This is a genomic window from Propionivibrio sp. (assembly GCF_047602565.1).
Lineage (GTDB): Bacteria > Pseudomonadota > Gammaproteobacteria > Burkholderiales > Rhodocyclaceae > Propionivibrio.
On record NZ_JASGGX010000001.1, the window covers coordinates 629,468 to 687,138 of the forward strand.

The following is a 57,671-nucleotide window of genomic DNA, read 5'->3' on the forward strand; positions in this document are numbered from 1 at the left end:
GCGCTCACGCTGACGGCGGCGGCGCTGGACAATTCGGGCGGACAGGCCGTCGGTAGCGGCGCCGGCACGGTCGCCGTCACCGGCGCCCTCGACAACCGGGGCGGCACGCTGGCCACCGAGGGCGCGCTCGCCGTCACCGCGGGCCGCCTGGACAACGGGAGCGGCGGCCGGATCGTCGCCAACGACGCGCTCGCCGTCACCACCACGACGGGACTGCTCGCCAACGCCGGCGGCACGCTCTCCGCCAAGCAGGCGCTGACGGTCGGCGCGGCCGGGGCGCTGGACAACAGCGCGGGCGTGATGGTCGGCGGCACCGATCTCACGCTGAACGCCGGCGGCGCGCTCGACAATCGCGGCGGCACGCTCGCCGCGGTCGGCGGCCGGCTCGACGTCACAGCGGCCGGTCGCATCGACAGCACGGCCGGCCGCCTCGAAGCTGCCACGGACCTCGTCCTGACGAGCCAGGGCCTCGGCAATGCCGGCGGTACCGTGTTCGGCCAGACACTCGACATCGACACGCACGGCAAGGCCCTGGACAACACCCACGGCCAACTGGTCGCCGACCGGACGCTCCACATCGACAGCGGCGCGCTCGACAACACCGGCGGGCTGATCCAGGCCGGCGACGCCCTCACCCTGGACACCCACGGCCAGACGCTGACCAACGCCCAGTCCGGCGAACACGGCGGCCTCTTCGGCCAGTCGTCGGTGACGCTGCGCACCGGCGACCTGGACAATACGGCCGGAGTCCTCGGCGCCAGGGGCGCCCTGGCGATCACGACGGCCGACCTCGCCAACGCCGGTGGCCGCCTCACCAGCGAGGACACGCTCCGGATCGAGGCCCGCGCGCTCGACAATTCGGGAGGGCAGCTCCAGGCCCTGCAGGATATCGGCATCCGGGCCGACGGGACGGTCACCAACACCGCCGGATTGATCCGCACCGCCCAGGCCCTCACCCTCTCGGCGGCCATGGTCGACAACACCGGCACCCTGGACACCGGCCACGGCCTCGAAGGCGGTAGCGTCGACATCACGGCCGGTACGCTCGCCAACGCCGGCGGCGCCGTGCGCGCCAACACCGCCCTCACCGTCACCAGCGCCGGCACGCTCGACAATACCGGCGGCCTCCTCTCTTCGGCCGATGCGCTGACCCTTCACGACCCTAACGCCACCGCCAAGACGCTCTCCATCACCAACACCGGCGGCACGATCATTGCCGACCGGCAGCTTGTGATCGACACGGCGCACTTCACCAGCGACGGCAAGCTGCTCAGCAAAGAGGACCTGACGCTCACGCTGACCGGCGACCTGCACGTCACGGGCGAGATCACGGCCAACCGCGGCGCCCGTGTCGAAACCGCCGGCCTCCTGACCAACGACGGCACGCTGCAGGCCGGCCAGACGCTGGCAGTCCAGGCCAACCGCCTGACCAATACGGCTTCCGGCAATATCCTCGCGAACAGCATGGACATCGCCGCCGGCGCCCTGACCAACCGCGGCCTGATCGACGGCGGCGAAACACTCATCACCGCCGGCAGGCTCGACAACCTCGGCACCGGCCGCCTCTACGGCGACCACCTCGCCATCGCCGCCGGCACGCTGAACAACCTCGCCGAAGGCGGCACGGCGCCGGTGATCGCCGCGCGCAGCCGCCTCGACCTCGGCGTGGGCACCCTTGCCAACCGCGACGGCGCATTGATCTTCTCCGCCGAGGACATGGCCATCGGCGGCGGCCTCGACGCCGGCCGCCACGCCACCGGACAGGCCGGCAGCCTGTTCAACCATGCCGCCACCATCGAAAGCCTCGGCAATCTCTCCATCGCCGCCGGCGAAATCAAGAACACCAACGCCGGCTTCGTCACCGAGACGGTGTTCGAAAGCAGCCGGCACATCGAGGAAGTCCAGCCCGAAGGCTGGGGGCAACGTTACGACGTCGCCTTTTTCCCCACGATCTTCAACTACAAGATCGAGAAACAGTCCTATGTCGTCGATGGCGTCGTCGTCGGCCGGTTCGAGGACTACACGTTCTACGACTACACCGCCACGACCACCGTCACCGAAGTCGTTTCCACATCGCCCGGAAAGATTCTCGCCGGCGGCAACTTCACGCTGGCCGGCAACCTGGAAAACATCGACAGCCAAATCATCGTCGGCGGCACGCTCAAGCAACCTGTCGGCGTGCTGACCAACACCAGCACCCAAGGCACCCGGACCACCACCTACGACGGCTGGGCCCAGTTCCGCGACTGGGATGGACGCAGCGAAAAACTCAAGTTTGGCCCGCGCTATTCCTTCAGCCCGGCGCCTGTCGTCACCACCTTCAGCCTCGGCACCGCGCGTGTCGAGGAGCACGCCGCCACGAACGCGAGCACGACGCTCGACGGCCGTGCCATCGGCCAGGTCAACGCCGACGCCACCGGTGCCGGCCAAGCCAGCGCCGCCGCCGGCCCGGCCGGCGACGCCACGCGCACCGCCTCGGCCGGCACGGCCAGCACCTCGGTGGGCGCAGGCCAGAACATTGCTGCCACGGCGCAGACAGCGTCCGCGAACACCACGGCCACGAGCGGCGCCGGCACCGCCCGCATCACCCAGGTGACCGTCGCCGGCAGCGCCAGCGGCCCGTCCGCCGTGATCGCCACGGCCGAGCTGCCCTTGACGCTCCCCGCCAACCGGCTCTATCACACCAACCCGAACAGCACAGGCGGCTACCTCGTCGAGACCGACCCGCAATTCGCCAACTACCGCTCCTGGCTCTCCTCCGACTCTCTGCTCAAGGCCCTGGGCCTCGACCCGGCCATGACGCAGAAGCGCCTCGGCGACGGCTTCTACGAACAGCGCCTGATCACCGAACAGATCGCCCAGCTCACCGGCCACCGCTTCCTCACCGGCTATGCCAGCGACGAGGAACAATACCGCGCGCTGATGGCCGCCGGGCTGACCGTCGCCCGGGACTGGCAGTTGATCCCCGGCGTGGCGCTGACCGCGGCGCAGATGGCCCAGCTCACCACCGACATCGTCTGGCTGGTCGAGAAGACCATCACCCTTGCCGACGGCAGCACGCAGCGCGTACTCGTGCCGCAGGTCTACGCCCGGACCCGGCCCGGCGACGTAACGCCCTCCGGCAGCCTGATCGCGGCCAGCAGCATGGAGCTGACGCTCACCGGCGACCTGACCAACAGCGGCACGATCGCCGGCCGCGAACTCGTCTCGCTTTCCGCCGAGAACATCCGCAACACGGGCGCCATCGCCGGCCGCGACGTGGCGGTCCGGGCAAACACCGATCTCACCGTGGCCGGCGGCAGCATCAGCGCCGAACGTACCCTCATCGCCACGGCCGGCCGCGACCTGACCGTCGCAAGCACCACGCGCGACACCGAGAACGTCGAAGGCGCCGCCCGCTTCACGCGCACCCACATCGACCGCCTGGCCGGACTGTACGTGACCGGCGCGAACGGCACGCTGGTCGCCAGCGCCGGTCACGACCTCACGCTGCTGGCGGCCGCCGTGGTCAATGGGGCGTCCTTCTCCGGCACCGGCGCGGGCGCCGGGCAGACCGTTCTGGCGGCGGGACATGACCTCACGCTGGGCACGGTGCGCATCGCCGAATCGAACCATACCGGCCTCAATGCCGCCAACGTCAATCGCAGCGGCGGCACGGCCGAAGTCGGCACGTCGGTCGTCGGCACCGGCGACGTGACCCTCGCCGCCGCCGGAGACCTCCGGGCGCGCGCCGCCAGCGTGACCAGCACGGCCGGCGCGCTCTCCGTCACGGCGGGCAACGACCTCGTCATCGAGGCCGGCGAGGCCTCCAGCTATTCCGAAATCACGCAGAAGACCAAACGCAGCGGCACCTTCTCCAGCACGACCAAGATCCAGCGCGACGCCTTCGAGGAAACCACCGCGATTTCCAGCACCTTCTCCGGCGACACCGTGGCGCTCGCCGCCGGCAACGACCTCACCGTCAAGGGCAGCAGCATCGTGGCGCAAGGCGACCTCACCGCCGTCGCGGGGCACGACCTGACGATCACCGCGGCGACCGAGCGGCGTGCGGAGACGCACTACCATAAGGAAACGGAAAGCGGCCTCTTCGGTTCCGGCGGCATCGGCGTCACCATCGGCAGCCGCATGCTCTCCACCGACCAGCGGAGCACCGCCACCACTGCCGTCGGCAGCACCCTCGGCAGCGTCGAGGGTAACGTCACCCTGGTCGCCGGCAACGCCTACACCCAAATCGGCAGCGAGGTCCTGGCGCCGGGCGGCGACATCGGCGTGCTGGCCAAGTCGATCGCCATCGAGGAAGCGCGCGAAACCTCGCACAGCTCCTACGAAATGAAAGCCAAGCAGTCGGGCCTCACGGTCGCCATCACCAGCCCGGTGATCAGCGCCGTCCAGACCATCGGCCAGATGGCCCAGGCCGCCAGCGACACCTCCGATGGCCGCATGCACGCCCTCGCCGCCGCCAGCGCCGGGCTGGCCGGCTATCAGGGCTACAAGGCCATCGAGACCGGACAGGGCAAGACGGTCACCCTGGACGACGGCACAGTCAAGACCAACCAGATGGACGTCTTCAACGACAAGGGCGAAGTCATCGGCACCCGCGACGCCACGGCCGGCGAACGGGCCGGCGGCATCAATCTCAGCCTCAGCCTCGGCACCAGCAAGAGCCACAGCATGAGCACCGCGACGAGCGACACGGCCGCCGGCAGCACGCTCGCCGCCGGCGGCAACGTCACACTGATCGCCACCGGCGGCGGCGCCGAATCGGATATCCGCATCCAGGGCGCCAAGGTCCTCGCCGGGCAGGACGTCACGCTGCTCGCCGACGATGCCATCGAACTCCTCGCCGCCCGCAACACCGCCAGCCAGACGAGCAAGAACAGTTCAAGCAGCGCCAGCGTCGGCGTCTCCATCGGCACCAACGGCCTCCTCTTCAACATCGGCGCCAGCCAGGGCAAAGGCAAGGCCAACGGCAGCGATCTGGCCTGGACCAACACCCACGTCCAGGCCGGCGAGACGCTCACCCTCGTCTCCGGCGGCGACACCACCCTCAAGGGCGCCGTGGCCGGCGGCAAACAGGTGATCGCCGAAGTCGGCGGCAACCTGCTCCTGGAAAGCCTGCAGGACCTGAGCACCTACGACAGCAAGCAAGGCAGCTTCGGCTTCTCTCTGTCCATCCCGATCGGCCCCGGCACGATCAGCGGGTCGGTCTCGGGCGGCAGCAGCAAGGTGAAGAGCGACTACGCCAGCGTCACCGAGCAGACCGGACTCCTGGCCGGCGACGGCGGGTTCAACGTCAAGGTCGCCGGCGACACGACGCTCAAGGGCGCGGTGATCGCCAGCACGCAGACCGCCCTTGACGAAGCCAGAAATGCCTTCGCCACCGGCGGCGCGCTGACCCTCGAAGACATCCAGAATCGGGCCGAGTACGAGGCGAGCGGTTACGGCGTCAACGTTGGCGCCGGCAAGAGTTTCGATGGCAAATACGTGGCGACCGGTTCGGGCGCCGGCATCGGCTCCACCAGCGACAGCGCCAGCAGCACCACCTCGGCCGGCATCTCCGGGATCGCCGGCAACACGGAAACCCGCACCGGCGATCCCCAGACCGGCATCGCCAAGATCTTCGATGCCGAGAAAGTCCAGAAGGAGATCGACGCCCAGGTCAAGATCACCCAGACCTTCGGCCAGCAGGCCAGCCAGGTCGTGGAAGATTATGCCCGGCAACAACGGACGGAGTTGCAGGCGCAGCTTAAGGAAGCGGCAAGCGACGAAGAGAAAGCGGCGATCCGGGCCAAGATCAGCGAGATCAATAACGAGGAGCGGATAATGAACGTCCTGATCGGCGCCGTGACCGGCATGGGCAATTCTGCACTGCTCAAGGAAAGCCTTTCGGCAGCAGCGGAGGAAATGCGCGATTACACGATCAAGGATTCACAGAAGTTCAAGGGCATCACCGACGGAACGACGGTATTGACCAATACGTCTGGCGAAAGTGAAGGTATCCGCCAGGATGGAACCAAGACCGGCGGCACGCGCGCTGATCTCGACAATATCTGTGGGAAGACGAATGAGCGGTGCAAAACGAATACGGACGGCAGCTTGGCATACGATGGCCAAGGCCGTGTCCAGTTTGACGTAGAAAAATCAGGCATGAGCCTAGCCGAATACCTCGAATCCACCAAAGGCCAGGAGGCGGCAGGCGCCACAGGCGGTATTCAAGGCTGGAAGGGAACGCTGTTCGGCCGTCCCTATGCGGCGGGAAGTTGGCAGGACAAACTGATTGATTCTTTCGGCGGGTCACACGACGTAATCGGTGGAACCCTCACTGGACTCTATGATGAACAGGGGAATACCAAGCGAGGCATGTCTAATATTGAGAAATTTGTGCATGACCGTATTTCAGAATTAGCAATCGTTCCCGCGGCACCATTCGCCATGTCAGAACTGTTGCCCCCAGAAGTCTGGAAAGGTATTTCCATTTTTCTAAGAGCAGCGAAATGAGAAAAACACTTATTCTGCTACTAGCTGTATCGTTATCGGGATGCTTCTGGTGGCATGCGCCATATTGTTATCTCGACTGCTCGCCCACACCCATCAAACCCTATCTCCGGCACTTGGAAAAACCCGGAGTCACGGATGAACAACGGCGGGAGGACTGCCGGGCATGCGGTGGGCTGTGCGGCTCTCATCTTCATCCCAAATCCATCCCTGAAGTGTGCTGGTCAAATCCAAGCAACCCGTCCAAATGTACGGATTATCTGGATCATTTTCCCTATTTCTCCGGAGAAAAATTAAAAGCTGCCGGATTACTTCCAGAAGGCCGTGACCCAAAACTTTATTACGACGAATCGCGTTTGATAGAGCCTTGGAAACAATGCATGTTCGGCAAAGGTTACACGTGGAATCCGAGTAGCGAATAAAAGGAAAGCGCCAAAGAGTAATTTGATTCTCGGCCAACCTTCACGCCAAAGAGGTCGTAGCGATATCTAGATTTTCCAATTCACTACGCCCCCTTTGATTCGCTTTTTTCTGAGAACGGCGAGATGAGAAAAACATTTATTCTGCTACTGGCCGTATCATTATCGGGATGCTTCTGGTGGCATGCGCCATATTGTTATCTCGACTGCTCGCCCACACCCATCAAACCGTATATTGATTACTGGGAAAAACCGGGAATGACTGAAGAAGGACGGCTTTCAGATTGGCTCACTTGCGGGGGTGACAAGGATGGAACATTCTCTTGGGATACAAGGAAAAGACTGGAAAATGAGACCAACGAACAATCGAGAATAAGACAAAGTCGATCCCATGAGCGTTGTTTAATTTCGCACGGCTATCGTTATACGGGAAATTGTTCCAGTTCAGCGATGAGGACTGAGCCGCTCTGTGAGCACCATGAGGAGCAGAAAGACAAAAAGGGGTAGTGGCGCTCCAGTGCTAAAGGCGGCGTAGTGATTTGGCTTTCAGCCAACCTTGGTTCGTGGCGAATCTAGATTTTCCAATTCACTATGAAGTATCTCGGTTTCCACGGAGAGGGCAATTAGGCACCGTGTTGCCATTCTTGCTTGGCTCGTTCTGGCGTCCGACAGCCGAGAAACGATGGAGATCGAAATCGGGGCAAGCGCGGCATACCGGACGGGACGGCCCCATTCACCGGGTATCGTCGAAGCGGGGCCGCGGGGGCTGTCCTACTTGAGCGACTCCGAACGCGCTTCGCCCGCGGGGACCTCGTCGCTCGCCGCCGGCGGGTGAAGACGGCCGTACGCCATGTGCGTGCGGGACAGGTGTTCGAACATGGCTTTCGCCGCCGCGTCCGGATCTCGGGCGACGATGGTTTCGACGATGCGGGCGTGTTCCCGATGGCTGAGCATCACCGAGCCTTCGATGTGCACCGCCTCGGTCTGGAAACGCGCCAGCCAGTTGAGCAGGTCGCGCGCCGTGGCGACGAGCAGCGGATTGTCGGAAAGGCCGACGATGGTCGTGTGCAAGGCCATGTCGGTCTGCAGAAAGACGCGCGGATCGGCGATCGCCTTGCGATTGGCTTCGAGCGCGTTCCTCAACCGTTCGGCATCCTGCGCGGAACAGGTCTGCGCGGCGTTGCGCGCCATCTCGACTTCGAGGAAAACGCGCATCTGCCGCACGTTCCGCACGTCGCGCTCGGTCGGAGCGCCGGGCAGGCGGATCGCCTCCGCTTCCGCCCATATATCCGCCTGCTCCGGCAGGACCCGCGCGGTACGCCCGTGCGACCGCTCGACCAGGCCTTGCGCCTGCAGGGCGACCAGGGCCTCGCGCACGGCGACCCGGCTGGCGCCGAAAACCGTCGCCAGCGTCCTCTCGGAAGGCAGCGGCTCGCCCTGCCGGTATTGTCCGTTGGCGATCGCTTCCCGCAACTGATCCAGGATCTGGTCGGCCAGCTTGTGGCGCACGAGCGGTTTGAAGGTAGTCATGGGCGTTTTCTGCAAAACTGGTATTACCACAAGTATAGTTAAATTCGGCCACCGCATTCAAGCCACGGCCCGCCAGCACATTGTAATTCGAATACCGCCGCGATGCTTTCGGTGCCTCGGAAGGCGGAGCTATCGGATACCTTCAGGTGATCATCCGCCAGCACGGAGGTTGACTCCGGCCGAAATTACGGTTTATGGTATTACCAGTTTAAAAAAAACCGGAGGGTCAATGATCATCAGAAAAATGGTCGATGGGCTGATGCGCGCCATCGAAATCACCATCATGGCCGCGTTGGTCGTCATGGTCGTGCTGGTCTTTATCAACGTCGTCATGCGCTACGGTTTCGGCAAGGGCCTGGCCGTTTCGGACGAGTTGTCGCGCTACTGCTTCGTGTGGCTGGTGTTCCTGGGGGCCATCGTCGCCATGCGCCAGCATGCGCATCTCGGCATGGACACCGTGGTGCGCATGCTGCCGCCCGCGGGAAAGAAGATCTGCTTCGCCGTCAGCCACTGCCTGATGCTCTACGGGTGCGTGGTCTTCTTCCAGGGCAGCTGGACGCATACCGTGCTCGGCCACGCCAACAAATCGGCGATCACCGGGATTCCCATGTCGTGGGTCACGGCGGCCGGGGTGCTGTCGAGCGCCGCGATCGGCGTCATCCTCGTCGCGGACCTGGTGCGCCTGGCTCTGGGGCGCCTGTCCGACGCGGAACTGATGACCGTCTCCGAAGAACAAGGATAAACCCCATGAGCCTGGCCATCTTCACGATTTCCCTCTGCCTGTTCATGGTGCTGGGCATGCCGGTCGCCTTCGCGCTGCTGATCACCGGCATCCTGATGCTCCGGCAGCTCGGCGTCTTCGACGCGGCGGCGGTCGCGCAGTACATGATCGAGGGTGCCAACAGTTATCAGCTGCTCGCCGTGCCGTTCTTCATGCTGGCCGGCGAGCTGATGAACTCGGGCGGCATCTCCCGCCGCATCGTCGCCCTGGCCGTCTCGCTGATCGCGCATGTGCGCGGCGGCCTCGGCTACGTGGTCATCGCCGTCGCCGTCGTGCTGTCGAGCCTGTCGGGCTCGGCCGTCGCCGACGCGGCGGCCCTGGCCGGCGTGCTGCTGCCGATGATGCGGGACAACGGGTACGACGAGAAACAGTCCGCCGGACTGATCTGCGCGGGGGCCATCATCACGCCGGTCATCCCGCCGTCGATCTCCTTCATCATCTTCGGCGTCGCCACCAACGTCTCGATCACCAAGCTTTTCCTGGCCGGCATCGCGCCCGGCCTGCTGATCGGCGTGTCGCTGGTGTTCACCTGGTGGTGGGTGATGCGCAAGGCGACCGTCCGGGTGTCGCCGCGCCAGCCGCTGTCGGTCAGTTGGAAGCATTTCACCGAGGCGGCCTGGGGACTGGTCCTGCCGGTCATCATCGTCGTCGGCCTGCGCGGGGGGATCTTCACCGCGACCGAAGCCGCCGTGGTCGCCGCCGTCTACGCCTTCGTCGTCGGCGTGTTCATCTACCGCGAGCTGAAGCCGGCGCATCTGCTGCACGTCTTCGTGGCTTCGGCGAAGACGACGGCGGTGATCATGTTCCTGATCGCGGCGTCGTTCGTCTCGTCCTACGCGATCACCCTCGCCGACCTGCCGGGAGAAGTCTCGGCCGTCATCGAGCCGATCCTCGACAGCCCGATCCTGCTGATGACGGCCGTGATGGTTCTGCTGACCGTCGTCGGCGCCGGACTGGACATCACCCCGACCATCCTGATCCTGGCGCCCGTGCTGGTGCCGATCGCCGTCAAGGCGGGCATCGATCCGGTCTATTTCGGCGTGATGTTCGTGATCAACGGCTCGATCGGACTGATCACGCCCCCCGTCGGCACCGTCCTCAACGCGGTCGCCGGCGTCGGCCGGATGAAGCTCGACGACGTCGTCCGCGGTTCCTGGCTCTACATGGTCGTCCTCAGCGCCGTCATGATGCTGTTCGTCGTTTTCCCCGGGCTCATCACCGGGCCCGCCCGCTGGTTGTTCCGCTAACCCCGATCGACAAGGAGACTCACATGAAGCTTTCCATTCGTACCTTCACCCGCCATACCGGCTGCCTGGCCGCCGCGTGCGTGCTGGGCCTGCTCGGCGCCCAGGGTGCGCTGGCCCAGGACGTTCAGTCGCGGATCATCCGGTTCGGCTTCGGCAACCCGGACAGCAGCCCGTCCGGCCAGGGCGTCAAGCACTTCGCGGAGCTGGTCGAGAAGAAAAGCGGCGGCAAGATGAAGGTGCGCCTGTTCGGCGGCGCGGTGCTCGGCGCCGACATGGCGATGCAGACGGCGCTCACCGCGGGCACGCAGGAAATGATGGTCGGCTCGACCGCGACCCTGGTCGGCATGGTCAAGGAATTCGGCATTCTCGATCTGCCCTTCGTTTTCCAGACGCCGGAAGAAGCCTATGCCGTCGTCGACGGCCCGATCGGCCAGAAGCTGACGGCGAAGCTGCCCGACGTCGGCCTGATCGGCATCGCCTTCTGGGACAACGGTTTCCGCAACCTGACCAACAGCAAGCGCGCCGTGGCGAAGCTGGAGGACATGAACGGGATCAAGCTGCGCGTGATGCAGAACCCGGTTTATCTGGAGTTCTTCAAGGAGCTGGGCGCCAACCCCGTGCCGATGCCCTGGAGCGAGGTGTTCACCGCGCTCGAAACGCGCGCGGTCGACGGCCATGAAAACCCGGCGTCGACGATCGACACGGCCAAGATCTACGAGGTGCAGAAATACCTCAGCCTGACCCGGCACGCCTATGCGGCGCATCTGGTGATGGCCAGCAAGAAGTGGTGGGATACCCTGAGCAAGGACGAGCAGCGGATCATCACCGAGGCGGTCGTCGAAACGCGCCCCTTCCAGCGCAAGCTGAACAACGAGGCGGACAGCAAGTCGATCGCCGCGCTCAAGGACAAGGGCATGACCGTGACGACGATCCCGCCGGCCGAACTGCAGCGCATGAGCGACAAGGTGCGGCCGGTCGTCGACAAGTTCGCCGCCGACTTCGACGCCAGCCTCGCCAAGGAGATGTTCAACCAGGTCGCGGCCATGCGCCAGAAGAAGTAGGCCGGGGCACGCGGCGGGCAGGCCGCGGGCGGGCATCCCTTCCGTCACCGCGCGCCCTTGCCCTCCCCCGCTTCCACGCAGACCCACCGGCACTGCCGGCGCCGCACGGCGCCGGCGGCGGCCCCGGCCGTCTCCGCAACCAAGGAAAGCATCATGCAACTGGGATTGTCCTCCTACTCATTCACCTGGGCCGTCGGCGTTCCCGGGCAACCGCCGGACGCGCCGATGACGCCGGCCGACCTGCTGCGGCAGGCGCACCGGTACGAGCTGCCGGTCGTGCAGATCGCCGACAATTGCCCCCTGCACCTCCTGGATTCGGCGGCCCTGGACGATTTGCGCCGCCTCGCGGACGAGCTCGGCGTGCGCATCGAGGTGGGCATGCGCGGGCTGATCCCCGCCGACGTCCGGGTTTACCTGGACATCGCGCGGCGGCTCGGCTCGGACATCCTCCGGCTGGTCGTCGATGCCGCCGGCTACGAGCCGGAACTGGACGAGGCGATCCACACGATCCGGGCGCTCGTGCCCGAGTTGCGGCGGGCCGGGGTCCGCCTGGCGATCGAGAACCACGACCGCTTCCTGAGCCATGAATTCGCGCGGATGGTCGCCGAAACCGATCCCGAATGGGTCGGCATCTGCCTGGATTCCGTGAACAGCATGGGCGCCGGCGAAGGCGTCCGGGAGGTCGTGCGGACCCTGGCGCCTTACACGATCAACCTGCACCTCAAGGAATTCACGGTGCGCCGCGTTGACCACAAGATGGGGTTCGTCGTGGAGGGCCTTCCCGCCGGCCGGGGGCTGCTGGACATTCCCGGACTGGTGGCGGCGGTCGCGCCGGGCGGGCGCTGCAGGAGCGCCATCGTCGAACTGTGGACGCCGCCGGAAAAGACCCTGGACGCGACGATCCGCAAGGAGGCGGAATGGGTCGCCGCGAGCGTGGCCTTTCTCAAGGAAAGCCGGCTGTTCGCATGAACGTTTTCCCGTCGGTCCGCGCCGTCGTCGCGCGGGCCAAAGATCAATCCTCACTCTGGACATGAATCATGCAAAAAATCACTCTGGTGGGCGCCGGCGGCAAGATGGGCATGCGTCTCGCACATAACCTGCGCAAGTTGACGTACCTCACGCGCTATCTCGAAATCAGCCCGGCGGGACTGGCCCGGCTGGCCGAGGCCGGACTGGCGGCGGCGCAGCCGGACGACTGCATCCGCGATGCGGACGCGGTGATCTTCGCCGTGCCGGACGTCGCCCTCGCCAAGGTGACGGGCGACTACGTCCCGCAGATGAAAAGCGGCGCGATGGCCGTGATGCTCGATCCGGCCGCGCCCCTCGCCGGGAAGATATGCCGGCGCGCGGACCTGAGCTACTTCATCGCGCACCCGGCGCATCCGTCGATCTTCTATTGGGGGCCGACCCCGCAGGAACAGCACGATCATTTCGGCGGCGTCGCCGCCAAGCAGGCGATCGTCTGCGCCCTGATGCAGGGGGACGACAGCCAGTACCCGCTCGGCGAACAACTGGCCTCGGTCTTCTACGGCCCGGTCGCCAAGGCGCACCGGATCACCGTCGAGCAGATGGGGCTGCTCGAACCCGCGCTCGTCGAAACCCTGTCCTCGACCTGCATCTACGTCATCCGCCAGGGACTCGACGAAATCATCAAGCGCGGCGTTCCGGCGGACGCCGCGCGCGACTTCCTGCTGGGCCACCTGCGCATCCAGCTGGCGGTCCTGTTCGACGAGATTCCCGGCGCGGTGTTCTCCGACGCGGCCAACAAGGCGCTGGAGCGCGGCCTGCGCGAATTCATCAAGGACGACTGGCGGAAAATCTTCGAACCCGACAACGTCCGGGAGCAGATCGAGGCCATCACCTGAAGAACGCCGATCCATTCGCCACACCGGCGCAAGCCGGTATCCGGGTCGTCGATTTCCTGGATTCCGGCTTGCGCCGGAATGACGGCTTCTGGCTCGATTCACCGCAGCGACCATGACCACTGAAAAATCATGAAAAACTATACGATCGGGATTGACTTCGGCACCCTGAGCGGCCGCGCCCTGCTCGTGGACGCCAGCGACGGCCGGGAGGTCGCCACCGCCGTCCACGATTACGCCGACGGGGTCATCGACCGCCATCTGCCGGGAGGCCGCACGCTCCTGCCGCCGAACTGGGCGTTGCAGAACCCCGCCGATTACCTGGAGGTGCTGCGCGTCACCATCCCGGAACTGCTGCGCGCCAGCGGCGTCGATCCCTCACTGATCAAGGGCGTGGGGATCGACTTCACGGCGTGCACCTTCATGCCGGCGCGGCGCGACGGAACGCCGCTGTGCATGCTGCCGCGCTGGGCGGACCAGCCGCATGCCTGGCCCAAGCTCTGGAAGCACCACGCCAGCCAGCCGCAGGCCGATCAGGTCAACGCCGTCGCCCGGGAGCGGGGCGAACCCTGGCTGCCGCTGTACGGCGGCAAGATTTCGAGCGAATGGTCGGTCCCCAAGATGCTGCAGGTGCTGCAGGAGGCGCCCGAGGTCTACGCCGCGGCGGAGCGTTTCATGGAAGCCGGCGACTGGGTCGTCTGGCAGCTCACCGGCCGCGAGGTGCGCAGTGCCTGCTTCGCCGGCTACAAATGCATCCTCACCGATGCCGGCTTTCCGGGCGCCGACTATTTCGCGGCGCTCGACCCGCGTTTCGCGGACGTCGTGGACACGCGCCTGACGCGCGATTTCCGGCAGTTGGGCGAGCTCGCCGGCCCCTTGAGCGAACGCGCCGCCGCGCTGACCGGCCTGCTCCCCGGCACGGCCGTGGCCGTGGCCAACGTTGACGCCCACGTCACGGTTCCGGCGGTCAAGGTGACCGGCTCCCGGCGGATGGTGGCGATCATGGGGACGTCAACCTGCCACATGCTCATCGGCGACCGCCTGGAAGCCGTGGAAGGCATGTGCGGCGTGGTCCATGGCGGCATCGTGCCCGGCGTTTACGGCTACGAAGCCGGCCAGAGCTGCGTCGGCGACGGGTTGGGCTGGTTCGTCGAGCATGCGGTGCCGGAGTCCTACCACCGGGCGGCCCGCGCCGCCGGCCTGGGCATCCACGAGCATCTCGAACGGGAATCGGCCAAGCAGCGGCCGGGCGAGCACGGATTGGTCGCGCTCGACTGGCTCAATGGCAACCGCTCGACGCTGGTCGACACGGACCTGAGCGGCATGCTCCTGGGCGTGACGCTCGCCACCCGCGCGCCCGACATCTACCGGGCGCTGATCGAGGCCACCGCGTTCGGCACGCGCACGATCATCGAGGCCTTCGAGCGCAAGGGCGTGCCGGTCGACGAGTACGTCGCCGCCGGCGGGCTGCCGCAGAAGAACGCCCTGCTCCGGCAGATCTACGCGGACGTTCTCGGCAAGCCCGTGCGCCTCGCCGGCTCCGCGCAGGCGCCGGCGCTCGGCTCGGCGATCTACGCCGCCGTCGCCGCCGGGCTGTATCCGGACATCCATGCCGCCGCCGAACGCATGGGGCACATCAGGCCGGAGGCCATCCTGCCCATTCCGGCCAACCAGGCCATCTACGACCGGCTGTACGACGACTACCGCCGGCTCTACGACTATTTCGGCCGGGGCGAGAACGACGCGATGAAGCGGCTGAAGGCGATGCGCAGCCACGCCGCCTGAGCATCGGCAAAAAACGGAAGCGGCTGCGGGCGGCGCGGCGGCGCCGGAAACGGAACGCGGCCACGCCCGGCGGAGTTCGGTAACATGCCTTCGCATCGAACGAAGGGAGACTCCGACAACAATGATCAGACTGCTTCGCCGTTTCTGGCCGGCGACGCTGCGCATGCAGCTCATGCTGGTCCTGCTGCCGATCGTCGGCCTGCCGATCATCGCCACCGGCTACGTGCTCGAACTGCGCAGCCACGAGGCCTTCATGGCCGAGAAGCACGATCATCTGCATGGCATCGACGTGCTGCTGGCGCGGCACCTGGAGGGCCGCGGCGGCTTTCGCGGCTTGCTGGACGGATACGCCGGCGATCCGGACGACCGCGACGCCAAGATCCATTTCCTCAACGTCCGCCTGCGCGAGTTCAGCGATCAGGTGGCGCAGGCCTTCCCCGGCGTCGGCGTCGGCTATTTCCATCGCGACCTGAACGCGATCGTCACCTACGGGCCGAGCGACCAGTACGACCGGACCGTGGGCATGACCATCCCGGCGGGCCACCCCGGCTGGAAGGTCATGGCCGGCGGCACGCCGATGACGGTGAGCGGCGGGCAGGTGCGCGGCCAGATCATGAATTCGATGCTGCCGATCGAGGAGCGCGGGCGGGTGGTCGGCTACATCTGGGCCAACGAATTCCTCGACGCCATCGAGCGGCAGGCCGGCGCGATGCGGCTGGCGGTGCAGACGATGACGCTGGTCGGCTTCGGCCTGTCCCTGGCGGTGGTCTACTTCGTCGTGGCGCAGCTGACGAACAAGCTGGAGAAGATCAAGAAGGGTCTGGCGCGGCTGCGCTTCGACCTGGGCACGCCGATCGCTCCGATCAAGGGAGAGATCGGCGAGATCGTCGAGGCGATCAACGGCCTGGCGCAAAGCCTCCTCGAAACGCGCTCGATGCACGACAACATCCTCGACAGTCTGGCGGACGCGGTGATCACCGTCGACTCGGGAAACACCGTGACCTACATCAACCCCGCCGGCTGCGAGCTCTTCGGCTGCCGCCCGGAAGAGGTGGTCGGTAAGCCCTATCTGGCGCTGTTCCGGCCCGACGCCAACTTTTGCAGTCCGATCGTGGACACCCTGCAGAGCGGCCGCGAGCATCGCGGCATCGAGGTCGACTATCCGCTGCCGCAGCGCACGCCGCACGTGGTCGCCAGCACCAGCGTGCTGTACGACGGGCGCGGGCGGAAGCTCGGCGTGGTGGCGGTGATCCGCGACATCACCGAGCAGTTCCTGCTGCGCCGGAAAGTGGCGCAGACCGAGCGGCTGGCGGCGGTCGGTGAAATGGCGGCGGGCATCGCGCACGAGCTGCGCACGCCGCTCACCTCGATCCGGGGTTTCGTGCAATACCTGCAGGGCTCGTCCAGCCCGCGCGAATGGCGGGAGTACGGGGACATCATCATCCGCGAGGTCGACGGCCTCAACCGCATCGTTTCCGAACTGCTCGACCTGGTACGCCCGCAGCCGCTGCACCCCGTGCCGACGGACGTGAATCAGCTGGTGCGCGAGACGCTGATCCTGGCCCGCGACGCCGCCGCCGGCGCGCGCATCGCGTTCGTGCCGGAACTCGCGGCAGGGCTGCCCCTGGTCGAGGCCGATCCGGGACCGATCAAGCAGGTGCTGCTGAACATCGTGGTCAACGGGATCGAGGCCATCGCCGGCAGCGGCGAGATACGCATCCGCACGGCGGCGGACCGGCCGGGCCGGGTCAAGGTGAGTGTCGCCGACACCGGCTGCGGCATCGCCGCGGCGGTCCGGGAGCGGATCTTCGATCCGTTCTTCTCGACCAAGGCCACCGGTACCGGACTCGGCATGGCAATTGCAAGGCGCATCGTCGACGGCCACCACGGCACGATCGAGATCGACAGCGAGGAAGGATGCGGAACCACGGTCACCATTCACTTCCCGGCACGGGAGACGGAAGGTTGAGGAAGGTTGAGGACGATGAAAGCCGATTACCAGATATTGATCGTCGACGACGACGAGAGCATCCGCCGCATGCTCGCCGCCGTGCTGGAGCGCGAGGGCTACCAGACGGTCGCGGCCAGGGACGGCGAAGCCGGGCTGGCGCTGTTCCGCAGCGCCTCGCCCGACATCGTGCTGATGGACATCCGCATGCCCGGCCTGAACGGCATCGAGGCCATGAGCGCGATGCTGCGGCACCGCCCCGGCGCGGCGGTGATCCTGATGACGGCCTTCGCCGACCTCGACACGGCGGTCCGGGCGATCAAGAACGGCGTCTTCGATTTCGTCATCAAGCCCTTCGACCTCGCGGAGATCAGCCTGCTGGTCAACCGCGCCTACCAGATCCGGGAGATGCGCCGGGAAATCGGCCTGCTCCAGCACGAGCTTTCGGAGACCTACCGGCTCGACCGTTTCATCACCAGCGATCCGGCCATGCGGCAGCTGTGCCGTGCCATCGAGCGCGTCGCGCAGCACAACGCCTCGGTGGTCATCCACGGCGAAAGCGGCGTCGGCAAGGAATTGCTGGCGGCCTCGCTGCACTACAACGGCCCGCGCGCCGCGCGCCCGTTCGTCAAGGTCAACTGCGGCGCCATTCCGGAGGGGCTGCTCGAAAGCGAGTTCTTCGGCCACGAGAAAGGCGCCTTCACCGGCGCCGTGGCGCGTCGCACCGGACGCTTCGAGCACGCCGACGGCGGCACCCTGTTCCTCGACGAGGTCGGCGAGCTGCCGCTGGCGCTGCAGGTCAAGCTGCTGCGCGCGCTGCAGGACCGCGAATTCGAGCGCGTCGGCGGCGACCGCACCCTGCGCGTCAACGTGCGTCTGGTCGCCGCGACCAACCGCAACCTGGAGGAGATGGTCGCCGCCGGCACCTTCCGCCAGGATCTCTACTACCGCCTGAACGTGGTCAGCCTGTCGATTCCGCCGCTCCGGCAGAGGCCGTCGGACATACCGTTGCTCGCCGCGCATTTCCTGCGCAAGTTCGCGGCGGAACACCAGCGCGAGATCGACGGCTTCGACGACCACGCGCTGGCCATCATGCAGCGCTACTCCTGGCCGGGCAACGTCAGGGAGCTGTCCAACGCCGTCGAGCGCGCGGTGGTCATGAGCTCCGGCCGGACGCTCTTCACGGAGGATCTGCCGCTGCCGATCGTGGAGGCCTGCCGGCCGGCGCCCGCCGAACCGCGGCAGCCCAGGCAGCTCAAGGAGCTGGTCCGCAACTTCGAGGCCGGCGTCATCGCGCAGGCGCTCGACCGCAACCAGGGCAACCGCTCGCGCACGGCCAGCGAACTCGGCATCAGCCGGCGCGCGCTGCTCTACAAGCTGCACGAGCTGAATCTCGACGCAGGCGACTGCGCAGATTCCGTCGCGCTGTGTGAATGAATTTGCGCACCCGGCGCCGCGCCCGCCGGGATTTCCCCTAGCGATCGCCGCAAGCGGCTGATTATCCTGGAATATCGCGGCAGGCACGCATCCTGCGTTGGCCCCGTTGCTTTTCAACGGGCATACGGAGCCAACACATGAGCCAAACCAGCAAGCGAATCAGTTTTGCCGAGTTGAGGCCGCGCTTCAGGGACGGGATGAGCATCCTGTTCGGCGGCTTCCTGGGGGTCGGCACTCCCGACGGGATCGTGCGCGCGATCCTCGATGCCGGCGTCGGCAATCTCACGGTCATCGGCAACGACACCGCCACGCCGGACAGCGGCATCGGCGTGCTGATCGCCGCCCGGCGCGTCGGGAAGGTCGTCGCCTCGCACATCGGCACCAATCCGGAGACCGGCCGGCAGATGATCGCCGGCGAGATCGAGGTCGAGCTGGTGCCGCAGGGCACCCTCGCCGAGCGCATCCGCTGCGGCGGCTCGGGCCTCGGCGGCGTGCTCACGCCGACCGGCGTCGGCACCGTCGTCGAGGAAGGCAAGACCAGGCTCAGCTTCGACGGCGTCGACTACCTCGTCGAGCGGCCGCTCCGCGCCGACCTGGCCATCCTCAAGGCGCATTGCGCCGACCACGCCGGCAACCTCGTCTATCGGCGCGCGGCGCGCAACTTCAACCCGATCATGGCGCTGGCCGCCGACTTCGTCGTGGCCGAGGCCGACGAGATCGTGCCGGCGGGCGCGATCGATCCCGACCTCGTGATGACCCCGGGCGTGCTGGTCAACGCCCTTCTTCTTGCCGGGGAGCAGTGACATGGATGCCAAAACGCTGATCGCCTGCCGCGTCGCCCAGGAGATGAAGGACGGCGACGTGGTCAACCTGGGCATCGGGCTGCCGACGCTGGTGCCCGACTTCCTGCCCGAGGACGTGCATATCACGCTGCAGTCGGAGAACGGCTTCACCGGCCTCGGGCCGCTGGCCGGCCCGCCGCTGCCCGATCTGGTCAATGCCGGCGGCAAGCCGTGCGGCATGGTGCCGGGAACGGCCTTCTTCGACAGCGCGCTGTCGTTCTGCATCATCCGCGGCGGGCACGTGGACGTGACCGTGCTCGGCGGCCTGCAGGTCGACCAGGAGGGCAATCTCGCCAACTGGATGGTGCCCGGCAAGATGGTGCCCGGCATGGGCGGCGCGATGGATCTCGTGACCGGGGCGAAGAACGTGATCGTGGCCATGGAGCACGCCACCCGGGAGGGCGGCGCCAAGATCCTGAAACGCTGCACCCTGCCCCTGACGGCCGCCGGCAGGGTCGGCACGATCGTCACCGAACTGGCCGTCTTCCGCTTCGTCGACGGCCGGCTGGTGCTCACCGAGACCGCGCCGGGCGTTTCCCTCGACGACGTCCGCGCCCGGACGGAGGCCGATTACGCGGTCAGCCCGGCGTGCCGCGCCATGCCGCTTCCCCGCTGGCTGTACGAATGAACGCCGGGCGGGAACGGCCCGCGCGGGGCCCTTCCCGCTACGGCGATGGAGCAACGCCCATCGTGTCCCTGCAAGGGAGAAGGAGAAAAACATGAATCCGCACACAACCGTCAGCCACGAACTGCCGGCCCGAACCGACGCCAACGACCAAGGCCTCATGGCGCGCTGGGGGGCCGCGCTGGCCGACTGGGCCGAGAAGTGGTTCCCCGACGCCTACGTGTTCGCCGCCATCGCCGTGGTCGTGGTCTGCGGCGCGGCGCTGGCCATGGGCCGCACGCCGGCTCAGGTTTCGGTCGATTTCGGCAAGTCGTTCTGGAACCTCATTCCGTTCACCATGCAGATGGCCTTCGTGGTGATCGGCGGCTACATCGTCGCCGTGTCCGGCCCGGTGCGCAGGATCATCAACGTCCTGGCGGCCGTGCCCAAGGAGCCGAAGACGGCCGTGGCCTACGTCGGCTTCCTGGCCATGCTCGCCTCGCTGCTCAGCTGGGGCTTCAGCATGATCTTCGCCGGCATCCTGATGCGCGAGATCAGCAAGCGCGTCAAGGGCGTCGACTACCGCGCCATGGGCGCCGCCGGCTACCTGGGCCTGGGCAGCGTGTGGGCCCTCGGCCTGTCGTCCTCGGCCGCGCTGCTGATGGCCACCAAGGGCTCCATTCCGCCCGCCCTGCTCAAGATCAGCGGCATCATCACGCTCGGCGAGACGCTGTTCACCTGGCAGAACCTGGTGATGATCGTCGTGCTGGTGGTGCTGTCGGTGTGGATCTGCTACGCCTCGACGCCGACGGCCGACAAGGCGAAGACCGCCGAGATGGCGGGAATCGTCTACCAGGACAGCCATGAGGAAATCGGCTCGCCGCAGACACCGGGCGAGAAGCTCGAATTCAATCCGGCCCTGACGCTGGTGCTGGTCGCGCTCGGCGTCGTTTACCTGTACGACGTCTTCAGCACCAAGGGCGGGCTGGCCGCGCTCGACCTGAACACCTACAACTTCATGTTCCTGATCGCCGGCATGCTGCTGCACTGGAGCCCACGCTCCTTCCTGCGCGCCGCGGCCAAGGCGGTGCCGATGACCGGCGGCGTACTGCTGCAGTTCCCGCTGTACGCGGGGATCTTCGGCGTGCTGATGGGCTCCGGGCTGAACGAAGTGCTGGCCAGGTTCTTCGTTTCCATCTCGACGCAGGAGACGCTGCCGCTGGTCGGCGGGATCTACTCGGCGATTCTCGGGCTGTTCCTGCCGTCGGGCGGCGGCAAGTGGGTGGTCGAAGCGCCCTACCTGCTCGAAGCGGCCAACCAGCTGCACGTGAATCTTGCCTGGATGGTGCAGGTCTACAACGCGGCGGAGGCGCTGCCGAACTTCATCAACCCGTTCTGGATGCTGCCGCTGATGGGGCTGACCGGCGTCAAGGCGCGCGATCTGGCCGGCTATTCGACGCTGCAGCTGATTTTCCACACGCCGGTCGTGTTGATCCTGCTCTGGCTGCTCGGCCTGACCCTGCCGTACGTGCCGCCGATCCTCGGTTAGCGGTAAAACCTCGTTGCCGCGCCCGCCGCCGGGAGGGCGCGGTTCCCTGCGGAAAACCTCGAATCAGCAAGGAGCAAGCATGGCTACACAGATATTCGCGCTCAGCGCCGTCCGTTCGGCGATCGGCACCTTCGGCGGTGCCCTGAGCGGCCTCGCGCCGGAAGACCTGGGCAGCACGGTGGCCCGCGAGGCATTCGCGCGCGCCGGCGTCGACGCCGCCCTGGCCACCTGCGCCGTCGTCGGCAACGTCATCCCCTGCGGCAGGAACTTTCCCTACGTCCCCAGGCTGATCGCGGTGCGCGCCGGCATGCCGATGGAGTCGACGGCGATGGCCTGCAACCGCCTGTGCGGCTCGGCCATGCAGGCGATCGTCGGCGTCGCCCAGAACATCCTGCTCGGCGACGCCGAGATCGGCCTGGCGGGCGGCGTCGAAGTGATGTCCGCCGGCGGCTACCTGTCCCCGAGCATGCGCAACGGCGCGCGCATGGGCGACGCGCAGATGGTGGACATGATGGTCGCCGCGCTGACCGACCCGTTCGGCGCCGGACACATGGGCATGACCGCCGAGAACCAGGCCGCCAAATGGTCGATCGGCCGCGAGGCGCAGGACGCCTTCGCGCTGGAGTCGCAGCGGCGGGCCGCGCAGGCGATCGCCGCGGGCCGCTTCGCCGCGCAGATCGTGCCGGTCACGCTGCGCACGCGCAAGGGAGAGGCGGTTTTCGACACCGACGAGCATCCGCGCGAGACCAGCCTGGACGCGCTGGCGCAGATGAAGGCGGCGTTCAAGAAGGAAGGCGGCACCGTCACCGCCGGCAACGCCTCCGGCATCAACGACGGCGCGGCCTTTCTGGTGCTGGCCGGCGCCGAGGCGGCGGAGCGCCTGCACCGCGCGCCGCTGGCGCGGCTGATGGCCTACGCGATCGCCGGCGTCGAGGCGAGCGTGATGGGCGACGGACCGATCCCGGCCACGCAGATCGCCTTGCGGCGCGCCGGGCTGTCGCTCGACCAGATCGACGTGATCGAGGCCAACGAAGCCTTCGCTGCGCAGGCGCTGGCGGTCGCCAAGGGCCTCGGCCTCGACCCGGCGAAGACCAACCCGAACGGCGGCGCGATCGCGCTCGGGCATCCGGTCGGCGCCACCGGCGCGGTGATCGTCACCAAGCTGCTGCACGAGATGCAGCGCGTCCAGGCCCGCTACGGCCTGGCCACGATGTGCATCGGCGGCGGCCAGGGCATCGCGACGATCTGGGAACGCTGCTGAGAGGCCGCCGGCCGGCCAATGAAAAACGGCCTCCGCGCAGGAGGCCGTTTCTTTTCGATACAGCGCAGCTTTAACGAATGACGCGGGCGCCCTTGCCCTTCATGGCGGCCTCGACCTCCTCGACGCGGACCATCGAGGTGTCGCCGGGGGTGGTCATGGCCAGGGCACCGTGCGCCGCGCCGTATTCCACCGCCGCCTGCGGCCCCTTGCCTTCCAGGAAACCGTAGATCAGCCCCGAGGCAAACCCGTCGCCTCCGCCCACCCGGTCGTAGATCTCCAGGTCGTCCCGCTGCATCGACTGGTACAGCTGCCCCTGGTAGTACACCAGCGCCGACCAGTCGTTGAAGGTGGCCGTCGTGGCCTTCCTCAGCGTGGTCGCCGCCACCTTGAAGTTGGGGAACGCCGCGACCGCGGTCTGGATCATCTTCTTGAAGCTTTCGGTCTCGATCTGGGTGAGGTGTTCGTCCGCGCCTTCGACTTCGAAGCCGAGGCAGGCGGTGAAGTCTTCTTCGTTGCCGATCATCACGTTGACGTTCTTGGCGATGGTGCGGTTGACCCGCTGCGCCGCCTCCTTGCCGCCCTGGCTCTTCCACAGGGAAGCGCGGTAGTTGAGGTCGTAGGAGACGACGGTGCCGTATTTCTTGGCGGCTTCGACCGCTTCGATCACCGCTTCGGCGGTGTTGCTGGCCAGCGCGGCGAAGATGCCCCCGGTGTGGAACCAGCGCACGCCTTCTTCACCGAAGAGCTTTTCCCAGTTCACTTCGCCGGGCTTGATCTGCGAGGCGGCGCTGTTGCCCCGGTCGGAGCAGCCGAGCGCGGGCCGCACGCCGAAGCCTTTTTCGGTGAAGTTGAGGCCGACCCGGGTGTTCTTGCCGAGGCCGTCGAAATCGCGCCAGATGACGTGGCTCAGATCCACGCCGCCTTGCATGATGAAGTCTTCGACCAGCCAGCCGAGGTCGTTCTTCGGCAGGGCGGTGACCACGGCGGCGCGCTTCTGCCAGCATTTCTTCATGGCCCGCGCCACGTTGTATTCGCCGCCGCCTTCCCACACCTGGAAGCTGCGGGCGTTGCGCACCCGGCCGAAGCCGGGGTCGAAGCGCAGCATGACTTCGCCGAAGGAGACGCAGTCCCAGCGGGCTTCGCTGGCGGGTTTGATGATGAGTTCGCTCATGGGGGTGTCCTCAAAAAAGCAGGTTTAACCACGACGTGCACAACGCACACAACGAGAAGCCAAACAAAATGATTTCGTCGTGCCCGTTGTGTTCGTTGTGGTTAATAGGGGTTGATGGGTGTCCGCCTTACTTGGCGAGTTCGGCCTTGATGCGCTTGACCAGCGCGATGGTCTGCCGGACGTTCTCTTCAAGACCCTTGTAGTCCTTGGCGTCGAGCAGCTTCTTGGTGATCAGGTTGGAGCCGACGCCGCAGGCGACGATGCCGGCGCCGAACCATTTGCGCAGGGACTCTTCGGTCGGCTCGACGCCGCCGGTGGGCATGATCCGCGTCCAGGGCATCGGGCCCATCACGCTCTTGACGAAGTCCGGGCCGCCGACCGAGGCGCCGGGGAAGACCTTGATCAGTTCGCAGCCGAGTTCCTGGGCGTCGCCGATTTCGCTGGCCGAGCCGCAGCCGGGGCTGTAGGGGATGCCGCGCCGGTTGCACACCTTGGCCACTTCGGCGTTGAGCAGCGGGCCGACCACGAACTTGGCGCCGTAGGCGATGTAGAGCCCGGCCGTCGGGGCGTCCACCACCGAGCCCACGCCCATGATCACGCTCGGGTCGGCCTTGGCGAAGTGCTTGGTCACCCGCAGGAAGACGTCCGCGGCAAAGTCGCCCCGGTTGGTGAACTCCACGCACTTCGCCCCGCCGTTCGCGCAGGCCTGGATCACGTTCACGCACACCTCTTCATCCGGGTGGTAAAACACCGGAATCACCGATTGGTCCAGCATCGCCAGCAATACCGACAGCCTGTCTTTCGTTGCCATTTCTTTCTCCTGTCCGTTAAAAAACTCACCACGATGAAACTGACGGAGGCTTGACGGGGCAAGCCTTCCTAAGCAACCACACCCGAGGCCTCAGATCCTTTCCCGCATGGCCTTGACGTAACCGAGACGCCTCGAAATCATCCCGCCGATCGACTGCAGTTCGTCGACGATCTTCTCGCCGTTTTCGGTCATCCGCTTGACCGGCCCGGAAACGCTGATCGCGGCGGCGACCCGGCCCGTATAGTCGTAGACCGGCACGGCCAGGCAATACAGGCCGTGCTCGACGCCTTCGTCGTCCACCGCGTAGCCGCTCAGGCGAATCCTGGCGAACTCCTCATGCAGGCGGATGCGCTCGACGATCGTCTTGTCGGTCAGCTTCTCCAGCGACCTCTCGAAGATCCGGTCTGCTTCCTCGATCGGCAGATTCGCCAGGATGGCCTTGCCGAGGGCCGTGCAGTAGGCCGGCCGGCGGCTGCCCAGGGTGGCCGTGGTGACGATCGATTTGTTGCCTTCCACCTTGTACAGGTAGACCACGTCGCCGCTGTTGTATACCGCCAGGAACGACGTTTCCCCGACCGATGAGGACAGTTCCTGCAGATAAGGGACGGAGATGTTGACGATGTTCTGTCCGATCAGGCCGCTCAGGCCGATCTCCAGCGTCTTGAGCCCGATGGAATATTTCTCGCTCTCCGGGTCCCAGGTGGCGTATTCGCGCGCCAGCAGCACTTCCAGGATGCGGAAAGCGGTCGTCTTCGGTATGCCAACCGATTTGACGAGTTCCGCCAGCGACACGCCCTTGGAGTTCCGCGAAATGAATTCGAGGATGCTCAGCGTCTTGTCGATGCCGGAATTGAGCTTTTCATTCATGTTGCAGGACCATGCCCGGAAATGAAGTTTTCTGGAGGACTCGCGTCAGCCAGCGCGATTATGAAACAGCGTTTCATTTTAACCAAAAGACCGGCCGAGATAAAGAGGCCGGCGTCATTCACCGCTCAACGAACCTGCGCCACGCCGGGTTGCATGATCCGGAGTGGCGCAGGTGATGGAGAAGGCTAGCCGTTGCCGGCCACGGCCTTACTTGACATCGCGGACGGCGTCGATCTGCTTGATGATGTCCGCGCCGCCGAACTTGGCGGTGAAGGTGTCGCGACCCGGCTTGGTGGCTTCCAGGAAGGGCTTCGGATCGACGTTTTCGACGACCTGCATGCCGGCCTTCTTGACGTCCTCGATCACGCGCTTCATGCCCATGTTGTTGAGGTTGCGCTGCAGTTGTCCGGCTTCACGCGCGGCTTCGATCAGCGCCTTCTGGTGCGCCGGCGGCAGCGAGTCGAACTTGGCCTTGTTCATCACCAGGATCAGCGCGCTGTAGGCGTGGTTGGTGATGGACAGATGCTTCTGCACTTCGTACAGCTTGGCCGACCACAGCACGCCCAGCGGGTGTTCCTGGGCATCGACGGTCTTCATTTCCAGCGCCGTGTAAAGCTCGGCCAGGGGCATCGGCACCGGGTTGGCGCCGAGCAGCTTGAACGCTTCGATGTGCGCCGGGCTGCCGGTGGTGCGGACTTTCAGCCCCTTGACGTCGGCGGGCGTCTTGACCGGGTGCTTGGAATTGGTCAGCTCGCGCCAGCCGTTGTCCCAGAACGCCAGGCCCTTCATGCCGAACTCGCCCAGCTTGTCGAGCATGTCCTGGCCGATCTTGCCGTCGAGCACGCGGTAGGCGTGCTCGGAGTCCTTGAACATGAACGGGATGTCGAAGATTCCCAGCAGCGGCAGCAGGCCGCTGAAATTCGCCGAACCCGAGACGGCCATGTCGATGGTGCCGCCGCGCACGCCGGAAATGGCGGCCTGGAAGGCGCCCAGCGAGCTGTCGGCGAAGATCTTGAGATCCAGCGCGCCATTGGTCTTGGCCTTGAGCAGTTCACTCATTTTCTCGCCGGCGATCGACTGCGTATCGGTGCGCGGCGATTCCGAAGCAAAGCGCAGCGTCTCGGAATGTGCGGCGCCCACGCCCCCCGCGATCAGGCCAACGGCCATCAGCGACGTAATCAGACCTTTTTTGAATTTCATTTCACCTCTCCAGTTAATGGTAAAACAACGGTACCACCTACATCGTCAACCGCATTTCTTCGGGAAATGCGGGTTCGGATCAAGCCACAGGAACAAACCTTACCATCGATCAATAGAACCAGCGCGCCGGGATCATCACCAGCTGCGGGAACAGCACCAGCAGGAACATCACCAGCGTCTCGGCGATCAGGAAGGGGAACATCCCCTTGATCACCGTATCGAGGTTCACCCGCGCGATGCTCGACACGACGTTGAGCACCGTGCCGACCGGCGGCGTGATCAGGCCGATGGCGTTGTTCATCATGAACATGATGCCGAAGTAGTACGGGTCGATGCCGGCTTCCTTGACCAGCGGCATGATCACCGGCGTCAGGATCAGCACGGTCGGCGCCAGGTCGAGCGCGGTGCCCACCGCGTAGGCCAGCAGCATCAGCACGATCATCAGCATCATCTTGTTGTCCATGAACGGCTGCATCATGCTGGTCACCTGCGACGGGATGTCGGCGATGGTGATCAGCCAGGCGGAAACCATCGACGCGGCGACGATCAGCATGATCGAGCTGGAGGTCTTGGCGGCCTGCAGCAGGATCTTCGGCAGGTCGGTGAACTTCATGCCGTGGTAGATGAACACGCTGACCAGCAGGGCCACCACGGCGGCGACCACGGCCGCCTCGGTCGGCGTGAAGATGCCGGTCTTCATGCCGCCGATGATGATGATCGGCAGCGTCAGCGCCCAGATCGCCTTGCGCAGGGAGCGCAGCAGCAGGCCGCTGTCGAAGGTGCTCTTCGGCGAATTGGCGAAGTCCTTGCGCGCCACGATCTTCCAGGTGATGACCAGCGACAGCGCCATGAACAGGCCCGGGAAGATGCCGGTGAAGAAGAGCTTGGTGATCGACAGCTGGGCGACCACGCCGAACAGCACCAGCGGCATGGCCGGCGGCAGGATCGGGGCGATACAGCCCGCCCCGGCGATCAGGCCGGCGGAGCGGCCGACGTTGTAGTTGGCCTTGCGCATCATCGGGATGACCACCGCCGCCAGCGCCGCCGTGTCCGCCGCCGCGGAGCCGGAGATGGCCGCCAGGATCAGCGCGGCGATGATGGCCACGTAGCCCAGGCCGCCCTCGATGTGGCCGACCAGCGCGTTGGCCACGTTGACGATCTGCTGCGAGATGCCGCCCTTGTTCATGATCTCGCCGGCCAGCATGAAGAACGGAATGGCCATCAGCGGGAAGTTGTCGGCGCCGGAAATGAGGTTCTGCGCCAGGATGTGGGTGTTGAACTGCCCGAGATGCACCATCAGCGACACGCCGCAGACGAGCAGCGCGAAGGCCACCGGCATGCCGATGCACATGGCACCGCACAGCGACACCAGGAAGATTGTTACGGTCATTTGTTTTCTCCTATTCCCTGTGTGCGTGCGATCAAAGCGCGTCGTCGAAGTCGGGGCACATTTCCTGCTCTTGCATCTGGCCGGTCAGCAGGCGGTACATCGAGTTGAGCAGCAGGATGCCCATGCCGACGCTGCACACCAGGCAGGCGATGAACACCACGCCGAGCGGAATCTCGGACACCGGCGCGATGTTCGGCATGTTCAGCGCGACGACCTTCCAGCCGCCGATGGTGAGCAGGACGCAGCATCCGAAGGTGATGAGGTCGCTGAGGAACTTGCAGACCTTCTTGCCGGCGAGCGGCATCAGCTTGGTCAGGGTATGCACCCCGAGGTGGCCGTTGTCGCGCAGCATCAGCACCGAGCCCAGGAACACCATCCAGATGAAGAGGAAGCGCGAGACCTCTTCCGAAAAGACGATCCCGGAGTTGAAGCCGTAGCGCAGGACCACGTTGCCGAACACCAGGATCACCATGAATCCCAGAATGGCCATCAGCAGCCACTCCATCGCTTTTACCAACCCTCTCACGAACATGTTTTATCTCCGATCATGTAAACCAAAAACCTTGACTGTCTAGCGCCCCAGCCACCCGCCGTTGACGGTGAGGGTGGTGCCATTGACGTAGTCGGAGGCGGGCGAGGCGAGGTACAGCACCGCCCCCACCATGTCCTCCGGCCGGCCCCACCGCCCCGCCGGAATCCGCTCCAGAATCTGCCGGCTGCGCGTCGCGTCCGCCAGCAGCGCCGTGTTCATCTCCGTCTCCATGTACCCCGGCGCGATGCAGTTCACGTTCACCCCACGCCCCGCCCATTCGTTGGCCAGGCTCTTGGTGAATTGCGCCACCCCGCCCTTGCTCGCCGCGTACGCCGGCACCGTCAGCCCGCCCTGGAACGAGAGCAGCGAGGCGATGTTGATGATCTTGCCCCGCCCTTGCGCCAGCATGCCCTTGCCCACTTCCTGGCACATGAAGAACACGGCGTTCATGTTGACGCCGATCACGAAGTCCCAGTCCTTTCTCGGGAACTCGGTGGCCGGGTGCCGGCTTTGCACGCCGGCGTTGTTCACCAGGATGTCGATCCGGCCGAAGTCGGCCTGGATGCGGGCGATCAGCGCCGGGATGCCGTCGATGTCGCCCAGGTCGTGTTCGTAGAAGCCGCCGCGCACGCCCTGCGCGGCGATCCGGTCGAGCAGGTCGGGGACCGGCGTGCGGCCGACCACGGCGACCGATGCGCCGGCCTGGGCGAGGCCGAGCGCCATGGCCTGGCCGAGGCCCCGGCTGGCACCGGTGACGAGGGCCACCCGGCCCTGGAGGTTGAAGAGGTCGTGCATGTGTTTTTTTCCTTGTGTCTTTCCTGGTGTGCTTGCGGGGTCCGGGGCTCAGCCGAGCTGGAAGATGAGCTTGATGGCGTCGGTCTTGCCACTGAGCAGTTGGCCGAACTGGTCCGGGGCCTCTTCCGGGGCGGCGACGGTGAGCAGGCGTTCGAAGTCGATGCGCCCGCTCTGCAGGATGGCGATGGCGGTTTCGAAGTCGCGCCGTTCATACACCCGCGTGCCGATCAGGGTGAGTTCCTTGAATTCGATCTTGAGCAGGTCGACTTCGGCCGGTTTCTTGTAGGAGCCGACCACGACGCCGGTGCCCTGCACGCGCAGGATGTCGAGGATGCTGGTGTGCACGCTGGGGTGGGCGGCGCAGTCGAAGGCGAGGTCGGCCTTGCGGCCCTGGGTGTACTCCAGCACCTTGGCGCGCAGGTCGTCCTTGACCGCGTCGATGACGGTGAAGCCCAGCTGCCGGGCGACGTCGAGCCGGTGCGGGTTGGCTTCGATGACGATCACCCGGTTGGCGCCGAAGTAGCTCAGGCACCCGGCGACGCACAGGCCGATCGGGCCGGCGCCATAGACCACGGCGGTGTCGCCGGGGCGGTAGCCGGAGCGGGCCACGGCATGCACGCCGACGGCCACCGGTTCGATGAAGGCGCCGAGCTTCAGGGAGAAGTCGGCGGGAATGGGCAGCACCTTGTCTTCGGGCACCTTGACGTAGTCGGCCATGCCGCCGTCGCAGTCGATGCCGATCAGCTTCAGGGTGTCGCAGACGTGGGCGTAGCCGTTCCGGCACGGCTGGCAGTGGCCGCAGCTGAGCAGCGGGTAGACGGTCACCGGGGTGCCCGGCGGCAGCGTGCTGTGGCCCTTCTCGATCGTGCCGGAGAACTCGTGGCCGAGCACCAGCGGCGCCTTCGCCCGCGGATGCACGCCCTGGTAGATGATCATGTCGGAACCGCATACCCCGGCGTAGGCCACCTTGATCAGCACTTCGCCCGGACCGACTTCCGGCACCGCCTTCTCTTCGCACGCCACCTGCTGCGCCGCCTTGTATTGAATGCTTTTCATGATCCGTTCACCTCAGAATTTGTTGACCTGGTACATCGGGGCTTCGCCGCGCAGCACGCGCCGGACTTCCTCGGCCGCCTTGCGCTTGAGTTCCTGGGCGGACTCTTCCGAGTGCCAGGCCATGTGCGGCGTGCAGTAGAAATTCTCGTGCCTGAACAGCGGATGGCTGGCCGGGCCGGGCTCGGCCGCCAGCACGTCCATGGCGGCGCCCGCCAGCTTCTTTTCGGTGAGCAGCTTGTCCAGGGCGACTTCGTCGACGATGCAGCCGCGCGCCGTGTTGACCAGGTAGGCCGACGGCTTCATCAGGCGCAGCATCGGCTCATCGAGCATGTTGCGCGTGGTCTCGGTCAGCGGGCAGTGGACCGAAACCACGTCGGACTGCGCCAGCACCGCTTCGAGCGGCAGCAGGGAAATGTACTCCGGCAGGTCGGCCGGCTTGACGTACGGGTCGTAGCCGACCACCTTCATGCCCAGGGCGTGCGTCTTGTGCGCCATGGCACGGCCGATGCGGCCCAGGCCGACGATGCCGATGGTCTGCACCTGGTGGCGGTGCACCGGGTGCATCAGGCGGAAGTCCCATTGCCCGCGCTTGATCTGCGCGCTGGCCATGGGCACCTTGCGCGTCAGGCACAGCATCATCGCCAGGGCATGGTCGGACACCTCGTGTGTGCCGTAGTCCGGCACGTTGCTGACCACGATTCCCCGGTCGGAGGCGGCCGCCAGATCGACCGTATCGACGCCCACGCCGTAGCGGGCGATGATCCGGCAGCGCGGCAGCTGTTCGAGCACGCGCCGCGTCATCGGCGCGTACTGGATGATGATGCCGTCGCCGTCGCCGCATTGGGCGATGATTTCATCCTCGGTCTTGCACGCCAGCCAGCGCACCTCCGAGGCGACGCCTTCCAGCACCGACTTCTCGATGTCGATCGACGGATGATCGCAATCCGCCACGATGACCACGCCCTGCTTACCCTGATGCTTTTCCACTTGACCTCCCGAACTCCAGCGCATGAATGAAAACGGAACAATATTCCTTAATAAAAAGTGCCGGAGATTTTTATGGAACGACGTTTCGTTGTCAAGCCATTTTGTCCCGTTTCATTCACTTTTGCGTGTTTCACGCACCGTCAGTCGGCGAAGCTCAATTGCACCTTCATCTGCGACGAACGGTCGCGCGCGATGGCGAACGCCTCGGCGGCCCGCTCCATCGGCAGGGTCTGGGTGATGATCGGCTTCACGTCGATGCGCTGTTCGCGGATCAGGCGGGCGGCCACGGCGTATTCCTGATGGAAGCGGTGCGTGCCGACCAGCCGGATTTCTTTGCCGACCAGCGCGTTGATCGGGATGTCGGCGCTGCCGGTGACGCCGACCTGGACGATGGTGCCGCGCGGCCGCACGACGGGAAACGCCTGCTTGAGCACGGCGCCCACGCCGGTGCATTCGAAGGCCACGTCGAAGTAGCCCTTGTCGGCCGAATACTCCGCCGCCAGGCGGTCCGGCTCGTTGGCCGCGTTGATCGCCACGTTGGCGCCCATGGCCAGCGCCGCCTTGAGCGGGGCTTCGGAAATGTCCATGGCCACGATCTCCTGCGCGCCGGCGACGCGCGCCGCGCCGATCAGCAGCGCGCCGATCGGGCCGGCGCCGGTGACCAGCACGCGCTTGCCCACCAGGCTGCCGGCCTGGTTGACCGCATGCACGCCGACGGCCAGCGGCTCGGTGCACGCCGCCTCGCCGATCGACACCTTGTCGCCGACCGGCTCGCACTGGAATTCCTCGGCCACCAGGCGGTCGCGGAAACCGCCGTTGGTGTGCGGCTTGCGCATGGCGCTGCCGAAGAACTGCATTTCCAGGCAATGCTGCTGCTCGCCGGACTGGCAGAACTTGCACTTGCCGCACGGACGGCTGGGGCAGACCGCGACGCGGTCGCCGGGGCGCACGCGGGTGACCTGCTCGCCCACCGCCTCGACCGTGCCGGCCACTTCATGGCCGAGGACGATCGGTTCGCTGACGCGGATCGTGCCGATGCCGCCGTCCCAGTAATAATGGATGTCCGACCCGCAGACGCCGCCGGCGCCGATGCGCACCAGCACCTGCTGCGGCCCGACTTCGCCGACGTCGCGCTCCTCGATGCGCAGGTCTTCCTGCGCGTGGAGAACACAAGCCCGTGTTTTCATGTTCCGCTCCTTCCGTTCAAAGCGACTTGATCTTGGCCCACACGGCGTCCTCGACGGGAATGCCGTTGGCCAGGTTGGCGTTGCGGATGTTCATTTCCTTCTCGCCCGGATACAGCACCGGTTGATTCGGATCGACCCGCTCCGATCCCTTGATGTTTTCCAGCACTTCATTGACCGCCGAGGCCAGGAAGGCTTCGCCGGCGATGCGCGTGGCGTCGATGGCGATGAACATCTGCGACAGGCCGTATTCGTCGCTGCCCAGTTCGCCGACCTTCAGCGTCGAGCGGCCGCCCGAGAGCACCGCGGCGATGAGGTCCATGACGATGGACATCGACGAGCCCTTCCAATAGCCGATCGGCAGCACGCGCCACGTCTTGGCGATTTCCTTGGGGTCGCACGAGATGTTGCCCTGCTCGTCGTAGCCGCCCGGCACCGGCATCATTTCGTTGCGCATCGCCGACGCTTCCATCTGGCCGTAGGAGAACTGGGCCATGGCGATGTTGACCACCACGTGGCCTTCCTTGCGCGGGATGGCCATGATGTACGGGTTGTTGCCGATGCGCCGGTCCTTGGCGCCCCAGGCCGGCATGTTCGGCTGGGTGTTCGTCCAGCAGATGCCGACGCAGCCGGCGTCGGCCGCCTGCCAGCCGTAGCTGCCGCCGCGCAGCCAATGGTTGGTGTTGCCCAGCGCGACGCAGCCGATGCCGAATTCACGCGCCAGTTCGACGGCGCGGTCCATCGACAGCTTGGCGTTGACGTTGCCCAGGCCGAGCTTGCCGTCCCAGCGTTCGAAGGCGCCCATGCCTTCGACCTTGGTCGGCTTGGCCTGCAGGTCGATGTAGCCCTTCTCGATGTATTCGACGACGCGCGGGAAGCGGTTGACGCCGTGCGAATACACGCCGTCGCAGCTGGTTTCGGTCATCAGTTGCGCCGACAGGTCGGCGGTGGCTTCGTCGCAGCCCTTCTTGATCAGGACGCGCTTGAATTCGGCTTTCAGTTCGGCAAACGGAATGCGGGGCATGTCTGGCTCCTAAAAATTCTTGTTTGAATCAGCGAACGTCGGGACGCGCCAGGCGCGTCCCGGCAATAACCCTCAATAACCTTTCTCGCGGCGATACGCGCCGAGGATGGTGTCGGCCACCCAGGTCGAACGCACCGCGCTCTCGACGTTGCCGGGGCACGGCGCGACGCCGTTGAGATCGTTGACGATGCTCTGGATGAACGGCTGCTGCACGTGCGGCGGATTCGGGATGTTGACGATCTGCTCGCCCTCCTCGTTAATCAGCTTGAGCGGCCGGTCCGAGAAGAACTCGAAGGTGATCCGCCCCTGCGAACCGACGATCTCGACGAAATCCTCGCCGTGCCCGCAGACGTAGCACCACGAGCCGTAGCCCTGCACGCCGCTGGCGTGCCGCCAGGTGGCGGTGACCGTGTCCTCCACGTCGTACAGCCCGGCGCGGTTGCCGGCGATGCCGTGCACCTCCTCGATGGCGCCGAACAGGAAGTCGAACAGGTCGAGTTCATGGATGCCCATGTCGAGGAACTTGCCGCCGCCCGAAACTTCGGGCTTCAGGCGCCACGGCAGCGTGGCGCGCGACAGGTCTTCCGGCGCGGGCGGCTGGTGCTGCACGGCGCGCACGTTGCGCACCTCGCCGATGGCGCCGCTGTCGATCCATTCCTTGATCTTCAGGAAGCGCGGCATGGCCCGCCGGTAGAACGCGACGAACAGCCGCACGCCCTGCTGCGCGCAGACGTTGACGATCTCGCGGCATTCGTCGAAGCGCATGGCCATCGGCTTCTCGACGTAGACGTGCTTGCCGGCCCTGGCGACCAGCAGCGACAGCGGCTTGTGCGAGGACGGCGGCGTGGCCACATACACCGCGTTGACGTCCGCGTCGGCGACCAGTTGCTCGCTGGTGTCGTATGCCTTGGCCACGCCGTGGCGCTCGGCGAACGAGCGGGTCATCGCCGGGTCGGCGCTGGTCACGGCGACGAGTTCGGAATGCGCGGCCTTGTAGAAGCCCGGACCGCTCTTCACCTCGGCCACGGCGCCGCAGCCGATCATTCCCCAACGCACGGTTTTCACGTTCAGGCTCCGGCCAGCAGCGACACGCGCACCTTGACCACGACCTTGCGCACGGTCGCCGGCCCGCCGACCGCGACGCCCGGACGATGCACGTCGGACGGCAGGAACACCGCGAAGCTGCCCGGCGTCATGGTCAGCATCGATTCGTTCTGCACGCCGGCATAGAACAGCAGGTCGCGTTCGGCCAGCAGGTCTTCGGCCACGGCGTTGCTGCCGTCGTCGGAGGCCACGCCGATCTGCTCGTGGCCGCACACCGAGAACTGCACGTCGGCGTACTGGCGATGCACTTCCGGCCGCGTCTCGGCGAACGGCTTGGTGGTCATGTCGAAGACCTGGACGTAGATGTCCTTGCCCTGGAGGTCGTAGTTGCCGACCGGCAAGGCCTGGAAATCGGTCTGCTTGAGATGCTCGATGACGGTCTTGAAAGGCTGGGGCAGCCAGGCGAAGCCGGACTCGTAATCCTTGATGTTTCCGAAGATCATGGTGACTCCCTGTTATTTGTTGGCAAGTTTGTTGGCAGATTCGGCGGAATATTTGCTGACGGCTTCCCACAGGCCGTTCAGATACACGGCGCCGAGCGCGCGGTCGTAGAGGCCGTAGCCCGGCTTGCCGGTCTCGCCCCAGATCATGCGGCCGTGGTCCGGCCGCCAGTAGCCCTCGAAACCCACGTCGTAGTACGCCTTGACGATCGCCGCCATGTCCAGCGAACCGTCGCACGAGCGGTGCGTCGCCTCGTAGAAGGTGCCGTCCGGCTCGACCTTGACGTTGCGCAGGTGGCCGAAGTGGATGCGCCCCCGCGCGCCGAATTCGCGCACCAGCGCCTCGACGTTGTTGCACAGGTCGGCGCCGAGCGAACCGGAACACAGGGTGATGCCGTTGGTCGGGGTATCGACGATGGACAGCAGGCGCGCGTAGTCGTCGCGGTTCTTGACGATGCGCGGCAGACCGAAGATGGGACGGGGCGGATCGTCCGGATGCATCGCCATCTTGACGCCGGCTGCCTCGGCCACCGGGATGATCGCCTTGAGGAAGTATTCGAGATGCGCCCACAGCTGCTCCTCGCCGACCGACTTGTATTCGGCGAGCAGGCTCTTCAGTTCCTCGGGCTTGTAGCTGGCGTCCCAGCCCGGCAGCGAAATGCCCTGCTCGGGGTCGATCTTGGCGACTTCGGCCGCGTCGAAGGCCAGCGTCGTCGAGCCGTCGGGCAGGACCTTGGCCATCTCGGTGCGCGTCCAGTCGAACACCGGCATGAAGTTGTAGCAGATCACCTTGACGCCGACCGCGGCGCAGTTGCGGATGTTCTGCTGGAAGTTGGCGATCAGGCGGTCGCGGGTCGGCTTGCCGAGCTTGATGTCCTCGTGCACCGGCACGCTCTCCACCACCTCGAACTTGAGGCCGGCACCCTCGATGCGGTCGCGCAAGGCCTGCAGCTTGTCGACCGGCCAGACTTCGCCGACCGGGACGTCATAGATGGCGGACACGATGCCGTACATGCCCGGAATCTGGCGGATGTATTCGAGCTTGACGGGGTCGGACTCGCCGTACCAGCGAAAGGTCATCTTCAACTTCGGTTTCTCCTTCTGTCGTTGGTGGGAAGCGGCCTTCAGGCCGCGATCTGCGATGCCGTGGCCACGGCGGGATTGCGCGCCAGTTCCTTGAACTTGCCCAGCACTTCGGCGCGGAACGCGGCGTCGGCCGGCACGTCCTGGCCGAAAATCTTCTGCAGGCCGAGCAGGTTGTCCACGATCGCCGCGGCGTCCGTGCTCTTGCCGGCCTGGGCCAGGATTTCGGCGGACATCGGGTCGCTGAGCGCGGCGCCCGGCGTATGCGCGGTCTTCACCGCGAAATGCATCCACGCCGCGATCGCCGTGGCGATGGCCGGCGACGCCAGCCCCTTGGCGATGCGCTCGCGCAGCGGCGCGAGCAGGCGCTGCGGCAGTTTCTGCGAACCGTCCGAGGCGATCTGCGCGGTGCGGTGCTTGAGCGCGGGATTGCGGAAGCGCTGCTTCAACTGTTCGACGTAATCGGCCGGATCGACGCCCTTCGGCGCCTGCAGGACCTCGCGGTTTTCGCGCCACAGCGCGTCGAGGATGTCGGTGATCAGCGGCAGCTGCATCGCATCGGCGACCGTTTCGCGGCCGGTGAGCTGGCCGAGATAGGCCAGCGTCGAATGCGAGCCGTTGAGGCAGCGCAGCTTCATGCTCTCCCAGCGTTCGATCTCGTCCGAGAACACGGCACCGCCGAGGGTCCAGTCCGGGCGGCCCATATTGAACTTGTCCTCGATGACCCACTGCACGAACTGTTCGGTGACGACCGGCCAGGCGTCCTCCATGCCCAGGCGCTCGTTGATGTGCGCCCGGTCGGCGTCGGTGGTGGCCGGCGTGATGCGGTTGACCATGGTGCACGGGAAGCAGACCTCGGCCTCGATCCAGGCGGCGAGCTCGGCGTCGACCTCGCGCGCGAAGGCCACCACGGCGGCGCGCGCCAGCTTGCCGTTGTTGGGCAGGTTGTCGCAGCTCAGCACGGTGAACGGCGGCACGCCGGCGGCCTTGCGGTTGCGCAGCGCATAGACGATCAGCCCGAGGATGGTCTTCGGCACGGCCGGATTGGCGAGGTCGGCCGCGATGGCCGGCGACTGGAGCTGCAGCTTGCCGGTGGCGAGATCGAGGTAATAGCCTTTTTCGGTCACCGTGATGCTGACGATGCGCGTGCTGGCGTCGCTCATCTTGGCCAGCAGGCGGGTTTTCTCGGCGTCCTCGGCACCGCCCAGCACGTCGACGAGCGCGCCGACCACGCTGATGCGCTCGAAATCCGCGCCGAACTCGGCCACCGCGTAGAGGCAGTCCTGCGGCGCCAGCGCGTCGCGCATGCCGGACGACTGCATGCCCGCGCCGACGATGCCCCAGGCCAGGTCGCCGGAATTGAGCACGGCCTCGGTCATCAGCGCCTGATGCGCGCGGTGGAACGCGCCGAGGCCCAGATGGACGATGGATGCCGTCACCTCGCTTCTATCGTAGGAAGGACGCCGGATCGACGCCGGCAAACCAGACAGACCCTGCTCGCAAAGCCGCATTACCCACCCTCCATTTTTTTCGGGAAAAAAAAGAAAAACGAATGTATACTTGTATACTAGCATCCAGAAAAGACGACATGCAAGCCCATCATCGTTCTCGTCTGGATACGTCCGGGAGGAAAAAAATGGAAATGGAAACTTTCGACACTTTCTCGGCGGCGAACTTCCGCCCGCAGGAATCGCTGTCCATCGGCGCGCAGCTGCACCGCATCCTGCGCGCGGCCATCATTCGCGGCGAACTGGTGCCGGGACAGGCGATCTCGGAAGTCGAGATCAGCCGGAAGTTCTCGACCAGCCGGCAGCCCGTGCGCGAGGCGTTCATCAAGCTCGGCGAGGAACGCCTGATCGAGGTGCTGCCGCAGCGCGGCACCTACATCCGCAAGATATCGGTCAAGGAAGTGCTCGACGCCCGCCACCTGCGCGAGATCATCGAGGTGTCGATCGTGCGCGAGGTCGCCGAGAAGAAGACGCCCGCCCTGCTCGCGACCTTGCGCTCGCTGGTCGCCGAGCAGCGGAAAGTCCGGCACGGCGACAACCAGTCCTACCTGCTGCTCGACGAGGAATTCCACCGCGCGCTGGCCCTGCACGCCGGGCGCGAATACATGTGGCGCGTGGCCGAGAGCATCAAGGCGCAGATGAACCGCGTGCGCTTCCTGACCTTCGATTCGGCGACCCCCATGCCGCAGCTGACCGACGAGCACGCCGGGATCGTCGACGCCATCGAGGCCGGCGACGCCGACCTCGTCGCGACGCGCATGGAACAGCATCTGCGCGCGCTGCTCCAGTCGCTGCCGCTGATGGCTGAACGCTACCCGGAACACTTCACCGCCGAATAGCCGCCGCGCCGCGCGGGGCCGGCTCGCCGCCCCGCGCCCGCGCTCCCGGCCCGCTCCACACCGAATCCGTTTGCCGCCGATGCGCGGCGAACGGAATTTTTTTTGCGTGCCGGATTCGTTGAGCATAGAATTGCGTGGTCGGGAGGCCTGACCAATTATCGCAAAAATCCGACACAACGCAAAAAACTTCAGGAGAGCAAACATGAACACCACCACGGTACGTTCCAGCACCTGCGCCGCGGGCGCCCTGGCGCTGGCACTTTTCGTTCCCCCCTTCGCCCTGGCCGCATCGCCGCCGTATGTCGAACTGCGCGCCGTCGACTTCCAGAAGGAGGTGGACGGCAAGAAGGTCGATCTGTACACAATCAAAAACGGCAAGGGCATGGCCGTCCGGATCACCAACTACGGCGCGCGGGTGGAGCAGATCCTGGTGCCGGACCGCAACGGCAAGCTCGGCGACGTGGCCCAGGGCTACGAGACCATCGACCAGGTGATCGGTGGCCAGGGTTCGATGGGCGCCTTCATCGGCCGCTACGCCAATCGCATCGCCAACGGCGGCTTCACGCTCGACGGCACGGAGTACAAGCTGGCGATCAACGACCTGTCCACGCCACCCGCGCCGCCGCGCCAGAACACCTTGCATGGCGGCAAGAAAGGCTCGCGCTTCATTCCCTTCGACGCCCGGCAGCTTTCCGACCGCGCCGTGGAAATGACCATCCTGTTCAAGGACGGCGAGGAAGGCTTCCCCGGCGACCTGCCGGTGCGCGTGGTTTACAGCGTCACCGACGACAACGAGCTGGTGATCAGCTACGACGCGGTGGCGGTCAACAAGAAGACGGTGGCCAACTTCACCGGCCACACCTTCTTCAACCTTTCCGGCGATCTCGGTTCGTCGATCGAGGATCACATCCTGACCGTTCCGGCCGAGCAGGTGCTGGAGGTCTCGCCCGCGCTCGTGCCGAACGGCAACTTCCGCGCGGTGGCCGGCACCCCGATGGATTTCCGCGCGCCCAAGGCCATCGGCAAGGACATCAAGGCCGATTACGACCTGCTCAAGGCGGGCAACGGCTACGACAACCACTACGTGCTGAGCATGAAGCAGCCGACCGAACTGGCGTTCAACGCGCGCATCGCGGACCCGAAGTCCGGCCGCGTCATGGAAGTATGGTCGACCGAACCCGGCATCCAGGTGTATTCCGGCAATTTCCTCGAAGGCAAGATTCCGCGCGATCTCGGCAAGGGCTCGACGCCCTACGCCTTCCGCAGCGCCTTCTGCCTGGAGCCGTCGCGCTTCCCCGACTCGCCGAACCATCCCGGCTTCCCGAGCACCGAACTGAAGCCCGGCGAATGGTACAGCGGCAAGATCGTCTACAAGTTCACGGTTCGACAAGGCCAGGGCGGGCGCCGGCAGATAACGCGGCCGCCGCCAACGCCCGAAAGAAAAACGACGCGGGATTCTCCTCGAACCCGCGTCGCTTCCGGCCGCGTTCCGGCGCCGGTCAGCCGAGGGCTTCCCTGGCGTTCGCCGCCAGGATGAAGGCGGCCACCCCCTTGAAGTCGTTTTCCACGACTGGCTCGCTGTTGTAGTACGCGAAGCTGCCGTCGCGCCCCGGCCTGCCGCCGAGGCCCGCGGTCTTGCAGACGTGCAGCACGCTGAGCAGACCGTCTTCTTCTTTCCTGAGCAGGAACTGCAAGGCGCCGTCGAATCCCTTGTCGAGCACCGCGCGGAACCTGGGTTCGGCCAGCATGCCCAGGCCGATGCCGCGGGCGAAGGCGTACAGGAACATCAGCGACGCCGACGCTTCGAGATAGTTGCCTTCCCGCCCGCCCTGGTCGAGCACGTTCCACCACAGGCCGGAGGCGCGATCCTGCACGCAGGCCAGGGCCTCCAGCAGGCTCTTGAACACGCCGGCCAGTCCGGCGCGCCGGGCGTGGCCGGCGGGAACGATCTCCAGCAGGTCCGCCATGGCCATCGCATACCAGCCGGTCGCCCGCCCCCAGAAGCTGCCCGAGCAGCCAGTGCGCGGGTTGGCCCAGGACTGCGTCCGGGTTTCGTCCCAGCCCTGGAAGAACAGGCCGGTCCCGGCGTCCCGGTTGTGCTCCGCCAGCAGGAAAATCTGCAGGAGGGCGTCGTCGATGGCCGCGGCATCGTTCTCCGCGCACCCGCATTCGGCATAAAACGGCGCGCCCATGTAGGTGCCGTCCAGCAGCATCTGGCGGGGCATCGCCCCGTTGTGCCAGAAACCGCCGGCGCCGTTACGCGGATGGCGGCGATACTGCTCGCGCAGCGTGGCGATGGCGACGCGGTAGCGCACGTCCTCCGTTCTTTCGAGCAGCGGGAACAGAAGACGGCCGCTGTTCAGGTGATCCAGGCTGAAATGCTCCAGTTCGTACCCGGCGATGGCGCCATCGGCGTCGATGACGGCATCGACGTGGCGCTTGACATACGCGTAGTAGCGTTCGTCGCCGGTCCGGCGCCAGACGTCCAGCAGCGCCTTGAACAGGACCCCGTATTCATGGTTCCAGGCGGCCGGCAGGTTCGCCCAGCGCGCCAGGACCGTGTCGGACATGCGTACCGACCATGCATCGCTCGTCGTCATTTCTCCGCCTCCGTATCAGAAATCGGATCAGGACCTTGATGCAGGTTTTCTTCACCAGGTGTTCAAGTCCTCCTTTTCCCGTCGCTCCACCTTCAGTTCGGGATTCAATATCCTGGCGAGTTCGACGTACATGTTCTTGATCGTGTAAACGAGCATGATGCCGCCGCAGATCGGCATGCACATGTAGAGCCATTTCTTGGACATGGCGAACGCCGTCGTCTGCTCGTCGGTGCCCAGGGTGAGGTCCAGCGAATACTTGAAGAAGATGGCGATGAAGAGCAGCGAGATCAGCTCGACGAACAGCCGGTAAGCGAAGCGGCCGCGCACGCCGGGGATGAACTTCGAGATCCAGTCGCCGACGCTGAAATGGTTGTGTTCCATCCAGACGACGGCCGCGCCGTAGAACACCAGCGCGGCGAACAGCAGTTCCAGCACTTCGTCGAACCAGTGCATCGACATGAACGGATAAAAGCGGACGATCATGCTCAGCGTCAGGATGACGGTCATGGCGACGAGCAGCAGGATGCAGAACCAGCGCATGATTTTCACCAGCGCCTTGTCGAACCGGGACAGCGCGTCGATTACGGTCTGTTTCATCTTTTTTCCTCGAATGTCGGATCAGTTGCCCGGCCCCATCAGCCAGTCCGGCACGCACAGCGCGATTTCCGGAACGAAGGCGCAGAGGATGGTCGTCAGCAGGATCGCCACCAGATGCGGCATGCTTTCGTACGCCAGCCGCCAGACCCCGATCTTGGCGAAGCTGTTCGACCGCGAACAGGCACATGCCCACCGGCGGCGTCATGTTGCCGATCATGATCAGCAGCGTCATCACCACGCCGAAGTTCACCATGTTGACGCCGTAGATCGGGCACAGCTTCATGAAGATCGGCAGGGTGATCAGGAAGATCGCGTTGCCGTCGATGAAGCAGCCGAGCACCAGGATGATGGCGATGACGATCCAGATGAAGCCGGCGGGCGTCGTCCCGAGGGACAGCAGCTGCGCGATCAGGGCGTCCGGGATGCGCTCGAAGATGACGAACCAGCCGAAGAAGTTGGCCGTGGCGATGATGAACATCAGGCCGCAGGTCTGCTTGATGGTGGTGAACAGCACGTCCGGCAGATCCTTCACCTTGAGGTCCCCGTAGTAGAAGCCCAGGCCCAGGGCGTACAGGGAAGCGACCACGGCCGCCTCGGTCGGCGTGAAGAAACCGGTGATCATGCCGCCGATGATGATGATCGGCGCCATCAGCGGCAGAAAGGCCCGCTTGGTCGCCACCCACAGCTTCGGCCAGTAGTCGCTCGACAGCGTGTCGCACGGCAGGCCGCGCGGTCCGGCCATGAGATAGATGGCGAGCATCATGGCTCCGCCCATCACCACGCCGGGCAGGCAGCCGGCGAGGAACAGCCGGGTGACCGACACGCTGGTGATCGCCCCGTAGAGCACGAAGGGAATCGACGGCGGAATCACCGGCCCGAGCGTCGAGGCGCCGACCACGATCGCGGCCGCGACGCCGTCCGGGTAGCCCGCACGCTTCATGGAGGCGTACTGCACGCGCCCCATGCCCGCCGCGTCGGCGATGGCCGAACCCGAGATGCCGGACATGATCATCGCCGCGACGATGCTCACCTGCCCGACGCCGCCCTTGATGTGCCCGACCAGCGCCCGCGCGAAACCGAACAGGCGGTCGGTGGTCCCGCCCGTGTTCATCAGGTTGCCGGCCAGGATGAAGAACGGAATCGCCAGCAGCGTGAAACCGGTCGTGCCGAAATACATGCGCTGCGGCAGCAGCGCCAGAAAATTCGCCTGCCCCTGGGCGACGAAGAAAATGACCGCCGTCAGGCCGATGGCCACGGCAATGGGCACGTCGATCATCAGCAACAGCAGCAGGACACCGAAAATGGCGAGGGTCAACATCAAAACTCTCCCGACGAGCTTCGCAAAAGGCGTGAAAAATGCGGGATGCCTTGAACGGGCATCCCGCTGGACCCGCGGCGGCGCCTTACTTGCCGCTCTTCTCCACGATGTCCATGAACCGCTTGAAGTTGTCGGCCCCCACGCGCGCCTTGACCTTGTCCCATGCCGGGCCCATCGCCGCCTTCCACGGACCGAGATCCGGCCGGGCGATGACGATGCCCTTGGTCGTTTCGAGGTCCTTGAGCTGCATGGCCTCGTTGTCGCGCAGCGTCTTGCGGGCCAGCCTGGCGGCGGCGGCCGATTCCTCGGCGACGATCTTCTGCTGCTCCGGCGTCAGCTTGTCCCAGCTCTTCTTATTGACCACGTGCACCATCGAACTGTAGGTGTAGTTGAGGATGGACATGTATTTCTGTGTCTCGTACAGCTTCAGGTCGTAGATCGTGCCGACGGGATTCTCCTGCCCGTCGACCACGCCCTGCTTCATCGCCATCACCAGCTCGGCGAAGGCGATCGTCACCGCGTTGCCGCCCGCCGCTTCCACGAACGCCTGATAGGCGAATGCCGGCGGCGTGCGGATCTTCATGCCCTTCAGATCGGCCGGCACGATGACCGGCTTCTTGGAGTTGGTCAGCTGGCGGAAACCCCATTCCCAATCGGAGATGTGCACCAGCCCTTTCTTCAGCAGCTCCGGCGCCGCCCAGGCCTTGAACTCTCCGTCGATGATCCGGTCGGCCATCGCGTAGTCCTTGAAGGCGAACGGCGTGCTGATCACGTCGTAGAACGGCAGGTGCTTGGCGATCTGGTCCTGCCCCGAGAGGCTCATGTTGACCGCGCCCAGCATCACCTGCTCCAGCACCTCGGGCGGCGAACCCAGCGCGTTGTTGCCGAACAGCGAAATCTTCACCTCGCCGTTGGTGCGCTTTTCGACGTTGGCCTTGAATTCCTTGGCGGCGATGCCGCACGGGTGGGTGTCCGAGGCAAAGTGCCCAAGCTTGAGCTCGACGGCCGCGTGCGCGCCCGTCGCCCCCAGGGCCATCAGAATCGCAAGTGCAAGTTTCTTCATGACCTTCCCCTCTCGTTGAAATCGTTGGAATCCATGCGGGGGCTGGCCCGCCGGATTCGTTTCAGGTGAATCTCGCGCGCAGCAGGAATGCCTTGGTAAGACCGCCTGACCATCTGACCACGATGAGGAGCATAAGGCTTATACGTACGGTGTCAAGTATTTTGGAACAACATTCCATTCCTGCACGACGGCCGGCCGGAAGCCGCCCGATACCTGGATCACGAAGAGAGGAAAAGCGCCTCGTCCGGCCGCCGACGCGCCGGACGAGCGTCCCGGAAAACCGCGGTCAGCCCTTCTCGAAAAGCGCGATGGATTCGACGTGGGACGTATTGGGGAACATGTTGACCACGCCCGCGCCGCTCAGGCGATAGCCCTTCTGATGCGCCAGGATCGCCGCGTCGCGCGCCAGCGTCGCCGGACTGCAGGAGACGTAGACGATACGGGGCGGCCCGTCCTCGCCGATGGCCTTGACCAGCTCGGCCGCGCCCTCGCGCGGCGGATCGATCAGCATCTTGTCGAAGCGGCCGAGCGCGGCGAGCGATTCCGGCGTCGTCTCGAAGAGGTTGGCGACGCTGTACTCGACCCGGTCCGCCAGCCCGTTGGCGGCGGCGTTCTCCGCGGCCCGGCGCACCAGTTCCGGACTGCCCTCGATGCCGACCACGCGCGCCCCGGAGCGCGCGATCGGCAGCGTGAAGTTGCCGAGGCCGCAGAACATGTTGACGATGCGCTCGCCCGGCTGCGGATCGAGCAGGGTCATCGCGCGGCGCACCAGCACGCGGTTGATCGCATGATTGACCTGGGTGAATTCGGTCGGCGAGAAAGCATGCTCGATGCCGTAATCCGGCAGCAGGTACGAGAGCCTGCGCTCGTCCAGCGGGTAGAAACGGTAAACCGAGGCCGGCCCCTTGGGCTGCAGGTAGAAGACGATGCCGTGCCGGTCGGCGAAATCGCGCAGCATGCCCTCGTCGGCGGCATTGATCGGTTCCAGGATGCGCAGCACCAGCGCCGTCATGGTTTCGCCGACGGCCACCTCGATCTGCGGCATGGCCGTGCTGATCGACAGCGCGGCGACCAGTTCGCGCAGCGGCACCAGCAGATCGGAAACGTGCGGCGGCAGGTTCGGACACTGCCGCATGTCGGCGACGTAGCTGCTCTTGCGCTCATGGAAGCCGATCAGCATGCCCCCCTTCTTCGGCACCAGGCGCGCCGACAGGCGGGCGCGGAAGCGGTAACCCCACGGCGCGCCGTGGATCGGCGCGTAGATCTGGCCCGCTACCAGGCGGCCGAGGTGCCACAGGTTGGCTTCCAGCAGGCGCTGCTTGGCCGCCACCTGTGCCGAGGCTTCGAGATGCTGCATGCTGCACCCGCCGCACACGCCGAAATGCGGGCACTTCGGTTCGACGCGGCTGGCCGAGGGCGTAACCACGCGATCGATGCGGGCGATCTCGTAGGTCGGCTTCTTCCTGTAGCAGGAATACTCGACGCGCTCGCCCGGCAGCCCGCCCTCGACGAAAACCGTCTTGCCTTCGAGCCGCGTGATCCCGCGCGCCTCATGATCGAGCGATTCAATGATTCCTGCCGGCATTTCGTGTCCCGAAAACCAAAAACGTGGAATTTTAACTTTCATCCGGATTTTCGCGAAAGGCGCGGAGGAAACCGCTCAACCGCGCGGTTTCGGCGAGCCTACAGTTTCCGGGCTAACTTCCGTTATAGGTTAAAATCCAGCAAAGATGGCCTTTCCGGCCCGGAACCCATCAGAGCATTCACGGTTCACTACCCCCAAATGCCAGCACCTTATTTCTTCTTCAGACCTCTTCTCGCCTCCGACCGCAGCTGGGCCGCCCTGGACTGGCAGCCGGAGTGCCCGGGCGAAACGGAATTCGCCGCGCTCGTCCAGTGTTTCGCCAATTCCGCCGCCGCGCCCCTGGCCCACGTGCTGCCGCTGGTCGTGCCGATCCAGGCCGAATTCGTCTTGCGCCACGAGTTTCTCGAAGCATTCAGAGGCGAGCCGATCACCTTCGTCCTGCCGGAATCCTGTCTTGCCGACGGGCCGGTCATCGAGCGCTGCAAGGAATTGCACAACCATGCCCGGCCGCTGGCGCTCCAGATCGACACCCCGGACGCCTTGCGCCGGGCGCCGCTCGCCGCCTTCAGCGCGGTTCGCTTCGACGCCGCGTTCGCCCGCCAGGAACTCTCCGCGAAGGAACTGGAGCACGCCTGTAACTGCGGTTTCAGGAAAATCGCCACGCGCGTCAACGCCTACGAGATGTTCGACTGGCTGACCAAAAAAGGCGTCGAGTGGTCGGACAGCCACTTCCTGACCACCCCCAACCCGCAATTCGGCAAGGAGCCCGACCTCACCCGCCTGAAACTGCTCAAGCTCCTGAATTTGGTCAAGCAGGACGGCGACACGCGCGAAATCGAAGCCATCTTCCGCGAGGAAGCCAAGCTCTCGTACAACCTGCTGCGCCTGGTCAACTCGGTCGCCGTCGGCGCGCGCACCAAGATCAGCAATTTCTCCCAGGCCATCGCCATCCTCGGCCGCCGCCAGCTGCAACGCTGGCTGCAGCTGCTGATCTACGCCAACAACCTGGCCGACGGCAATGCGCCGAATCCGCTGATGCAGCTGGCCGCCGCGCGCGGACGGCAGATGGAGCTGCTCAGCGCGGCCATCGACCCGATCCCCGACGTTCCCGAGCTGACCGACAATGCGTTCATGACGGGCCTGTTCTCCCTGCTCGACGTGCTCATCAACCTGCCGATGAGCGAAATCCTCAAGGAAATCCCGCTGCAGGACACGGTGATCGAGGCCCTGAGCAATCCCGCCGACGACGGGGTGCTCGGCCAGTTGCTGTCAGCGATCGCCAGCGGCGAAGCCGGCAATTTCGCGGCGGCCGCGCGCATCTTCTCCGAGCTGGGCATCGACCCGGCCGTGCATGCCAAGTCGCAGGTCACCGCCTACTACTGGGCCAGCCGGATCAACGTTGACAACCACGACTGACCGGCCCGCGGTCAGCCCACCCGCTTCAGGTGGCTGCCGCAGCCGGCCGAGCAGTCGCTGGCGCCGAAACCGGGTACCGGAATCCCGCCCGCGGTGCGCCGGTTGACCGGGCACTCGCCCTCGCCGAAGCGCCTGACCTCGCGTATCCGCACGCCCGGCGCGGCGAGCAGGTAATCGATGTGCCAGTGCATCTTCTTCGCGGGCGACAGGTGGCGCCGGATGCGCGCCTCGAAATTGCGCAGCGCGCTGCCGGTGTAGCAATAGAGGCCGGCGGCAAACTCGAACTCGCCCAATCGCCCGACGGCCACGCGCACCGGCGCGGCCACTTCGATCAGCAGCTGGTAGGTCCGGGCGGGGCCGCCTTCAGGACCAGTCGCTGCAGAAGGGATTGTTGAGCCGCTCTTCGCCAAAGGTTGACATCGGCCCGTGGCCGGAAATGAATGCGACGTCGTCGCCGAGCGGCCAGAGTTTCTGCCGGATGGAGGCGATCAGCGCGTCGAAATTCCCTTTCGGGAAGTCCGTGCGCCCCACCGAGCCGCGGAACAGCACGTCGCCGACCACCGCCAGCCGGGCGGCGTCGCTGAAAAAGACCACGTGGCCCGGCGTGTGGCCGGGGCAATGCAGGACCTGCATCTCGACCTGTCCGAAGCGGACCGTGTCGCCCTGCTTCAGCCAGCGGTCCGGCGTGAAGGAGCGGACGTCCGGGAAGCCAAAGGTCAGCGCCTGCTGCGGCATGCCGTCGATCCAGAAACGGTCGTCCTCGTGCGGACCTTCGACCGGCACCGCCAGCCGCTCGGCCAGTTCGGCGACGCCGCCGGCATGGTCGATGTGCCCGTGCGTGACCAGAATCCGCTCCACCTGCACGCCGCGCTTCTCGACCGCCGCCAGGATGCGGCGGATGTCGCCGCCCGGATCGACCACGGCGGCGCGCATCGTCTCGTCGCACCAGAGGAGCGAGCAGTTCTGTTCGAAGGGGGTGACCGGTACGATCTGGTAGTTCAGCGCCATGGCGGAAACGTGTCGAAAGGGAGTCGGCTGGAAAGTATAGCAAAGCGCGCTCCCGGCTCCCGGAACCGGCTTTCGCCGGCACGGCGGACGGCGCCTTACCCGTCGATTTCCTTGATCAGTTCGAACAGCCGCTTGTAGAAGTCCGCCGACGTCACCGTCTCCTCGCCCGACTGGACCAGCGTGTCCTTATCCACGAACCACGGCAGGGAGAGCGAACCCACGCCGGCCACGCTGAGGCCGCCGGAGCCCTGCGACTTCATGTGGTAATGCGTCTGCAGCGCGTTCGCGTAGATCACGGCGCCCAGGCTGCTGGGCAGGCAGACGAGCGTGATGGTCAGCTTGGTGGCCTGGTCGGACACCGGCTTGAAGTACTTCTCGCCCTTGATCGCCAGCGGCTTGCCGTCGTCGACCTGGTAGCCCTGGCTGAGCAGCGCGCGCTTGCCGACCTCGCACGCGCCTTCCGGCTTGCGGCTGCTGTAATACTCGAACGGCGTGTCGCGCACGAAGGATTCGTTTTCGTACACCCGCACCGACCCGCCCATGCCGCACGAGGCGAGCGACAGGCAAGATGCGGCGGCCAGCGCGACTGATCGAAAACGCCCGAACATGGTACGGCAGCGGAGAAAACCTGAAACCGCTATCTTAACCAAAAACCCCGAGGAAAACCGTCCGGACGCCCTCGCTTTCACGGCCGCCGGCAGCCCCGCCCGGCCGGCCGCGCGTGCCTCAGTCCTTTTTCTTCCGGCACGGACAGTTCTTGCAGGGCTTCGGCTTCTGACAACATTTCTTCTTGCTCATGCGCCACCTCCGGTTTCATCCCGCGCGGCCATGTCGCCCGCGCTTTTGTCGACGCTTTTGTTGACATTCCCGCCCGCTTCGCCGACGACGCGCCCGAAGCTCGCCGTGCCGGTGCTCTTGACGAACATGCACGGCTTGCCCGTGCGCTTGCATTGCTCCTTGACGCGCCAGTAGGCGTTGTGGCTGATGCAGCCGACCTGGCAGATGACGATGTCGGCCGCGGCCAGCGCGCCGTCGATGCGGTGCAGGCTCTCCTCCCGGCCGCCGTCGTGGTGCATGAAGCGTCCGCCCTGCCGCTCCACGACGCTGCGGTACGAATTGACGGCGCCCGAACGCCCGCCGACGCACAGCACGCATTTACCGAGTAGCTGGTTGCCGGCCGGCAGGTACGCCGCCTCGTCCGGCACGCCCGCATCGGGGTCCGGCTCCCGCACCAGCGTCTCGATGGTTTCTTCCGCGTAGGCGGCGAAATCGCGCAGGCGCGCGACCTCGTTCTCCAGGTTGGTTTCCCGCTCGCGCGCCGCCGACAGGCGTTCTTCCGTGTTGCGCAGACGGGCCTGCAGCCGCACGCGCTCATCGAGGTCCGGCAGCATCGCGCGCAGGCGCTCCATCTCGCCGCGCAGGCGTTCGACCGAGGCCTCCTGCGCCGACAGGTCGGCCTGCAGCGCGGAAATCCGCCGGTTGAGCCCGGCCGCCTCCCCGGCATGATCGGCGCGCAGCTGTTCGCAGCGCTTGCGCGCGGCCTCCGCCTCCTGCCGCAGCCGCCGGTTCTCCGCTTCGAGATTCTTCATGGCCTGCAGGTCGATGCGCGCGCCGGCGCCGACCTGGTGCTGGATCATGTGGATGTCGGCCTGGATCTCCTGTTCGAGTTCCCGGTCGCAGGCCGGGTGCGTGCAGGCGGCCCACAGGCCCGCCGGAATCTCGGTGCCGTGCCGGCACACCTCGCGCCACGCGGCGCGCAGCTCCGGCGCCGTCTTGCAGGCCGCCATGCGCCGGATCATCAGCGCGAAGCGCTTGTCCAGCAGGCGGTTGAACTGTTCCGACAGCGGACAGCGCTTGTCGCACACGCCGACGGCGATGGTATGCCACACGTAATCCGTGGTATCGGGCGGATAGTCGAGCGCCTTGCCGACCATCCGGCGCAGTTCGGCGACGTCGAAACATACGCCGATCAACGGACAGTGGTACTTGGCAGGCAGCTCCCAGAGGCGGCGGCGGCGCGAGGTCTTGGCCCCGTCACGCTGCGCATCGAACGGCTCTTTCGTCCGGCCCGGTTCGGCGGCGCCCTTGCCAAAGGCGCCGGCAACGGCAAGCTCGGCCTCGCTCCGGGCCGGGGCCATGGGCGCGGCGAACGCGCCGTAGCTGAGGATTCCGGTCATCGCGCCTCCGTTCACACGACGACCGTGGCCTGCTGCAGCCGGGCCATTTCCATGAGCAGCCCGTCGCGTTCGGACGCCATGCGGCTGCATTCCGAGTGCACCTCGCGCAGCGCCTTTTCGAGCGTGCCCACGCGCCGCAGCTCCTTCCTCAGCGCCTCGTTCTCCGCGCGGCTCTCCACCAGGCGGCGCGCCATTTCGATCAAGGGATCGTCGCTGCCCAGCGATTCCAGCCGCCGGCGATAGGCGGAATTCAGGTTCTCCAGCCGGGTCACCTCCGACGTCAGCGCGCAGATGCGCCGCGTGCTCTCCAGCGCCCCGCGATGCAGGCGCTCCCGGCAATCCCGCAAGGCCTGGCGCAGCGCCTGTATTTCCTCGGCGGCCGGCGCGGGCAGCGATCCGCATGGGCCGTCGGTCAGCAGACATTCGTCCGTTGCATGCATGTATCGATACCTCCACTTTCCCCGCCACCGCGCGGGTCCGCAAACGATGAGAACGATTCTCATGTTTAAGGGAAAAGTTGTCAAGGTTGTTGATAGCGGTTTTCAATAACGAACCGCCTGCACGTACCAGGACGAGATGTGCGCGAAACTCCGGACCGCCGGAAATGGATCGAGATGCAGAAAATGCTGACGGCGCAGGCCTTTAAGGAAACACTGGTTTATTGGTCACCCCGGCGCAGGCCAGGGTCCGGTTCGTTGGTTTTCCTGGATTCCGGCTTGCGCCGGAATGACGAATGCGGGATATTTCAGCGCCTGCTCAAGCGGCGCCGCGCCTGCCGAGCCAGCTGAGGACGCCTTCGGCCGCGCGGACTCCCGAAGCGAAGCATGCCGTCAGCAGGTAGCCGCCGGTCGGCGCCTCCCAGTCGAGCATTTCACCGGCGACGAAGACCCCGGGCAGCGCCTTGAGCATCAACCGCTCATCCAGGCCGTCGAAGCGCACGCCGCCCGCGCTGCTGATCGCCTCCTCGATCGGGCGCGCGGCCTGGACGGTGATCGGCAGCGACTTGAGGGCGCCTGCCAGCACGGCGCAATCCGCCAACTGTTCCTTGCCGAGCATCTCATGCAGCAGGGCCGACTTGACGCCGCCGATGCCCAGGCGGCTGCGCAAATGGCTGGACAGCGAACGCGATCCCCGGGGATGGCCGACTTCGGCCGACACCCGCCCGGCGCTCCAGGCGGGCAGCAGGTCCAGGTGGAACGTGGCGCTGCCGCGGGCGTTCAGGCAGTCGCGCAACGGCCTGGAGAATGCGTAAATCAATCCGCCCTCGACGCCGTGCTCGCTGATCGACATTTCGCCCTGCCTGCACTCGGTGCGCCCGTGCACGTCGGTGAAGGTCAGCGCCACCGATTTGACCGGCGCGCCGGCAAACCGGCGGCGCAGGTGTTCGCTCCACGGCACGTCGAAACCGCAGTTGGCGCTTTGCAGCGGCGCCACGCCGACACCCCGGTTCCGCAGCAGCGGCACCCAGGCGCCGTCCGATCCCAGCTTGGGCCAGCTCGCGCCGCCGAGCGCCAGCACGGTCGCGGCCGGCCTGATGGACAGCGGATCGCCGGGCCGGGACAGCCGCACCGCGCCGTCATCATCCCAGCCCAGCCAGCGGTGGCGGGCATGAAAGCGCACACCGGCCTCGCGCAGGCGGTGCAGCCAGGCGCGCAGCAGGGGCGCCGCCTTCATCTGCGTGGGAAACACGCGCCCCGAACTGCCCACGAAAGTCTCGATGCCCAAGCCGTGCGCCCAGTCGCGCAGGGCGGCCGGCGGAAAGCGGTCGAGCAGCGGCTGGAGATGAGCGCGGCGATCGCCGTAGCGGGAGCAGAAAAGCTCGTAGTCCTCGCCATGCGTGATGTTCAGGCCGCCGATCCCCGCCAGCAGGAATTTGCGCCCGACCGACGGCATCGCGTCGTACAGATCGACCCGGACACCGGCAGCGGCCAGCACTTCTGCGGCCATCAGCCCGGACGGGCCGCCGCCGATGACGGCAACCTGGACGGCACAATCAGTCATTCGATCAAAAACCAGGGATGAAAGGCCGCCAATCATATCCCGCCCGGCTCGGCCGAACGAGTCCACGGACGCCCCGGCCGCTTGCCCGATCGAAATCACCGGCCGTCCCTGCAAGACACGCGCTTCCGAATTCGGCAGAGGGTTGGAAACTTTACGTATTCCCTATGGTTGGATCAATATCCATAAAAAATACTCAATACAAGTCGCAAGAATTTGATGGCATAGTCCACAGCCATAAAAAATGACTCCAGGGCTCGTCACCGGACATCGACGCCGCAGCCCCTTTGCCATTCCTCACACCACGCCCCCAGGAGGCCACGATGAACCGAGCTCTGTACCGTCATGTATTCAACGAGAAGCGCGGGCAGGTGATGGCGGTGGCGGAGAGCGCGGTGGGGGATGGCAAGGGGACGGGGGCGGCCGGGCGGCATGGGGCGGGGACGGCACGCTGGGCGCGGCTGCGGCGGCTCGGGTTCTGCCTCCTGGTGGCCTTCGGCGGGGCGGCGGTGCTGCCGGCGGCGGCCCAGGTCGTCGCCTACAAGGCCGCCCCGGCCGCGCAGCAGGCGACGATCCTGTCGGCCGGCAACGGCGTGCCGCTCATCAACATCCAGACCCCGAGCGCGGCGGGCGTCTCGCACAACACCTATGGCCAGTTCGACGTCGGCGCCGCCGGCGCCATCCTCAACAATTCCAGGAACAACGTCGCCACCCAGCTCGGCGGCTGGGTCCAGGGCAACCCCTGGCTCGCCCGCGGCACCGCCCGCGTCATCCTCAACGAAGTCGTGTCCAGCACCCCCAGCCTGCTCGGCGGCTATATCGAAGTGGCCGGCGACCGCGCCCAGGTCGTCGTCGCCAACCCGGCCGGCGTCACCTGCGCGGGCTGCGGCTTCCTCAACGCCCACCGCGCCACGCTCACCACCGGCACCCCGCTCCTCTCCGCCGGTACCCTCGACGGCTACCGCGTCGAGGGCGGCACGCTGCGCATCGACGGCGCCGGGCTGGACGCGCGCGGCGCGGACTATACCGACCTCATCGCCCGCGCCGTCGAACTCAACGCCGGCGTGTGGGCGCAGACCGTGAAAGTCACCACCGGCGCCAACCGGGTCGATGCCGCGCACACGCAGGCCGTGCCGATTTCCGGCGCCGGCCCGGCCCCGGCCTTCGCCCTCGACGTCGCCCCGCTCGGCGGCATGTACGCCGGCAAGATCGTCCTCGTCGGCACCGAGGCCGGCGTCGGCGTGCGCAACGCCGGCACGCTCGCCGCCTCGGCGGGGGAGGTGCTGGTCACGGCGGAGGGGCAACTGATCAACCGCGGCACCGTGGTGAGCGGCGAGTCCTCCCTGACCGTCGCCACCCGGGGCCTGGACAACACCGGCACGCTGGCGAGCGACGGCAATCTGACCGTGGCGAGCCGGGGCGACATCGACAACAGCGGCCTGCTGCACGCCGGGCGGGAACTGGTCCTTGCCACCGACGGGCAGCTCGCCAACCGCCAGGGCACGCTCGACGGCCAGCGCCTCGACCTGACGGCCGGCGTCTTCCGCAACGACGGCAGCGTGCGCCAGAGCGGCACGCAGGCGCTCGCCCTCACCGCCGCGCATCTCGACAACGCTGCGGCCGGGGTGATCGGCCACCTTGCCGCTCCCTCCGAGGCTGGCGGCGGTACGCCTTCGGGCGGGGCCGGGAGCGGGTCCGGCGCCGGGACCGAAACCGGCGCCCTCGCCGGCGTCCCCACCGCCAGCACGGCGGGCGGCACGCTCGCCGTGGACACCGCCGTCCCGCTCCCGCTCGCCGACGGACGCATCGCCGTGGGCACCCTGGCCAACACCGGCACCCTCGTGGCCAGCGGCACGTTCGCCCTCACCGCCACCAAGGCCCTGGACAACGCCGGCACGCTCACCCTTGACCGACTCACCGCCACGGGCACCGCCTTCCGCAACTCGGGCACCGTCACCGCCACGGATGCCGCCCTCGCCGCCGCCACCCTCGACAATCGCGGCGGCGCCCTCTCCGTGAGCGGCCGGCTCGCCGTCGCCGCATACGACCTGCTCAACGTCCGGGGCACCTTCGACTACGCCGGCGCCGACGCCCTGACTCTCACCCTCGCCGGCCGCTTCGACAACACCGAAGGACGCTTCGCCAGCAACGGCCACGGCCTGTCCCTGAGCGCCGACACCGTCGACAACACCGGTGGCGTCCTCACCCTGGCCGGCGACGGCATGCTGACGCTGACGAGCGGACAGCTCATCAACGCCGCCGGGACGATCCAGGGCCAGGGCGCGGTCACCGTGCACGCGGGCACGGTGAACAATGCGGCGGGGGTTCTTGGCGCCCAAGGCGCCCTGGTGGTCACGGCGGCCGGACTGGACAACACCGGCGGCCGCATTACGAGCGAGCAGGGCGGCATGCTCACGGTCGCCGGCGCGCTCGACAACCGGGGCGGCACGCTCGCCAGCGGCCAGGCGCTGACCATTCAGTCCGCCACGCTCGACAACCGGACCGGCGGCCGGATCGTCGCCAACGACGCGCTCGCCGTCACCACCACGACGGGGCGGCTGGACAACGCCGGGGGCACGCTCTCCGCAGCGAAGGCGCTGACGGTCACGGCGCAGGGCGACGTGGCCAACGCCGCCGGCCAGCTCGTCGCCGGCACCGACCTCACGCTGCGCTCCGAGGGCGCGCTCGACAACACAGCCGGCACGCTCGGGGCGGTCGCCGGGCGGCTCGACCTCAGCGCGGGCGGCGTCGTGACCAACACCAGCGGGCGGCTCGAAGCGGCCACGGACCTCGTCCTGGCGAGCCAGGGCCTCGGCAATGCCGGCGGCACCGTGCTCGGCAAAACGCTCACCGTCGACACCCACGGGCAGGCGCTCGACAACACCCAGGGCGTCCTCGCCGCCGAAACCACCCTGCAGATCGACAGCGGCGCCCTCACCAACACCGGCGGGCTGCTCCAGGCCGGCGGCGCCCTGACCCTCGATACCCACGGCCAGGCGCTGACCAACCGCGACACCCTGGGCGAGAACCTCGGCATTCGGGGACAAGGCGCGGTCACGCTCACGACCGGGGCAATGGACAACGCCGCCGGCCTCGTCAGCGCCGGCGACGCGCTCGCGCTCACCGCCACGACCCTGGACAACCGGAAGGGCCGCCTCGTCGCCCAAGCTGGCATGCGCCTGGACGCCACCGCCGCCCTCGACAACCGGGACGGCGACATCCAGACGGCCGGGGACCTTGTCGCCCAGGCCACCGGCCGGATCGACAATCGCGGCGGCCTGATCCGCGCCGCCCAGACCCTCGCCCTCTCGGCGGCCACGGTCGACAACGCCGGCACCCTGGACACCGGCCACGGCCTCGAAGGCGGCAGCGTCGGCATCGCGGCCGGCACGCTCGCCAACGCCGGCGGCGCCGTGCGTGCCAACACCGCGCTGACCGTCACCAGCGCCGGCACGCTCGACAATACCGGCGGCCTGATCAGTTCGCAGGGAACGCTCGCCCTCCTCGACGACAGCGCCGACCGCACGCTCGCCGTCACCAACACCGGCGGCACCTTCCTCGCTGGCAGCGCCCTTGCGTTGCGCGCCAAACGGCTCTCCGGCGACGGCAATGTCCTCTCGCACGGCGATCTGGCACTCGATCTCGTGGCCGACCTCCTCAACACGGGCGACATCACCGCCGCCCGCGACCTGCACCTGACCACGGCCGGCACGGTGACCAACCGCGGCACCGTCCAGGCCGGCGAGGCGCTTGCCCTGCAGGCGGCCGCGCTGGACAACGCCGCCACCGGCACGCTCGCCGGCGGTGCCCTCGACGTGCGCGTCACCGGCGCCCTGACCAACCGCGGCCTGATCGACGGCGGCGAAACCGTCATCACCGCCGGCACGCTCGACAACCTCGGCACCGGCCGCCTCTACGGCGACCACCTGGCGATTGCCGCCGGCACGCTGAACAACCTCGCCGAAGGCGGCACGGCGCCGGTGATCGCCGCGCGCGACCGCCTCGACCTGGGCGTGGGCTCCCTTGCCAACCGCGACGGCGCACTGATCTTCTCCGCCCAGGACCTGGCCATCGGCGGCGGCCTCGACGCCGACCGCCACGCCAGCGGGCAGGCCACCGCCATCGACAACGCCAGCGCCACCCTTGAAGCCCTGGGCCATCTGGTCCTCGACACGGCGAGCCTGACCAACCGCAAGACCGCCTTCGCCACCGCGACGGTGCCGGACACCGCGCCGCCCGCCGGCGCCGCCCCGCTCGACTACGCGCCCGGCCTGCAGTTCCATTGGCCGATCAAGGAATCGAGCGCCGCGATCTGGCGCGACTACGTCCGCGACCGCTACCTCAACATCCTCGTCAAACTCCTCGGCGGCGGTCCCGACGCCGTCCTGGTCGCCCTCTACAACCCGGCGCCGGCCGACCCGGACGCCCCGGCCCCGGACCCCGACGTGCCTCCCGTCACGCCCTCCGTGCGCGACGACTTCGTCAATGTCTGGGGCGACCTGGCCGGCTACGCCGGCCCGCTCGGCGGCGGCCTCGACGCCGCCACCCGCGCCCGCCTCGTGGCCGCCGTCAACGCCCAGGACCCGCAGACGCTGGCCGACTCCCGCCGCATCTGGCAGATCCTCCTCGACACCCTGGCCGCCGAACGCCCCGCCGCCCTCGGCCAGCTGACCGCCGCGCTGGCGGCGCAGGGCGTGGCCTCGACGGCCTACTGGCAGACCTGCCGGGACATCTACGACGACTGCAGCTACATCGACAACACGGCCGCCACGACCACCGCCAGGCGCGACGTGGTCACCGCCGATTCGCCGTCCGCGGTGATCCGCGCCGGCGGCGCCATGGCCATCGCCGCCACCGCCCTGGAGAACCGCTACAGCCTCATCCAGTCCGGCGGCGACATGGTGCTGACCGGCGCCACGCTGACCAACGTCGGCGCCGAACTCTACCGGGTGACCGACACCACCGCGACCACCCAGGACTGGCACTGGGTCAACAACGCGAAGGATTCGTGGACCTCCGCCTCCAGCACGCAGACCCTGATCGGCAGCGTGCCCGGCCAGATCGTCGCCGGCGGTACGCTCACCGGCAGCTTCACCG

General features: G+C 66.5%; 44 protein-coding genes and 1 pseudogene (2 of these 45 running past the window's edge). 18 read left to right on the top strand and 27 right to left on the bottom strand.

Annotated features, from left to right (window positions below):
• Together QM701_RS02895 and QM701_RS02900 are read left to right on the top strand one after the other, a co-directional pair.
• A protein-coding gene (locus QM701_RS02895) for a hemagglutinin repeat-containing protein (RefSeq protein WP_415165592.1) crosses the window boundary here: on the top strand, positions 1-6,498 show its 3' portion. The gene continues 3,495 nt to the left of window position 1, outside the view; the window shows 6,498 of its 9,993 coding nt (coding positions 3,496-9,993); the start codon falls outside the window, past its left edge; its stop codon occupies positions 6,496-6,498.
• Positions 6,495-6,917 (top strand): hypothetical protein, encoded by a 423-nt coding sequence (locus QM701_RS02900; RefSeq protein ID WP_415165593.1) that lies wholly within the window; start codon positions 6,495-6,497, stop codon positions 6,915-6,917. Before QM701_RS02895 ends, QM701_RS02900 begins: the two co-directional genes overlap by 4 nt.
• A 768-nt stretch (positions 6,918-7,685) precedes the next feature.
• Here the strand turns inward: QM701_RS02900 and QM701_RS02905 are convergent.
• Positions 7,686-8,444: an FCD domain-containing protein gene (locus tag QM701_RS02905; protein ID WP_415165594.1), complete on the bottom strand. Its 759-nt coding sequence runs from the start codon at positions 8,442-8,444 to the stop codon at positions 7,686-7,688.
• 229 nt (positions 8,445-8,673) lie between these two features.
• On the opposite strand from QM701_RS02905, the gene QM701_RS02910 reads away from it, so the two are divergent.
• The 12 genes from QM701_RS02910 (at position 8,674) to bktB (ending at position 22,821) form a co-directional block, all read left to right on the top strand.
• Complete coding sequence (locus QM701_RS02910) at positions 8,674-9,186, top strand: TRAP transporter small permease (RefSeq protein ID WP_415165595.1); 513 nt, start codon at positions 8,674-8,676, stop codon at positions 9,184-9,186.
• A gap of 5 nt (positions 9,187-9,191) precedes the next feature.
• Entirely contained in the window at positions 9,192-10,472 is a 1,281-nt protein-coding gene (locus tag QM701_RS02915) for a TRAP transporter large permease subunit (protein WP_415165596.1), read from the top strand.
• 23 nt (positions 10,473-10,495) lie between these two features.
• Positions 10,496-11,533: a TRAP transporter substrate-binding protein gene (locus QM701_RS02920; protein WP_415165597.1), complete on the top strand. Its 1,038-nt coding sequence runs from the start codon at positions 10,496-10,498 to the stop codon at positions 11,531-11,533.
• Between the two features lie 153 nt (positions 11,534-11,686).
• Entirely contained in the window at positions 11,687-12,502 is an 816-nt protein-coding gene (locus QM701_RS02925; protein ID WP_415165598.1) for a sugar phosphate isomerase/epimerase family protein, read from the top strand.
• A 68-nt stretch (positions 12,503-12,570) separates the two neighbouring features.
• Positions 12,571-13,398: a phosphogluconate dehydrogenase C-terminal domain-containing protein gene (locus tag QM701_RS02930; protein ID WP_415165599.1), complete on the top strand. Its 828-nt coding sequence runs from the start codon at positions 12,571-12,573 to the stop codon at positions 13,396-13,398.
• A 129-nt stretch (positions 13,399-13,527) separates the two neighbouring features.
• Complete coding sequence (locus tag QM701_RS02935) at positions 13,528-15,180, top strand: ribulokinase (RefSeq protein ID WP_415165600.1); 1,653 nt, start codon at positions 13,528-13,530, stop codon at positions 15,178-15,180.
• A 121-nt stretch (positions 15,181-15,301) separates the two neighbouring features.
• The gene (atoS, locus tag QM701_RS02940; protein ID WP_415165601.1) at positions 15,302-17,149 is read left to right on the top strand and encodes a two-component system sensor histidine kinase AtoS; all 1,848 of its coding nucleotides are present in this window, start codon (positions 15,302-15,304) and stop codon (positions 17,147-17,149) included.
• A gap of 15 nt (positions 17,150-17,164) precedes the next feature.
• The gene (locus tag QM701_RS02945; RefSeq protein ID WP_415165602.1) at positions 17,165-18,565 is read left to right on the top strand and encodes a sigma 54-interacting transcriptional regulator; all 1,401 of its coding nucleotides are present in this window, start codon (positions 17,165-17,167) and stop codon (positions 18,563-18,565) included.
• Between the two features lie 137 nt (positions 18,566-18,702).
• A complete protein-coding gene (gene atoD, locus QM701_RS02950) occupies positions 18,703-19,368 on the top strand; it encodes an acetate CoA-transferase subunit alpha (protein ID WP_415165603.1) in 666 nt (221 codons plus the stop codon).
• Between the two features lies 1 nt (position 19,369).
• Positions 19,370-20,035 carry a 3-oxoacid CoA-transferase subunit B gene (locus tag QM701_RS02955; protein ID WP_415165604.1) on the top strand — a complete coding sequence of 222 codons (666 nt, stop codon included), beginning with the start codon at positions 19,370-19,372 and terminating at the stop codon, positions 20,033-20,035.
• Positions 20,036-20,126: 91 nt separating this feature from the next.
• Positions 20,127-21,560, top strand: coding sequence for a short-chain fatty acid transporter (locus QM701_RS02960; protein ID WP_415165605.1), 1,434 nt, complete (start codon positions 20,127-20,129; stop codon positions 21,558-21,560).
• A gap of 79 nt (positions 21,561-21,639) precedes the next feature.
• Positions 21,640-22,821 (top strand): beta-ketothiolase BktB, encoded by a 1,182-nt coding sequence (bktB, locus tag QM701_RS02965; RefSeq protein ID WP_415165606.1) that lies wholly within the window; start codon positions 21,640-21,642, stop codon positions 22,819-22,821.
• Between the two features lie 70 nt (positions 22,822-22,891).
• Here bktB and QM701_RS02970 read toward each other — a convergent pair whose 3' ends face one another.
• From QM701_RS02970 to QM701_RS03040, 15 genes are all read right to left on the bottom strand, one after another.
• Positions 22,892-23,992: a PfkB family carbohydrate kinase gene (locus QM701_RS02970; protein WP_415165607.1), complete on the bottom strand. Its 1,101-nt coding sequence runs from the start codon at positions 23,990-23,992 to the stop codon at positions 22,892-22,894.
• Positions 23,993-24,119: 127 nt separating this feature from the next.
• Positions 24,120-24,803: a bifunctional 4-hydroxy-2-oxoglutarate aldolase/2-dehydro-3-deoxy-phosphogluconate aldolase gene (locus QM701_RS02975; protein ID WP_415165608.1), complete on the bottom strand. Its 684-nt coding sequence runs from the start codon at positions 24,801-24,803 to the stop codon at positions 24,120-24,122.
• Positions 24,804-24,893: 90 nt separating this feature from the next.
• Positions 24,894-25,670, bottom strand: coding sequence for an IclR family transcriptional regulator (locus QM701_RS02980; RefSeq protein ID WP_415165609.1), 777 nt, complete (start codon positions 25,668-25,670; stop codon positions 24,894-24,896).
• 207 nt (positions 25,671-25,877) lie between these two features.
• The gene (locus QM701_RS02985; protein ID WP_415165610.1) at positions 25,878-26,870 is read right to left on the bottom strand and encodes a TRAP transporter substrate-binding protein; all 993 of its coding nucleotides are present in this window, start codon (positions 26,868-26,870) and stop codon (positions 25,878-25,880) included.
• 109 nt (positions 26,871-26,979) lie between these two features.
• Positions 26,980-28,260, bottom strand: a complete 1,281-nt coding sequence (locus QM701_RS02990; protein ID WP_415165611.1) for a TRAP transporter large permease subunit — start codon at positions 28,258-28,260, stop codon at positions 26,980-26,982.
• A gap of 31 nt (positions 28,261-28,291) precedes the next feature.
• Positions 28,292-28,792 carry a TRAP transporter small permease gene (locus QM701_RS02995; protein WP_415165612.1) on the bottom strand — a complete coding sequence of 167 codons (501 nt, stop codon included), beginning with the start codon at positions 28,790-28,792 and terminating at the stop codon, positions 28,292-28,294.
• Between the two features lie 39 nt (positions 28,793-28,831).
• Entirely contained in the window at positions 28,832-29,587 is a 756-nt protein-coding gene (locus QM701_RS03000) for an SDR family oxidoreductase (protein WP_415165613.1), read from the bottom strand.
• A gap of 48 nt (positions 29,588-29,635) precedes the next feature.
• Positions 29,636-30,643, bottom strand: a complete 1,008-nt coding sequence (locus QM701_RS03005; RefSeq protein ID WP_415165614.1) for a zinc-dependent alcohol dehydrogenase — start codon at positions 30,641-30,643, stop codon at positions 29,636-29,638.
• Between the two features lie 12 nt (positions 30,644-30,655).
• Entirely contained in the window at positions 30,656-31,630 is a 975-nt protein-coding gene (locus tag QM701_RS03010) for a C-terminal binding protein (RefSeq protein WP_415165615.1), read from the bottom strand.
• A gap of 140 nt (positions 31,631-31,770) precedes the next feature.
• A complete protein-coding gene (locus QM701_RS03015) occupies positions 31,771-32,817 on the bottom strand; it encodes an L-idonate 5-dehydrogenase (RefSeq protein WP_415165616.1) in 1,047 nt (348 codons plus the stop codon).
• A gap of 16 nt (positions 32,818-32,833) precedes the next feature.
• Complete coding sequence (gene yiaK / locus QM701_RS03020; RefSeq protein WP_415165617.1) at positions 32,834-33,838, bottom strand: 3-dehydro-L-gulonate 2-dehydrogenase; 1,005 nt, start codon at positions 33,836-33,838, stop codon at positions 32,834-32,836.
• A 72-nt stretch (positions 33,839-33,910) separates the two neighbouring features.
• Positions 33,911-34,903 carry a Gfo/Idh/MocA family protein gene (locus QM701_RS03025; RefSeq protein ID WP_415165618.1) on the bottom strand — a complete coding sequence of 331 codons (993 nt, stop codon included), beginning with the start codon at positions 34,901-34,903 and terminating at the stop codon, positions 33,911-33,913.
• 2 nt (positions 34,904-34,905) lie between these two features.
• Positions 34,906-35,385 (bottom strand): YhcH/YjgK/YiaL family protein, encoded by a 480-nt coding sequence (locus QM701_RS03030; RefSeq protein WP_415165619.1) that lies wholly within the window; start codon positions 35,383-35,385, stop codon positions 34,906-34,908.
• Between the two features lie 12 nt (positions 35,386-35,397).
• Positions 35,398-36,462 carry a mannonate dehydratase gene (uxuA, locus tag QM701_RS03035; protein ID WP_415169335.1) on the bottom strand — a complete coding sequence of 355 codons (1,065 nt, stop codon included), beginning with the start codon at positions 36,460-36,462 and terminating at the stop codon, positions 35,398-35,400.
• Positions 36,463-36,506: 44 nt separating this feature from the next.
• Positions 36,507-37,904 (bottom strand): mannitol dehydrogenase family protein, encoded by a 1,398-nt coding sequence (locus tag QM701_RS03040; RefSeq protein ID WP_415165620.1) that lies wholly within the window; start codon positions 37,902-37,904, stop codon positions 36,507-36,509.
• Between the two features lie 197 nt (positions 37,905-38,101).
• Here QM701_RS03040 and QM701_RS03045 point away from each other — a divergent pair, with 197 nt between their 5' ends.
• Positions 38,102-38,812 (top strand): GntR family transcriptional regulator, encoded by a 711-nt coding sequence (locus QM701_RS03045; RefSeq protein ID WP_415165621.1) that lies wholly within the window; start codon positions 38,102-38,104, stop codon positions 38,810-38,812.
• Between the two features lie 202 nt (positions 38,813-39,014).
• Positions 39,015-40,349 carry an aldose epimerase family protein gene (locus QM701_RS03050; protein ID WP_415165622.1) on the top strand — a complete coding sequence of 445 codons (1,335 nt, stop codon included), beginning with the start codon at positions 39,015-39,017 and terminating at the stop codon, positions 40,347-40,349.
• Here the strand turns inward: QM701_RS03050 and QM701_RS03055 are convergent.
• The 5 genes and pseudogenes from QM701_RS03055 to rlmD form a co-directional block, all read right to left on the bottom strand.
• A complete protein-coding gene (locus QM701_RS03055; RefSeq protein WP_415165623.1) occupies positions 40,312-41,412 on the bottom strand; it encodes a glycoside hydrolase family 88/105 protein in 1,101 nt (366 codons plus the stop codon). The genes QM701_RS03050 and QM701_RS03055 overlap by 38 nt on opposite strands.
• Before the next feature lie 51 nt (positions 41,413-41,463).
• Complete coding sequence (locus QM701_RS03060; protein ID WP_415169336.1) at positions 41,464-42,009, bottom strand: TRAP transporter small permease; 546 nt, start codon at positions 42,007-42,009, stop codon at positions 41,464-41,466.
• 175 nt (positions 42,010-42,184) lie between these two features.
• Positions 42,185-43,327, bottom strand: a pseudogene (locus QM701_RS03065) (TRAP transporter large permease); the annotation flags it as partial.
• An 85-nt stretch (positions 43,328-43,412) separates the two neighbouring features.
• Positions 43,413-44,390: a TRAP transporter substrate-binding protein gene (locus tag QM701_RS03070; RefSeq protein ID WP_415165624.1), complete on the bottom strand. Its 978-nt coding sequence runs from the start codon at positions 44,388-44,390 to the stop codon at positions 43,413-43,415.
• 286 nt (positions 44,391-44,676) lie between these two features.
• Positions 44,677-45,975 (bottom strand): 23S rRNA (uracil(1939)-C(5))-methyltransferase RlmD, encoded by a 1,299-nt coding sequence (rlmD, locus tag QM701_RS03075; RefSeq protein WP_415165625.1) that lies wholly within the window; start codon positions 45,973-45,975, stop codon positions 44,677-44,679.
• Positions 45,976-46,173: 198 nt separating this feature from the next.
• On the opposite strand from rlmD, the gene QM701_RS03080 reads away from it, so the two are divergent.
• Positions 46,174-47,391, top strand: a complete 1,218-nt coding sequence (locus QM701_RS03080) for an EAL and HDOD domain-containing protein (RefSeq protein ID WP_415165626.1) — start codon at positions 46,174-46,176, stop codon at positions 47,389-47,391.
• Positions 47,392-47,402: 11 nt separating this feature from the next.
• Here QM701_RS03080 and QM701_RS03085 read toward each other — a convergent pair whose 3' ends face one another.
• The 6 genes from QM701_RS03085 to QM701_RS03110 all read right to left on the bottom strand — a co-directional run bounded on the left by QM701_RS03085 (position 47,403) and on the right by QM701_RS03110 (position 52,577).
• A complete protein-coding gene (locus tag QM701_RS03085; protein WP_415165627.1) occupies positions 47,403-47,801 on the bottom strand; it encodes a GIY-YIG nuclease family protein in 399 nt (132 codons plus the stop codon).
• Positions 47,755-48,399 (bottom strand): MBL fold metallo-hydrolase, encoded by a 645-nt coding sequence (locus tag QM701_RS03090; RefSeq protein ID WP_415165628.1) that lies wholly within the window; start codon positions 48,397-48,399, stop codon positions 47,755-47,757. The genes QM701_RS03085 and QM701_RS03090 overlap by 47 nt, the downstream gene beginning before the upstream one ends.
• Before the next feature lie 95 nt (positions 48,400-48,494).
• Positions 48,495-49,007 carry a DUF2242 domain-containing protein gene (locus QM701_RS03095; protein WP_415165629.1) on the bottom strand — a complete coding sequence of 171 codons (513 nt, stop codon included), beginning with the start codon at positions 49,005-49,007 and terminating at the stop codon, positions 48,495-48,497.
• A gap of 186 nt (positions 49,008-49,193) precedes the next feature.
• Positions 49,194-50,576: a DUF2325 domain-containing protein gene (locus QM701_RS03100; RefSeq protein WP_415165630.1), complete on the bottom strand. Its 1,383-nt coding sequence runs from the start codon at positions 50,574-50,576 to the stop codon at positions 49,194-49,196.
• A gap of 11 nt (positions 50,577-50,587) precedes the next feature.
• Positions 50,588-51,016 carry a hypothetical protein gene (locus QM701_RS03105; RefSeq protein WP_415165631.1) on the bottom strand — a complete coding sequence of 143 codons (429 nt, stop codon included), beginning with the start codon at positions 51,014-51,016 and terminating at the stop codon, positions 50,588-50,590.
• Positions 51,017-51,332: 316 nt separating this feature from the next.
• Complete coding sequence (locus QM701_RS03110) at positions 51,333-52,577, bottom strand: TIGR03862 family flavoprotein (protein ID WP_415165632.1); 1,245 nt, start codon at positions 52,575-52,577, stop codon at positions 51,333-51,335.
• A gap of 320 nt (positions 52,578-52,897) precedes the next feature.
• On the opposite strand from QM701_RS03110, the gene QM701_RS03115 reads away from it, so the two are divergent.
• Positions 52,898-57,671, top strand: the 5' portion of a protein-coding gene (locus QM701_RS03115) for a hemagglutinin repeat-containing protein (RefSeq protein WP_415165633.1). The gene runs 4,163 nt beyond the window's last position; the window shows 4,774 of its 8,937 coding nt (coding positions 1-4,774); its start codon is at positions 52,898-52,900; its stop codon lies off the right edge, out of view.

What these genes read in the sequence shown, in the direction of transcription:
- QM701_RS03110 (WP_415165632.1), bottom strand. Translation starts at nt 52,577, where the DNA reads ATGACTGATTGTGCCGTCCAGGTTGCCGTCATCGGCGGCGGCCCGTCC.
- QM701_RS03045 (WP_415165621.1), top strand. Translation starts at nt 38,102, where the DNA reads ATGGAAATGGAAACTTTCGACACTTTCTCGGCGGCGAACTTCCGCCCG.
- yiaK (WP_415165617.1), bottom strand. Translation starts at nt 33,838, where the DNA reads ATGCCCCGCATTCCGTTTGCCGAACTGAAAGCCGAATTCAAGCGCGTC.
- QM701_RS02960 (WP_415165605.1), top strand. Translation starts at nt 20,127, where the DNA reads ATGAATCCGCACACAACCGTCAGCCACGAACTGCCGGCCCGAACCGAC.
- QM701_RS03005 (WP_415165614.1), bottom strand. Translation starts at nt 30,643, where the DNA reads ATGAAAAGCATTCAATACAAGGCGGCGCAGCAGGTGGCGTGCGAAGAG.
- QM701_RS02935 (WP_415165600.1), top strand. Translation starts at nt 13,528, where the DNA reads ATGAAAAACTATACGATCGGGATTGACTTCGGCACCCTGAGCGGCCGC.
- QM701_RS03015 (WP_415165616.1), bottom strand. Translation starts at nt 32,817, where the DNA reads ATGAAAACACGGGCTTGTGTTCTCCACGCGCAGGAAGACCTGCGCATC.
- QM701_RS03055 (WP_415165623.1), bottom strand. Translation starts at nt 41,412, where the DNA reads ATGACGACGAGCGATGCATGGTCGGTACGCATGTCCGACACGGTCCTG.
- QM701_RS03070 (WP_415165624.1), bottom strand. Translation starts at nt 44,390, where the DNA reads ATGAAGAAACTTGCACTTGCGATTCTGATGGCCCTGGGGGCGACGGGC.
- rlmD (WP_415165625.1), bottom strand. Translation starts at nt 45,975, where the DNA reads ATGCCGGCAGGAATCATTGAATCGCTCGATCATGAGGCGCGCGGGATC.
- QM701_RS03000 (WP_415165613.1), bottom strand. Translation starts at nt 29,587, where the DNA reads ATGCACGACCTCTTCAACCTCCAGGGCCGGGTGGCCCTCGTCACCGGT.
- QM701_RS03060 (WP_415169336.1), bottom strand. Translation starts at nt 42,009, where the DNA reads ATGAAACAGACCGTAATCGACGCGCTGTCCCGGTTCGACAAGGCGCTG.
- QM701_RS02930 (WP_415165599.1), top strand. Translation starts at nt 12,571, where the DNA reads ATGCAAAAAATCACTCTGGTGGGCGCCGGCGGCAAGATGGGCATGCGT.
- atoS (WP_415165601.1), top strand. Translation starts at nt 15,302, where the DNA reads ATGATCAGACTGCTTCGCCGTTTCTGGCCGGCGACGCTGCGCATGCAG.
- QM701_RS02900 (WP_415165593.1), top strand. Translation starts at nt 6,495, where the DNA reads ATGAGAAAAACACTTATTCTGCTACTAGCTGTATCGTTATCGGGATGC.
- QM701_RS02990 (WP_415165611.1), bottom strand. Translation starts at nt 28,260, where the DNA reads ATGACCGTAACAATCTTCCTGGTGTCGCTGTGCGGTGCCATGTGCATC.
- QM701_RS02955 (WP_415165604.1), top strand. Translation starts at nt 19,370, where the DNA reads ATGGATGCCAAAACGCTGATCGCCTGCCGCGTCGCCCAGGAGATGAAG.
- QM701_RS02920 (WP_415165597.1), top strand. Translation starts at nt 10,496, where the DNA reads ATGAAGCTTTCCATTCGTACCTTCACCCGCCATACCGGCTGCCTGGCC.
- QM701_RS03105 (WP_415165631.1), bottom strand. Translation starts at nt 51,016, where the DNA reads ATGCATGCAACGGACGAATGTCTGCTGACCGACGGCCCATGCGGATCG.
- QM701_RS02980 (WP_415165609.1), bottom strand. Translation starts at nt 25,670, where the DNA reads ATGAATGAAAAGCTCAATTCCGGCATCGACAAGACGCTGAGCATCCTC.
- QM701_RS03095 (WP_415165629.1), bottom strand. Translation starts at nt 49,007, where the DNA reads ATGTTCGGGCGTTTTCGATCAGTCGCGCTGGCCGCCGCATCTTGCCTG.
- QM701_RS03090 (WP_415165628.1), bottom strand. Translation starts at nt 48,399, where the DNA reads ATGGCGCTGAACTACCAGATCGTACCGGTCACCCCCTTCGAACAGAAC.
- QM701_RS03080 (WP_415165626.1), top strand. Translation starts at nt 46,174, where the DNA reads ATGCCAGCACCTTATTTCTTCTTCAGACCTCTTCTCGCCTCCGACCGC.
- QM701_RS02915 (WP_415165596.1), top strand. Translation starts at nt 9,192, where the DNA reads ATGAGCCTGGCCATCTTCACGATTTCCCTCTGCCTGTTCATGGTGCTG.
- QM701_RS02910 (WP_415165595.1), top strand. Translation starts at nt 8,674, where the DNA reads ATGATCATCAGAAAAATGGTCGATGGGCTGATGCGCGCCATCGAAATC.
- bktB (WP_415165606.1), top strand. Translation starts at nt 21,640, where the DNA reads ATGGCTACACAGATATTCGCGCTCAGCGCCGTCCGTTCGGCGATCGGC.
- atoD (WP_415165603.1), top strand. Translation starts at nt 18,703, where the DNA reads ATGAGCCAAACCAGCAAGCGAATCAGTTTTGCCGAGTTGAGGCCGCGC.
- QM701_RS03030 (WP_415165619.1), bottom strand. Translation starts at nt 35,385, where the DNA reads ATGATCTTCGGAAACATCAAGGATTACGAGTCCGGCTTCGCCTGGCTG.
- QM701_RS02970 (WP_415165607.1), bottom strand. Translation starts at nt 23,992, where the DNA reads ATGAGCGAACTCATCATCAAACCCGCCAGCGAAGCCCGCTGGGACTGC.
- QM701_RS03050 (WP_415165622.1), top strand. Translation starts at nt 39,015, where the DNA reads ATGAACACCACCACGGTACGTTCCAGCACCTGCGCCGCGGGCGCCCTG.
- QM701_RS03100 (WP_415165630.1), bottom strand. Translation starts at nt 50,576, where the DNA reads ATGACCGGAATCCTCAGCTACGGCGCGTTCGCCGCGCCCATGGCCCCG.
- QM701_RS02905 (WP_415165594.1), bottom strand. Translation starts at nt 8,444, where the DNA reads ATGACTACCTTCAAACCGCTCGTGCGCCACAAGCTGGCCGACCAGATC.
- uxuA (WP_415169335.1), bottom strand. Translation starts at nt 36,462, where the DNA reads ATGACCTTTCGCTGGTACGGCGAGTCCGACCCCGTCAAGCTCGAATAC.
- QM701_RS02975 (WP_415165608.1), bottom strand. Translation starts at nt 24,803, where the DNA reads ATGGCAACGAAAGACAGGCTGTCGGTATTGCTGGCGATGCTGGACCAA.
- QM701_RS02925 (WP_415165598.1), top strand. Translation starts at nt 11,687, where the DNA reads ATGCAACTGGGATTGTCCTCCTACTCATTCACCTGGGCCGTCGGCGTT.
- QM701_RS02945 (WP_415165602.1), top strand. Translation starts at nt 17,165, where the DNA reads ATGAAAGCCGATTACCAGATATTGATCGTCGACGACGACGAGAGCATC.
- QM701_RS02985 (WP_415165610.1), bottom strand. Translation starts at nt 26,870, where the DNA reads ATGAAATTCAAAAAAGGTCTGATTACGTCGCTGATGGCCGTTGGCCTG.
- QM701_RS02995 (WP_415165612.1), bottom strand. Translation starts at nt 28,792, where the DNA reads ATGTTCGTGAGAGGGTTGGTAAAAGCGATGGAGTGGCTGCTGATGGCC.